The sequence below is a fragment of the Carboxylicivirga agarovorans genome (genome assembly GCF_050589845.1).
Taxonomy (GTDB): Bacteria; Bacteroidota; Bacteroidia; order Bacteroidales; family Marinilabiliaceae; genus Carboxylicivirga; species Carboxylicivirga agarovorans.
The window spans coordinates 173,014-230,684 of record NZ_JBNGPA010000007.1 but is presented as its reverse complement, the minus strand read 5'-3'; the positions used below and the strand labels follow the sequence as shown (position 1 = coordinate 230,684).

Annotated in this window: 33 protein-coding genes (2 of these 33 only partly in view); all 33 read left to right on the top strand. The window is 39.9% G+C overall.

The window, feature by feature from the left end:
- On the top strand, positions 1-1,900 hold the 3' portion of the coding sequence (locus tag ACRD69_RS10215) for an alpha-L-rhamnosidase-related protein (protein ID WP_430814980.1). Its footprint begins 584 nt before the window's first position; 1,900 of the gene's 2,484 nt are visible here — the last part of the coding sequence; its start codon lies off the left edge, out of view; it ends in the stop codon at positions 1,898-1,900.
- 317 nt (positions 1,901-2,217) lie between these two features.
- Positions 2,218-3,753, top strand: coding sequence for a sulfatase (locus ACRD69_RS10210; protein ID WP_430814979.1), 1,536 nt, complete (start codon positions 2,218-2,220; stop codon positions 3,751-3,753).
- Positions 3,754-3,763: 10 nt separating this feature from the next.
- Complete coding sequence (locus ACRD69_RS10205; RefSeq protein ID WP_430814978.1) at positions 3,764-5,173, top strand: sulfatase; 1,410 nt, start codon at positions 3,764-3,766, stop codon at positions 5,171-5,173.
- A gap of 123 nt (positions 5,174-5,296) precedes the next feature.
- The gene (locus tag ACRD69_RS10200; RefSeq protein WP_430814977.1) at positions 5,297-7,660 is read left to right on the top strand and encodes a T9SS type A sorting domain-containing protein; all 2,364 of its coding nucleotides are present in this window, start codon (positions 5,297-5,299) and stop codon (positions 7,658-7,660) included.
- Positions 7,661-8,011: 351 nt separating this feature from the next.
- Positions 8,012-9,550: a sulfatase gene (locus tag ACRD69_RS10195; protein WP_430814976.1), complete on the top strand. Its 1,539-nt coding sequence runs from the start codon at positions 8,012-8,014 to the stop codon at positions 9,548-9,550.
- Between the two features lie 277 nt (positions 9,551-9,827).
- Positions 9,828-10,055, top strand: coding sequence for a hypothetical protein (locus tag ACRD69_RS10190; protein WP_430814975.1), 228 nt, complete (start codon positions 9,828-9,830; stop codon positions 10,053-10,055).
- Positions 10,056-10,271: 216 nt separating this feature from the next.
- The gene (gene lacZ, locus ACRD69_RS10185; RefSeq protein WP_430814974.1) at positions 10,272-13,397 is read left to right on the top strand and encodes a beta-galactosidase, LacZ type; all 3,126 of its coding nucleotides are present in this window, start codon (positions 10,272-10,274) and stop codon (positions 13,395-13,397) included.
- Positions 13,398-13,516: 119 nt separating this feature from the next.
- Positions 13,517-15,427 carry a sulfatase family protein gene (locus tag ACRD69_RS10180; RefSeq protein WP_430814973.1) on the top strand — a complete coding sequence of 637 codons (1,911 nt, stop codon included), beginning with the start codon at positions 13,517-13,519 and terminating at the stop codon, positions 15,425-15,427.
- A 106-nt stretch (positions 15,428-15,533) separates the two neighbouring features.
- The gene (locus ACRD69_RS10175; RefSeq protein WP_430814972.1) at positions 15,534-16,895 is read left to right on the top strand and encodes an arylsulfatase; all 1,362 of its coding nucleotides are present in this window, start codon (positions 15,534-15,536) and stop codon (positions 16,893-16,895) included.
- 25 nt (positions 16,896-16,920) lie between these two features.
- Complete coding sequence (locus tag ACRD69_RS10170; protein WP_430814971.1) at positions 16,921-18,474, top strand: sulfatase family protein; 1,554 nt, start codon at positions 16,921-16,923, stop codon at positions 18,472-18,474.
- Positions 18,475-18,765: 291 nt separating this feature from the next.
- Complete coding sequence (locus ACRD69_RS10165; RefSeq protein WP_430814970.1) at positions 18,766-20,952, top strand: TlpA family protein disulfide reductase; 2,187 nt, start codon at positions 18,766-18,768, stop codon at positions 20,950-20,952.
- A 185-nt stretch (positions 20,953-21,137) separates the two neighbouring features.
- Positions 21,138-22,598, top strand: coding sequence for a sulfatase family protein (locus ACRD69_RS10160; RefSeq protein WP_430814969.1), 1,461 nt, complete (start codon positions 21,138-21,140; stop codon positions 22,596-22,598).
- Between the two features lie 88 nt (positions 22,599-22,686).
- Positions 22,687-24,123, top strand: a complete 1,437-nt coding sequence (locus ACRD69_RS10155; RefSeq protein ID WP_430814968.1) for a sulfatase — start codon at positions 22,687-22,689, stop codon at positions 24,121-24,123.
- Positions 24,124-24,182: 59 nt separating this feature from the next.
- Positions 24,183-25,823 (top strand): right-handed parallel beta-helix repeat-containing protein, encoded by a 1,641-nt coding sequence (locus ACRD69_RS10150; protein WP_430814967.1) that lies wholly within the window; start codon positions 24,183-24,185, stop codon positions 25,821-25,823.
- Between the two features lie 662 nt (positions 25,824-26,485).
- On the top strand, positions 26,486-29,521 hold the full coding sequence (locus tag ACRD69_RS10145; RefSeq protein ID WP_430814966.1) for a SusC/RagA family TonB-linked outer membrane protein: 3,036 nt from the start codon (positions 26,486-26,488) through the stop codon (positions 29,519-29,521).
- 10 nt (positions 29,522-29,531) lie between these two features.
- Positions 29,532-31,439, top strand: coding sequence for a RagB/SusD family nutrient uptake outer membrane protein (locus ACRD69_RS10140; RefSeq protein ID WP_430814965.1), 1,908 nt, complete (start codon positions 29,532-29,534; stop codon positions 31,437-31,439).
- A gap of 37 nt (positions 31,440-31,476) precedes the next feature.
- On the top strand, positions 31,477-34,281 hold the full coding sequence (locus ACRD69_RS10135) for a SusC/RagA family TonB-linked outer membrane protein (protein ID WP_430814964.1): 2,805 nt from the start codon (positions 31,477-31,479) through the stop codon (positions 34,279-34,281).
- Between the two features lie 17 nt (positions 34,282-34,298).
- Positions 34,299-36,044, top strand: a complete 1,746-nt coding sequence (locus ACRD69_RS10130; protein WP_430814963.1) for a RagB/SusD family nutrient uptake outer membrane protein — start codon at positions 34,299-34,301, stop codon at positions 36,042-36,044.
- A gap of 26 nt (positions 36,045-36,070) precedes the next feature.
- Positions 36,071-37,381 (top strand): carbohydrate binding domain-containing protein, encoded by a 1,311-nt coding sequence (locus ACRD69_RS10125; RefSeq protein ID WP_430814962.1) that lies wholly within the window; start codon positions 36,071-36,073, stop codon positions 37,379-37,381.
- A gap of 107 nt (positions 37,382-37,488) precedes the next feature.
- The gene (locus ACRD69_RS10120; RefSeq protein WP_430814961.1) at positions 37,489-38,991 is read left to right on the top strand and encodes a right-handed parallel beta-helix repeat-containing protein; all 1,503 of its coding nucleotides are present in this window, start codon (positions 37,489-37,491) and stop codon (positions 38,989-38,991) included.
- A gap of 471 nt (positions 38,992-39,462) precedes the next feature.
- Entirely contained in the window at positions 39,463-40,971 is a 1,509-nt protein-coding gene (locus ACRD69_RS10115; RefSeq protein ID WP_430814960.1) for a sulfatase family protein, read from the top strand.
- Between the two features lie 31 nt (positions 40,972-41,002).
- On the top strand, positions 41,003-42,442 hold the full coding sequence (locus ACRD69_RS10110; protein WP_430814959.1) for a sulfatase-like hydrolase/transferase: 1,440 nt from the start codon (positions 41,003-41,005) through the stop codon (positions 42,440-42,442).
- 26 nt (positions 42,443-42,468) lie between these two features.
- Positions 42,469-44,940, top strand: a complete 2,472-nt coding sequence (locus ACRD69_RS10105; RefSeq protein ID WP_430814958.1) for a glycoside hydrolase family 2 TIM barrel-domain containing protein — start codon at positions 42,469-42,471, stop codon at positions 44,938-44,940.
- 7 nt (positions 44,941-44,947) lie between these two features.
- On the top strand, positions 44,948-45,175 hold the full coding sequence (locus ACRD69_RS10100) for a hypothetical protein (RefSeq protein ID WP_430814957.1): 228 nt from the start codon (positions 44,948-44,950) through the stop codon (positions 45,173-45,175).
- A gap of 25 nt (positions 45,176-45,200) precedes the next feature.
- Positions 45,201-46,598: a sulfatase gene (locus ACRD69_RS10095; RefSeq protein ID WP_430814956.1), complete on the top strand. Its 1,398-nt coding sequence runs from the start codon at positions 45,201-45,203 to the stop codon at positions 46,596-46,598.
- Between the two features lie 404 nt (positions 46,599-47,002).
- Entirely contained in the window at positions 47,003-49,606 is a 2,604-nt protein-coding gene (locus ACRD69_RS10090; RefSeq protein ID WP_430814955.1) for a GH116 family glycosyl-hydrolase, read from the top strand.
- A gap of 5 nt (positions 49,607-49,611) precedes the next feature.
- Positions 49,612-51,567, top strand: a complete 1,956-nt coding sequence (locus ACRD69_RS10085) for a sialate O-acetylesterase (protein ID WP_430814954.1) — start codon at positions 49,612-49,614, stop codon at positions 51,565-51,567.
- Positions 51,568-51,596: 29 nt separating this feature from the next.
- Complete coding sequence (locus tag ACRD69_RS10080) at positions 51,597-53,030, top strand: sulfatase family protein (RefSeq protein ID WP_430814953.1); 1,434 nt, start codon at positions 51,597-51,599, stop codon at positions 53,028-53,030.
- Positions 53,031-53,057: 27 nt separating this feature from the next.
- Entirely contained in the window at positions 53,058-53,633 is a 576-nt protein-coding gene (locus ACRD69_RS10075; RefSeq protein ID WP_430814952.1) for an RbsD/FucU domain-containing protein, read from the top strand.
- A gap of 105 nt (positions 53,634-53,738) precedes the next feature.
- Positions 53,739-55,244, top strand: a complete 1,506-nt coding sequence (locus ACRD69_RS10070) for an alpha-L-fucosidase (protein WP_430814951.1) — start codon at positions 53,739-53,741, stop codon at positions 55,242-55,244.
- Positions 55,245-55,546: 302 nt separating this feature from the next.
- A complete protein-coding gene (locus ACRD69_RS10065) occupies positions 55,547-56,428 on the top strand; it encodes a sialate O-acetylesterase (protein ID WP_430814950.1) in 882 nt (293 codons plus the stop codon).
- A 3-nt stretch (positions 56,429-56,431) separates the two neighbouring features.
- A complete protein-coding gene (locus ACRD69_RS10060) occupies positions 56,432-57,553 on the top strand; it encodes an aldose epimerase family protein (RefSeq protein ID WP_430814949.1) in 1,122 nt (373 codons plus the stop codon).
- 34 nt (positions 57,554-57,587) lie between these two features.
- On the top strand, positions 57,588-57,671 hold the start of the coding sequence (locus ACRD69_RS10055) for a LamG-like jellyroll fold domain-containing protein (RefSeq protein ID WP_430814948.1). It continues 1,842 nt past the right edge of the window; only the first 84 of its 1,926 coding nucleotides appear in the window; the start codon lies at positions 57,588-57,590; its stop codon lies beyond the right edge, outside the window.

The window sequence follows — 57,671 nt, the reverse complement described above, 5'->3', positions numbered from 1 at the left end:
AGGCTGGCCTTCGCATAAGAAGGGGGTCAGACCAACCGCTTCCGTGAATCCGTGGATTAAGCTGCTTAAACGTGATATTCCCTTTTTAAAGGATGAAGTGGAGCAGGATGCAAAGTTAATTCTCACCAGGTCATATAAAGAGAAGCCATACAATCTTGTTCGTGAGAAAATCACATTGAATCATACGATTGATAAGAAAATTGCAAAACGTATTCATAAAAATGAGCCTTTCAATATTGTTTTTAATGAAGGTGAAGCAGGTTGCTTATTGGTATTTGACTACGGAGCCGTGATAAATGGTTTTCCATTACTTGAAATAGAAGGACAGTCAGGAACGCAGTTAAGCGTTCTTTGCGCACCCTATGTTCTGAATAATACGTTTTGTGCCAGTATAGTAGATGCCGAATACGAAGACCACATTATATTATCCGGGGAGAAGGATTTGTGGGAGGCTTCTTATTTTAAGCCTTGTCGATATATGGCAGTATGGATTGAAAACGCCGGCCAACCGGTTTCGATCAGGCAGCTTGCCATACGAAGGATAGCTTATCCTTTCGAATTAAAAGGAGAGATGTCATCGGTTGATGCCCCGTGGGTTAGGGAATTTTTTGAAGGCTCTGCCAAAACCATAGATGTGTGCACTACCGATGCCATCACCGATAACTATCGTGAACGTCGACAATATGCGCAAACCGGTTTCTATGGAGCATTGGGTAACTACTATACTTTTGGTGACATGGCCCTGCAACGCCGCTACCTCGTTCAGGTGGCTCAGGAGCAAATGGCAGATGGCATAATGCCGGCTTATGCTCCACTTGCCGCAAACGATTACATGGTTATTCTTGATTCCAATTGTTTTTGGCTAAAAAGCCTGTGGAATTATTATTTGTACAGTGGAGATCATGAGACCGTCATGACTTTATTGCCAAGTGCTGAACGACTTCTGAATCTTATGGATGGATTTACCAATGCGCATGGACTGATTGATAGTCCTCCTTATGCCTACTGGCTTGACCATGCTGTAAATGACCGAAGTGGAGCTAATTTCGCTTTAAATGCTCATTACCTTGAAGCATTAGAGAATTATACGGAGTTGCTGCTATGGTTAAAAGATACTAATTCAGATTGCTATGCAGCAAAAGCATTGACCTTGCGCAAAAGTCTTCAAAGTATGTTCTGGAGCGAAGAGTCAGGTATGTTTGTGGATGCATTACTTGATGGGAAGCAATCAAAGATGCTAAGTGAACATGCTAATGCTATGGCTTTGGCATTGAATATCGCCACACAGGAGCAAGGCCAACTTATTGCACAAAATATATTGGCGGATGACAATAACGATTTCGTTAAACGAACATCTGGTATGATCATGGTCACACCAGCAATGTCCTATTACCTGCATAAAGGCTTATGCGAATATGGTTATGTAAAAGAATCATTTGACTTGTTCAACAAACGCTTTGGACACATGTTGGATGAAAATTCCAATCAAACACTATGGGAAGAGTGGTGGTTGCATGGCAGCGGGCGAACCGGGAAATTTTTACCAAACAAAACACGTAGTGATGCTCAGACGGAAAGTGCCTTTCCTCCAGCTTTGTTTGCAGAATATTTATTTGGCCTGAAACCTGAACAACCGGGTTTAAGCAAATGGACACTACGATATCATGATTCAGGAGTCAGTCATTTGAGTGCTAACGTGCCTGTCGGAGATAAGCAATTGACTGTTGAATGGGAATCAGGAAAAAGAAATCATTTAAAATTGGTAATACCAGAAGGGGTTTCAGTTGACTTAGACTTAAATAGCTTTAATTCCGAAACGGGTATTCAGGTGAATAAGGAAAAGGTAAAGCGTGACGGAATTCTGAATCTTATTGAAGGAAAGCATAGTATCTTTTTTTAGTGTTTAACCTTAGTTGGGTATGGTAATATATTCAAAGGGTGCTGAGTTGATGTTGGATAAAAAAAAACTTTGTCAGATTAGTTCTATTCGTTTGTCCGATAAGTAAGGCCTCATTTTAGAAACACTTAATCGAAAGGTAAATTGTTTTCAACTATGCAGATGTTTTTTTCCAGAACAGAGCATGGACATTTATAAACCCTTTACTATTCGCAAGAGAAAAATATTTGTGTTAACAATTGAATGATAATTGTCAGTAGACTAGATGTGATTTCCGCATTTTTGAACTGTTTGTTAATCCAACCATCAAATTTTAAATAATGAAATATTTTTTACTTATTCTCTTATGTATCTGTTGTGCACTAAAGAGCTATAGTCAGAACGAAAAACCCAATGTCATCTTTATCATGTGCGATGACCTGAATGATTACCAGGGTGTTTTTGGAGGGCATCCACAGGCTCACACTCCAAATATTGATGCCATGGCAGCCAAAGGCGTGCAGTTTTTAAATGCGCAATCCAATGCGCCAGTGTGTCAGCCATCACGCAATAGTCTCTTTACTGGTGTTTATCCACACGATTCAAACGATTTTGGCTGGACAAAACGAACCAGGCAGGCTGTTTTAAAGAATAATAAAACACTGATACAGCTCTTTAAAGAGAATGGCTATTACACCTTGGGTAGTGGTAAGCTATTACATGGTAATCATGAGCCGCAATCATGGGATGAATGGGGTATGAATACCAAGCACAATTATGGACCTTTTGCGTTTGATGGCGAGAATCGTGTTGCACACCCAAAGGTGCCGCAGCCTTATCAGTCCATTGGACCTGTTGATGGTTCCTATGGGCGTTTATCAACCTGCGATATGTGGGTGTATGGCTGGGACGGAAAACCATTTCGTTATACAAATGATGAAGACAGAGATTTAATGCAGGATGAATTGCATGCACAGTGGGCAACTAAGAAAATTAAAGAACTGGAGGCAAGTGAAAATAACCAACCGTTCTTTATGGGGGTAGGCTTTGTGAATCCTCATACGCCATTACATGCACCTGACCGTTTTTTTGAAATGTTCCCGATCGATGATTTGGAACTGGCTCCCTGGCTGGCTTCGGATGCTGAAGATACTTATCTGAAAGATAATATTAATCCGAATAATAAAGGCTTCAGGTACTACCGGATGTTAATGGAATCATATGATGGCGACCGCGAGTTGGCATTAAAGCATTTTTTACAGGCTTACCTGGCTTGTGTGGCTTTTGTAGATGAGCAGATTGGAAAGGTATTGAATGCTCTTGAAAATAGTCGATTTAAAAACAATACCATCGTTATTTTTACCGCTGATCATGGCTGGCAGATGGGAGAGAAGAATTATCTGTTTAAGAATTCGCCCTGGGACGAGAGTGCTCGTGTTCCAATGGTTATTATGGCCCCTGAAGCTAAGGCTGGTGCGAAAGTTGAGCAGCCGGTTTCGTTGGTGGATATCTATCCGACCTTAGTTGAATACTGCAACTTATCGGGTAGTAATAAACTTAACAACCAGGCAGGTGAATTAGGTGGTTTTAGTATGTTGCCTTTATTTGATGATAATGATAATACAATTTGGCGTGGGCCAAATGGAGCTTTAACCATTGTAGGTAATATTGGAACAAAAACAACGATCAGGGAACAGCATTATTCATATCGCACACGGAATTGGCGTTATATTCGTTATGCCAATGGCAAGGAAGAATTATATAATCATAAGAACGACGTTCATGAGTGGATTAATTTAGAAGACGATCCTAACTATAAGATGGTTAAATGGAGTCTCTATAAGGAAGTTTGTGATATAATTGGTGTAAAACTTTAGAATTAAAAAGATGAAGAAAGCTTCTATAATAATTTCCCTTGCTATATATTGTTTATCACTGTCCGACTCATATGCCGGAACAAAAAAGAAGCAACCCAATTTAATTGTTATCATGGCTGATGATTTGGGGTATGCTGATGTGGGTTTTAACGGATGTACTGATATACCAACACCCAATATTGACCGTATTGCCAACGAAGGTGTTAAATTTACAAATGGCTACACAACATATTCTGTATGTAGTCCAAGTCGTGCAGGATTTTTAACCGGTCGTTATCAGCAACGTTTTGGCTTTGAACGTAATCCTCAATACCAGCCCAATGATCCTAATATGGGTTTAAGCACTGAGGAGATAACCATTGCTGAGTCATTAGCTCAAGTCGGGTATCAAACCTCTATTATCGGTAAATGGCACATGGGGGCACATAAGGAAACACACCATCCGCTCAATAGAGGGTTTAACGAGTTTTATGGTCACCTGGGCGGTGGTCATCGTTACTTTCCTGAGGAGTTAACCATTAAAGATAGTTATAAAATTTCTGGTGAACGAGATAGTTATCGTACCTGGATCATGCGTGATCATACACCAGAAAAAACCACCCAGTATCTTACCGATGAGTTTTCTGATGAAGCTGTTAGTTTTGTTGAAAGGCATGCTGAAGAGCCATTTTTTCTGTTTTTATCTTACAATGCACCGCATGGGCCTTTACAGGCCACTGAGGAATATTTGCAACGCTTTCCGAATATAAAAGATACCAAACGAAAAACTTATGCGGCCATGGTCAGTGCCCTGGATGATGGTGTCGGCAGATTGCTGAATAAGCTCGAAGAGTTAGCCATTGATGATAATACAATTATCTTTTTCTTATCGGATAATGGTGGACCTGAAACTAAAAATGCATCTGACAACGGACCTCTTCGGGAGGGTAAAAGCTCCCATTATGAAGGTGGTTACAGGGTGCCATTTGCTATGCGCTGGAAAGGACAGGTTACACCAATGGTTTATGATTACCCGGTGTCATCCCTCGATATTTTTGCTACTATTTCAGAGTTGGCGGCTTCGCCCTTTGATAAAGAAAAGCCTTTGGATGGTGTTAATCTTATTCCTTATGTCAATGGAAAAAGGAAAACTGCACCCCATCAGAATATCTTTCTGCGAAAGTTTGACCAACAGCGTTATTGTGTGCGCGATGGGGATTTTAAACTGCTTATACACAATAATGGTCAAACAAAGGAATTATACGATTTAAGCAAGGATATTGGGGAACAGAACAATCTGGCCAATCAGATGCCCGAAAAGGTTAAAGCCTTAGAGGTGATTCTTAATAAATGGACCGGTCAGCTTATTGATCCTACTTTCTTAGGCTTGATTCATACGGAGGCATGGAAAAACAAAGGTAAGAAGTCAACAACGAAATAGGCATACCCGGTTATTGGTTAAAAGCTGGTGATAAGTGGGTAATATGAGATTAAACACGAGCCGGATCATGCAATATTTTTGCTTCAGTACAATTAAGGCTATTCACACGAAAAGTAATTGCTTATGAGATATCTGTTTCTGATTTTTTGTATACTGTTTTATAGATTGGATATTAACTGTCAAATAGCTGTGTTCACAGATGATTTTGAAAGCTATGTTGTCAATGATGATTTAACAAACCTTGGGTATGATTTTAGTAAAAAATCAGATTATCCCGGCACAATAAGCACGACAGTTCAGAGCAATAACAATAATCAATATGGGGTTTGTGCTGCAAGCGACAATGGTCAAACATTAATGCAGTTACGCAGGCTGGTAGATGTAACACCAGGCAAGATGTATCAGCTCAGTTTAAAAACAATAAGCCCATTTAAGCGTCATTTGCGCATTTATCAGTCTGATGGCTCAACAATTATACAAAAAGGTGAGGATTTTGCCCCTACTGAAGAACAGGAGGCTCAATGGATAAGTCATGAACTGTCATTTACTGCAGAAAACGGGATTAACTCAGTATATGTAGGGGTATTCCATAACTGGTCGGGCACTTTGTTGATTGATGATTTCAAAATAAAAGAAGTTGAATTTGACGAGTTAACAGATTATTATGTCAGTAGCTCTGAAGGTGATGATGGGAACAATGGAAGCATTGATGCACCATTCAAAACATTACAGAAAATCAGTCAGGTGCCGCTTAAGCCAGGTAATACGGTCAATTTTAAATGTGGTGATCGTTTCGACGGACATTTTGTGGTGAATGGTTCAGGAACGAATGAAGAGCCCATTACCATAACCTACTATGGAGATGGAGAAAAACCAATTATTACCGGTGAAGTTGGTGAAGTTGCAGGTGGCGATTATCAGGAAGCCATTTTAGTAGAAAATCAGGACAACATTATTTTTGATGGCCTTGAAATTAATAATGAGCGCACAGCTAATAGAACGGGGGTCGATGAAACTGACGCCTATGGTATCTATATCTTAAACACAGGAACAGAAGTGATGCGCAATTTCACTTTCCGTAACATGACCTTTCAGAATGTATATGCACCCAAACCGATACTTAAGGAAGAGGGAGAAGATTCTTTTAATGGATTGGAAGTGGCTGCTGTAAGGTTTTATAGTTCAAAGAATACTGTTGCCGGACAGGAAAAAAATATACAGGATGTGTTGATGGAGAACTGTTATTTCACAGACCTGCAACGTTTAGGTGTTCATATGAAACACGGGGGTGGAGCTGATGGTGTTGGTGATGAAATGATCAATCGAAACATGAACCTGGTTTTTAGAAACAATGAATTTCATTATACGGGAGGGACATGCATATTACCTACAAAAACCTATAACTGCCTGATTGAAGATAATTTATTCAATCACCCCGGTTCAGATGTTGATCCACGTATGCCTAATCGTGGAAGTTCAGTTTGGACCTGGCGTTGTTACAATACAGTTATTCAGCGTAACCGTTGCATTAGTACAAGGGGTTATCTCGATTCTCATGGTATTCATATTGATCATGAAAACCATAACACGTTTGTACAGTATAACTACATGGAAGATTGTGAAGGTGGCTTTGTGGAGATTTTAGGGGGAAATGTCAATGCGGTCTATCGCTTTAATGTGAGTGTGAATGATGGATGGCGTGATAATCCAAACTGGAAAAACAGTAACCATACCATCTGGATCAATCAAAATGCTCCTTCAGGAACGCATTATTGCGATTACAGTTATATATATAACAATACGGTTGTCATCGATCAGCCATTTGCTACTGCCATTGATGTAAATGCTAAAAACACACACATCTTTAATAATATATTCTATTCGACCAATGGCTCAGGTATAGGTACAAAACAAATGGTAATAAATAATAACGGTACAGAATTGTTTATGAAGCATAACCTGTTTTTTGGTGGTGTGGTTCAGAGTTTCAAGAATCTGGATACGAATCCCGTAAGCGGTGATCCCCAATTTGCAGCAGGTGAAGAAGATACCGCCGGTAAATACCAGGTTCAAGCCAATAGTCCGGCTGTTGATGCCGGTGTGGCTAATCCGGGGCCGCCAATTCCGGGAGCAGGCACCGGTATTTTTAAAGATATACCTGAATACCCTGTAGTTGATTTTTATGGAAATCCCATCGATCTGTCGTCTGGTACACCTAATATTGGAGCCTGTAACGCAAAGGATATTGATTCAGGCATCAATGCTTATGACCATTTGCCTAAGTTGCAGTTCACTCCAAACCCAACAACCGGTATTATATTTCTAAATAACCTGGAAACAGAACGTAACGCCATTATATTTGATTTAACAGGAAAAAAGGTGATGGAGCAAAGCGTAACAAGTGTGCTTAATGTCGGGAGTGTTAATTCAGGAGTATACGTTTTATTAATGGAAGGCTATCAACCTCAGAAATTAATAATTATTTAAATACTGTACTACACCAATTATCAAAGGGGGAATTCATTAGGATTCCCTTTTTTTCAATTCGTTATTATGGATGCTTAAGTGCAATTTATGGTTACAATTAAGTTTTAATGTAATTCTAAAGTCTCATTTCCACAGAACTTGATGAGATTAATTAAGAAAATAAAGAAGATAATTATTAGCCACTATCAGATAATATCTGCATGTTCATTCAAATGCTTTACTGTTACTTTAGTTTCCATAAAAAGCGCAAAATAAACATTGAATATGCATAGCTCTCAAAAGGTATTATCGGTTTTAATTTTTTTTACCTTATTGTTTAACAGTTGTAAACGATCAACCTCTCCTGAAGCAATGCAGCATCCTAATGTATTAATGATAATATGCGATGATCTGAATGACTATCAGGGGGTATTTGGCGGCCATCCACAGGCTTACACGCCAAATATTGATAAGCTGGCTGCTTCTGGTGTACGTTTTATCAATGCCCAAACAAATATCGGTTTATGTAATCCTTCTCGCAATAGTTTGTTTACAGGCATTTACCCCCATCAATCCAGAAATTTTGGCTTAGATAAAAAAACAACACAGAAATTATTTAAGCATAACAAAACCATCATGGAGCAATTTTCAGAAAAGGGCTATTATGTGATGGGCAGTGGCAAGCTTTTACACTCAAATATAAAAGATCTTTGGGATGAGTGGGGAGTTGACATTAATAATTACGGACCCTTTGCTTATGATGGTGAGAAGCAGGTAGGTCACCCTTCTGTTCCACAGCCTTTCAGAAGTATAGGTGATATTGATGGGTCATTTGCACCCCTATCAGATATTCCAGGGTTTTCTGATGATGAAGTAAAAGGAGATAAGGCAGGATGGGTTTATTCAGGTAAAAGTGGTAAAGTATTTAATTATTTTGATGAGACAAATCGAGACCTTGTACCCGATGAGTTACATGCCCGATGGGCAGCAAAACGAATCAGGGAAATGGATGCACAGACAGACACTAAGCCTTTTTTTATGGGTATTGGTTTTGTTCGTCCTCATACTCCTCTTTATGCGCCCAGGCGTTTTTTTGATATGTTTCCCATCGAAGATATTCAATTACCTATTATCAAAAAGGATGATGTCAGTGATACCTATTACAAAGACAACTATCCGGTTGAACGGAGCAGTGATGACCGATGGTATACCAACACTTCAAAAGGGCAGATGTATTCAAAGCTGCTGACTGAATCCTACGGGGATGAGCAGGAGGGATTAAAGCACTTTTTACAAGCTTACCTGGCCTGTGTTGCTTTTGTAGACGAACAGGTAGGCATTGTGTTGGATGCTTTGGGCAAAAGCCGGTTTGCAGATAATACCATTGTTATTCTAACCAGTGACCATGGTTGGCAGATGGGGCAAAAACAATACTTGTTTAAAAATTCTCCATGGGAAAACAGCACACGGATACCACTTGTATTTAAAGTGCCTGGTCATAATGCAGGGACAGAGCTTCAACAACCCGTTTCTCTGGTAGATATTTATCCAAGCCTTATCGATATGTGCAAACTTGGGGAAAATAATACAAAGGATGTAAACGGGTTGCCATTGGGTGGGTATAGCTTATTGCCTTTGATCGAAAGTGCTTCTTCTGAAGATTGGGAAGGACCTGAAGGTGCACTTACAGCTATTGCTACCGATATTGTGGACTACAGCCTTGAGGCGCAGACATTTTCTTATCGAACACATGACTTCAGATATATTATGTATCCACATGGGCAAGAGGAGCTATATGACCTCAAAAATGATCCCAACGAATGGTACAATGTTGCTGCTGATACATCATTTGAGAATCACCTTTTTAACCTTAGAACTCAGGTGAAGAATCTGATTACCTCTAATCAATAAAGATGTATAAACATGTTATTTTGTTGAGGTTCAAAGCAATTGAGCTGCAGACAGAAAGTTTTGAGGTATTTGATGGGTATGTTTCTTGTGTTGTTATGGTGTAAGGTGCACAATACTAGCGGTGTGTATTGGGTGTGACTATATGTTTCGTAGCTTTTTCGTCATGTTTTAAATCAGTAGAGAACGTATATGTGCTATTATTTGAATAATAAGGGCACCTGTTTTCTTTTTGTTTTGAGCAATTTGCGTTATTAAGTTTGAACTTAACGTTTAGGACATGAAAGAAAATGAGTTGATATGGGTGAAGTTGGATGACGGAAATCTGATTATTCATGAATCGGATAAGGTGGAAGAGATTAGTGTATTTACCTATAAAGGGGAGTGTGTATACAGTCAAGATTATCCGTGTAATGAATGCATAACTGGACTTCCGGAGACTGAGGAGTTATTTGTTGTCATCAAGAGACTTTTTGGTAAGGTCAACACCCTTAAACTGGTATTTTAGAATTTTGTAATTGGCATTAAATCAGGTGGAATGTGTTGCCTGGTGAATGTTTTTATACCCTAAATTGAAATTACAGTTTAAGCGAATTGAGCAAAAATGTGCTATTCTTTGAATAAAATAGGTCATTATATTTAAGATTAAAGCTGCACCTTGCCATTCAGGATGAAGTAAGCATTATGCTCTTAAATATTTAAAGAAACATTAATAGAAATATAAATGAAGAAGATAATCATTGCGCACCTGTTATTACTTACGAGTATTGGTGCTTTTTCTGCAAAAAAAGCAGACTGGGACAATGTGAAGGTATTACAACTAAACCGCGAGAAACCACATGCAACCATGATGGTATATGGCTCAGAGCAAGAGGCATTAAGTTTTGATAAAAAGCAATCGGCCTATCACCAGTGCCTGAATGGCCAATGGAAGTTTCATTGGTCAAAGAATCCGGCTTCCCGTCCTGCTGATTTTTATAAAACAAACTACAATGATGCTGAATGGGCAACCATTCCGGTACCTTCCAATTGGGAGCTGGAAGGTCATGGAGTACCTATATATACTAATATAGAATATCCATTTGATAAAGAGAACCTGGAAGCACCCAGGGAATGGAATCCTGTGGGATCATACCGTCGGTCCTTTACTTTACCTGCCAACTGGGATGGTCGACAGGTATACATCAATTTTGATGGTGTACAATCTGCTTTTTATGTGTGGGTGAATGGAAAGAAAGTAGGATATAGCCAGGGAAGTCGCACGCCTGGTGAGTTTAATATTAGCTCTTATCTGAAGGCAGGTGAAAACCAACTGGCGGTAGAAGTATACCGCTGGAGTGATGGTTCCTATCTTGAAGATCAGGATTTTTGGCGATTGAGCGGTATTTTTCGTGATGTGTATTTGTGGTCAACACCATCCACTCATATCCGTGATTTTAGCATCACTTCAACACTTGATAAGACATATACAAACGGTATCATGCAATTAAAGGGTGAACTTATTTCTACTTCGGATGAAACCGTTGCAATTGAATATCGATTGTTGAATAAAGAAGGCAAGGAATTAATTAAAAAAGATATTGCTGTGGATGCCGGTAGAGGACTAACTGCATTTGTGACAGAAGAAATAACTCTTAGCGATATTAAAGCCTGGAATGCAGAATCTCCGGATTTATATGACCTGTTAATCACTTTAAAAGATAAGAATAACAATGTATTAGAGGTGATTCCGCAGAAAGTGGGATTCCGAAGCATTGAGATCAAGAGTGGGAAACTATTGGTGAACGGAGTACAAGTATTGTTTAAAGGTGTGAATCGTCATGAACATTCACCGGAAACAGGGCATTATGTAACAACTGAAGACATGTTGCGTGACATTGTTTTGATGAAGCAAAATAACATTAATGCTGTACGAACAAGTCATTATCCGAACGTACCTGAGTGGTACGACCTGTGCGATGAACATGGTATCTATGTGATTGACGAAGGAAATATTGAAACACACGGATTTAATAACAATAAGAAAAACAGGTTATCCAATGATCCTGAATGGAGAGAAGCGCACCTGGACCGTGTACAACGTATGGTTTATCGCGACCGTAATCATCCATCTGTTGTTATTTGGTCGTTTGGTAACGAAAGTGGTGACGGACCAAATGTGGAGTATGTCTATAAATGGGTACAGAAAGCAGACCCGTCCCGCCCCTTCCATTACGAAGGGACCACTGCGCATGGCTATAATACCGCTGATATCTTCTCATTAATGTACGGAACACCGGAGCGTTGTGCCCAGGTAATAAAGAAACATGCTGATATGCCATTTATTTTGTGTGAGTATACACATGCCATGGGTAACAGTAACGGTAACCTGAAAGAATACTGGGATCAGATTTATGCTGATAATAATTTTCAGGGAGCCTTTGTCTGGGATTGGATGGATCAGGGTTTAAAACAAGCAGTACCTGCCAACTACCAGGCAACATCTCAAGCTGATCATTTTTATGCCTATGGAGGCTGGTGGGAAACATCACGAGGTATTTATCATGATGAAACCTTCTGTATGAACGGATTATTGGCAGCTGACTGGACGCCTCATCCAGGTTTAAATGCCATTAAATACCATTACCGTAATATTCATGTTGAAGCTATAGATATAAAGAATAACAGCTATAAGATTACCAACTGGTACGATTTCACAAATGCTGAGGAGCTGGTAACCGGGAAATGGGAGTTGCTTGAAAATGGTAAAGTTGTTAAAAGCGGTGCCATAAATGATCTGGATATTGCCCCTCGCAGCAGTAAGCAGTTCACATTAGAATTGGTTAATTTCATTCCAAAACAAGGCTCTGAGTACCACATTAACTTTAAGTTTACCTCAAAGAATGCTTCGTACTATGCCGCAGCAGATCACTTGCTGGCATGGGATCAGTTTGAGTTAACTGACAATCAGTTGATGAGTTTAGCTGACGTTCAATCAGCTGCAAAGCCTAAGATGCGTGTGAATGGGCGTAAAGTGTTTGTATGGGGTGATGAGTTCTCCATTGTATTTGATAAATTAACAGGTAGATTGGAGAAATACTACATTGGAGAAGAACAGGTAATTAAGCAGGGTGCCAATCCTGATTTCTGGAGGGCTCTAACCGATAACGATCTTGGTGGAATCAAAGGTGCATCACCAAAGGTGCCAAAACTTTATACCTGGGAACAGGCTAACACCTGGTTAATAACTGAGTTCACTGAGAAAGAGCAGGGAAATACGATTGTAATAAGAGCCAAAGGGTATCTGCCGGTCATTGAAGCTGACTATACCCAAACCTACACGGTTTATGGAAATGGAGAAGTGGATATAATTTGTTATTACACTGCGGGAGATAAAAAGTTACCGATGATGATACGTCAGGGGACAGAGCTGGTCTTGGCTGCAGGTTATGATAACGTGAAGTGGTTTGGAACAGAAGGCCCAACATATAATGACCGAAATGATGAATTAATTGGATTATATACATCAACCGTGGATGATCTTTGGGTTGAATACTCTAGCCCGCAGGAAAATGGTTATCGTAGCAATACACGATGGTTGAGCATGACAAACAACTGTGGCAAAGGTCTTAAGATATCAGGTGATCCTGTTTTAGGCTTCGGTGCCAGTCATTATCCAAAGGATGAAATGCACCGTGCTGAATATTCATTTGAATTAAATAAGCATGCTGAAGTGTTTCTGAACGTTGATCATAAGCAAATGGGTATTGGAGGTACAACCAGTTGGATGGATAATGCTTTTCCAAGGAAAGAATACAGGTTGAAGAGTGAGGATTATAGCTTTACCTATCGACTGTCACCCATTTATTAACAGGGATTTATAATAGTAGAGATACTGTACTTTTCATAGGTTTAGATTTGTATTAAGTATAAATAGCCATATTGCTTTATGGTTATTTATACTTTTACATTAACCCAAAACAATAATACATGCCTTTTAAAAAATACCTATCAGGTTCAATAGTTGCAATTCTGATATTTTTAAGTTCTTGTCAGAATAAGCCCATGGAAAAGCCTAATATTCTATGGATAACAATCGAAGATACCTCACCGCATTTTATTGGTTGTTACGGAAATGCCAGTGCAAATACACCTGTAATTGACCAACTGGCTGCCGAGGGTATTCGATTCAATAATGCATTTTCTACAGGAACTGTTTGTTCGCCAAGCCGCACAGCCATCATAACCGGAGTGAAAACGTATAAGACAGGAACAGGTAACCACCGCAGTGCCATAACTGTTCCTGATTACATGAAAGGGTTTCCATATTATCTGCAGCAACAGGGCTATTACACCAGTAATAATAAAAAAACAGATTATAATGTAGCCGACGAGAAAGGTTATACCGCTGAGGCATGGCATGAGAGCGCAGATACAGCGGGATGGTGGAACAGGTCTGAGGGGCAACCTTTTTTTGCAGTATTTAATTTTATGGATTCACACCAGTCAAGAACCATGACACATACCTATGGCTGGTATAGGAAACAGGTACTAAATAAGTTGACAGAGGACGAGCGCATTGGTGAGAACGATTTTGAAATGCCACCATTTTATAAGGATACACCAAAAATGCGAAAGCAGTTTGCGCGTGTATATAATTCACTAAAGCTGACTGATAAGAAGATTGGTGCATTGCTGGAACGATTGGAGGCAGATGGGCTAAAAGAGAATACCATCATCTTCTTTTATGCAGATCATGGTGAAGGAATCCCACGAGGTAAAACCAATGGCATTAACCTGGGATACCGAGTGCCTTTTATTGCCTGGTTCCCCGAGAAATATAAACACCTGTCGCCATGGGGCACGGGCGGTGTTGTAACAGATGAGCTACTAAGCTTTGAGGATCTGGCTCCAACAGTAATTAGTTTGGCGGGTGGTGAAATTCCCGATCATATGACAGGTCGTGTTTTGGCAGGCGATAAGCGCTCAGGTGAAACAGGCCATGTGGTCCTTTCGTCAGACAGGGCCGACAATGGTATTGATATGGTAAGAACAGTAAGCAATGGTAAATACCTTTATTCCCGTAATTTTATGCCATTTATTCCTGAAGCGAGATATATTCGTTATATGGAGATCAGTGAAATCAAACAGCAAATGCGCAAAGATTTAGTTCAAAATAAGCTGAATGACATACAAAAGCGATTATTTGAACCACGTGCAACAGAATACCTGTATGATATTGAAAATGATAAGTGGGAGCTGACTAATCTTGCTAATGATCCGGCACATCAGGAACTGTTAAATGAAATGAGGCAAATACTTAAAAATGAAATGCTGAATTCGCGAGATGTTCTGTTGCTTCCCGAATATGAACTGGAGCTTATTGCAAAGGCACAGGCTCCATATGACTATCGCTTGAGTGATAATTACGCTATTCATGAAATTATGGAAAGCGTTTGGCTGGCAGGCGTGAGAAACAAGGAAACAGCAGCTGGGCAAATTCAGAATTTGTCACATGCCAATCAGGTTGTAAGGTATTGGGCAGCCGTAGGACTTCGTTCACAATCCAAAGAAATATTACAAGGTTTGGAGAAAGAACTGAAACAAGCAATGAAAGACAGTTATCCGCCAGTGGCGATCACCGCAGCAGCGATGGTTTATAATCAGTTTAATGATGCGGATGCAGAAGCAGTTTTGAAGCAATATTTGTTGCATGAGAATGACATGCTGGCATTACTGACCATTCACTATCTGATGTATATCGATAATAAGACGCCTTTTGTTGAAACGGTCAGGGCTTCACGCGAACAGGAGGGACGAAGCTACAACCCTAAAGCAGCAGCGGTTGATTTTCTGGGCAGCTTAGGGTTAATTCCCAACAATCCATCATACAGACAGTAAATACTCTGTACTTAATATGAATGATATAATGAAAAGATCCGGATTATTAACAGTTGCTTGTTTATTGTTTTTGCTTGCTTGCCAATCAAGCGCCTCAAAAAAAGGGATGAAACAAGAAAAGCCCAATATTATCTACATTATTCTTGATGATTTAGGCTATGGTGATGTTGGATTTAACGGACAAAAACTTATACAGACACCTCGTATTGACCAGCTGGCAAAGGAAGGTATTGTTTTTACCAATCATTATGCTGGAGCACCGGTTTGTGGTCCTTCACGCGCTGTATTAATGACCGGTAAGCATTTGGGACATTGCACTGTGAGAGGCAATCCCAGATGGTCATTATCCGGCAATCCGGTGGATATTGATTCGACAGACGTTACCATTGCAGAAGAATTAAAGAAAGCCGGATACTCAACAGCAGTAATTGGGAAATGGGGGCTTGCAGAAAATTTATGTCATGGTCGGCCGAATGAGCAAGGCTTTGATTATTTCTACGGATTTAATCGACATTTACCTGCACATCATTACTATCCGGAACAAGTCTATCGTAATGAGGAGTTAATCACAATTGAAGGGAATGTTACTGCCGAGAAAAGGGGAAAATATATTACGGACCTATTCACACAAGAAGCCCAGGAATATATTCGCAAAGAAGCAGATAAAACGAATCCTTTTTATTTGCACCTGGCCTACACAACACCGCATTATGAACTTACCATTCCTGCTGAGCGTAAAGTTTTGTATGAAGATAAGGATTGGCCATTACGAGAAATGAAAGCTGGACATTACCTGAATGATAAAAACGGGCATGTGACTTATGCCGCAATGGTAAGTGATGTTGACAGGCAAATTGGGGAGATACTGGATCTGCTGGATGAATTACAAATAGCTGACAATACCCTGGTCCTATTCACCAGTGATAATGGCCATGAATATGATCATCTTAGAAATGAGTTTTTTAATTCTAATGGCGATGGAAGAGGACGAAAACGTGACTTGTATGAAGGAGGTATAAAAGTGCCTTTTGCAGCCAGGTGGCCTGGGTATATTGCACCTAATTCAACTTCAGATCATGTCAGTGCGTTTTGGGATTTCTTGCCAACGGTATGCGACATTACCGGTATTGAACCGTCTGATGAGAGCATCGACGGAATTTCCTTTTTACCTGCTTTACGTGGAGATGCTGCAAATCAAAAGAAGCATGAATATTTGTATTGGGAGTTCAATGAGGGAAGAGGTCCGATTCAAATGCTCAGAAAGGGAGACTGGAAGTTATTAAGGTTTGTAACGAAGAATCGTATTGAATTGTACAATGTTGCTTCAGACCTTTCTGAAGCAAACAATGTGGCAGCACAGTACCCTGAAAAATGTGATGAACTTAAAAGCTTAATGGATAGAGCCAGAACGGAACACCCTGAATTTCCATTAACCAAACGCCCCAACCCGTATAAGAAAAAGAGCTAAATGAATATAACTTAAACAATTAAATATGATCAAAGCAAAATTTAGTTGGCTGTTAATTATTGGTGTAATGCTTTTTACAGCATGTCAAACAGCCTCTGATAAAACAAAAAACACAGATGTTAAAAAACCAAATGTGGTTGTTATTTATCTCGACGATCTGGGATATGGCGATTTGAGTTCATATGGAGCTACCGAATTGCAAACACCAAATATTGATGCTTTAGCCAATGGAGGTGTTAAATTTACCAATGGTTATGCTTCTTCAGCTACTTGTACACCAAGTCGCTATGCTTTATTAACAGGAGTGTATCCCTGGAAAAACAAAAGTGCCAAAATATTACCAGGTACCGCACCATTAATTATTGATACAGCGCAGGTAACTTTACCAAAAATGCTTAAAAAGCAAGGTTACCAAACGGCTTTAGTGGGTAAGTGGCACCTTGGTTTAGGTACAGGACATGTTGACTGGAATAAGGCGGTGTCACCGGGTCCGAATGAAGTGGGATTTGATTATGCCTATTACATGGCAGCTACTCAGGACCGCGTACCTACTGTGTATCTGGAAAATGGATTAGTGGAAGGACTGGATCCCAATGATCCGATTGAAATTGATTATAAGAACAACTTTGAAGGTCAGCCAACGGGTAAAGATAATCCTGAGCTGTGCGAGATGATGTGGCACCACGGTCACAATTCAACAATTGTAAATGGCGTGCCGCGTATCGGCTTTATGAAAGGTGGTGAAACAGCAAAATGGAGCGATATTGATATGGCTGACCATTTCCTGAATAAAGCTCAGGACTATGTAAAGACGCATAAAGATCAGCCATTCTTCCTGTATTATGCCATGCAACAGCCGCATGTGCCACGTACACCTCACCCTCGCTTCAAAGGAAAATCAGGCATGGGACCACGTGGTGATGTTATACTTGAAGCCGATTGGTGTATCGGAGAGTTTATGAAAACTTTGGAAGAAGAAGGTATACTTGAAAATACTTTAATCGTATTCTCAAGTGATAATGGCCCTGTTTTAAACGATGGTTATTTTGATGATGCGGTTGAAAAACTTGGTAATCACACGCCGGCGGGACCATTACGTGGTGGTAAGTACAGCTTGTTTGAGGCTGGCACACGAGTTCCGTTCATTACATACTGGAAAGGTACTATTAAGCCTGGTGTGTCTGATGCTTTAGTGTGCCAGATGGACTTATTAGCTTCATTGGCGAAGTTAACGGGTACAGAAGAGGCAAGTACTGATAGTGAAGAACTAATGGATGTGTTAATGGGTAAAAGTACTGATGGTAGAGAATCATTAGTGATTGAAGCAACAACACGTACAGCCTTACGTAAAGGCGACTGGTTGATGATTCCTCCATATAAAGGAGCCCGGTTGAATAAGCATGTGAACATTGAATTAGGTAACGCTAAAGCATTTCAGTTATATAACCTGAAAGAGGACATTGGCCAGCAGAATAACCTGGCTGAAAGTAATCCTGAGAAATTGGCTGAAATGTTGGAAGCTTTTAAAGCCATTCGTGGTGAGAATTACTCTAATACACAGAAGTTGGAGTTGAAATAATTACCTGTAGAAATGATGTCAAAAAGAGGCTTAATCATGTTAAGCCTCTTTTGTTTTATGTATACCCATTGATTTGATGGATGTTAGAAGGGCTAAGCCTTGCTTTTGGTTGCTTTCCTTATTGCTGCATAAACCAATGGATTGTTTGTTTCAGATTAATTTATGCTATTAATTGTTGATTGTGCGACAGTATATATTGAACAAAAAGTCAATATTGCAATGAGCAAGTAAATAAATCTGTTATAAAATTCAAATATTACCAATTAATATACAATCGAAACAAATCTAACCATGACTAGAACATTCTTTATTGTGTTTTGCCTGCTTATTTCGGCAGGAGGTTTTGCGCAAAAAATTAAAACCATTAACAACCCTTACTATGAATTTAAAAGCACTGGTTTAACTAACATTTCCAGAATTGAGCTTTCCAAAGAGGAGACGAGGGTGTACATTCATAATACTTTCCTACCCAATTGGTGGGTGATGTTTACTAAGGATGATGCGCTTATTGATAGTGATACGCAAAAACAATACAAAGTAAAAAGTATTGAAGGTGCTAAGTTTGACAAAAAGCTCTGGATGCCAGCCTCTGGCGATAGTACCATTGTTTTGATTTTTCCACCACTTGATAAGAAAACAAAATCTGTAGACTATAGCGATAAGATTTTTGGTATTTCTTTAAACGAGGATTTAGCCGGAATGAAACCCAACCATACAGTGCCTTTTGAAATAGAACAATGGATGAGTGCTGAATTGGCAAAATGCACCCAGGAACCCATAAGTAATTATAAAGGGGATGACTTTTTCACACAAGCAGATGCTCGGTTGATAGGTTACATTAAAGGATATTCGCCAAAATCAGGCGTTAAATCAGGTGTTGTTTATCTTGATAATTACCTGACCCGAGAGGATTATCCAATTGTTATAGAAATTGAGAAAGATGGACGGTTTGATGTTACTCTGTCGTTAATTTCACCCATATATTCAACTATTCAATATGGAAAGCGTGGCATTCGATTTTATCTGGAACCCAATCAAACGCTTGGAATGATTATCGATTGGGAAGAGATTTTGCTGGCTGACAGATTACGAGACAGACGATATAAATTCCAGAATATTGCATATAAAGGAAAACTGGCTAAGGTCAATTATGATTTAATGCGCTATAATTTTGAGCGGGAATTAAATTTTAACGTCACCAATTATAAGCGCAAAAAGAAGTTGTCGGAAGAAGAAAAAATAGCTGAAATCAATAAAGAGAAGTTGATTGAGCTAAACAAGCTGGATTACTATTCAAGCATCTGGAAGTGGTCGGACAAGGCCGATGAAATCATTAAGAATAAGATTCTTCTTCAGCATGCAACTGATATGTTTGATATTGTAATGCGGAGTCGTAGCGAAGCATTTAAGAAAAAAAAGTATGCTCAATTACAGAAGACTAGGCCTGATTCTTTTTATACTTTTCTTAAAGAATTGCCTTGGTCTGAACCATCATTATGCATTAATGAAGAGTTTAAATGGTTTATAAACCGCTTTGAATTTAGCCACTTGTTAACCCAATATAGAAAACACGATTCAGTTAAAGGAAATAAACCACCTAATTTTTATACTTTTCTATTGGAGAATGAACCCATGTTAACAGATGATGACCGGAAATTATTGGAGCTGAATAAAAAGAAAATTAAAACTGAAGAGGAACAAGTCTACTTAAAAGAGCATGGTCAAGATTTTAAAGAGCTTAGGTTCAATTATAATAAGGCATTTGATCAGTTTAACGCTTTCCTTGATGTGTATAACTTTAAATCTGATCCACAACGATGGTCTTTGGCTTCTAGTGCAATTACGGATAAATACGGCATTGATCTTGACTTAACAATGGAAATAGTGAAACTCCGAAGTTTAAAATATAAGTTTGAAAATACAGCAAAAGAGGATTCAAAAGAAATATGGGTGGATATTAAAAAAACTCTTGAAAATCAATCTCTAATTGTCACAGGTGAAAAGCTATACGAAAAGTACTATGGAACTAATGTAACATCTTCATATCAGTTACCTGAAGGTAAAGCAACAGATATATTTAATAAGATAATTGAACCGCACAAAGGCAAGATTTTGTTTGTCGATTTTTGGGCAACCTTTTGTGGTCCTTGCATTAGCTCAATCAAACGTATGAAAGAGGTCCGTGAGTCGTATGAGGGCAATGAGGATATTGATTTTGTTTTTATAACAGACGAAAGTGGTTCACCACAAAATAAATATGATGAGTTTGTAGCAGATCAGGAACTTAAGAATACATATCGCATTAGTGCCGATGACTACTTGTATCTTCGTCAGCTATTTAAATTCAATGGAATTCCACGTTATGTGGTGATTGGTAAAGACGGTAAGGTGATAGATGATAATTTTAGAATGCATCAGTTTAAATCAAAAGTAAACGATATTGTTGCCAAAGAAAATAAATTGTTAACCGGAAATTAGTGCTACTTCTGTAAGCAGTATAACAGCCTGTCTTAATGCAAGACAGGCTGTTTTTTTTATGTCTGCTTGTACTTAATAAGCAACTGTCTGATAGTTTTTTTAATAGAAATCTGTTATTAAACGTCAGATTTGTGTCATCTCATAATGGCCAATGAATGTAATTTTGTGTAAAAGAAAAACCAGGTATGAAAAAACTAGTTGTAGTTAGCTTGTTGTTTGCAGTGATGTTTGGTGTGCAAGCGAAGAACAGAAAAAGTGAACAACCCAACTTAATCATCATCCATACTGATGAACACAACCTCCGCACCTTAGGATGTTACCGGGCTACCATGAGCGACGAACAAGCCTTTATGTGGGGAAACAATACCATTGTTGAGACACCTCATTTGGATAAGATTGCTGAAGAAGGGGTGCTTTGTCAGAACTGGTATGCCTCGTCACCTGTTTGTACGCCCTCTCGGGCTTCCATGATTAGTGGTATGTATCCCATTGCCACAGGTTCGCACAAAAATGATTTACCTCTGAAGGATGAATTGGTGACTTTTGCACAAATCCTCAAAGACAATGGGTATGCAACCTCATATATTGGCAAATGGCACCTCGATGGCGACGCCAAGCCTGGATTTGCACCTGAGCGTAAGTTTGGATTTGACGATAATCGCTATATGTTCAATCGTGGCCATTGGAAGGCATTGGTTGAAGATGAAAAAGGCCTTAGAGTTGATCAGCAGATTGGTAAAAATGGCATGGCCGTTTTTAGTGTAGATGATGTTAACGAAGAATCCTTTACCACTGATTTTTTAGTGGATCGTTCACTGGAGATTATCAAAAGAGACAAAGAACAGCCCTTTGCATTGATGCTATCGATTCCGGATCCTCATGGACCAAATCATGTGAGAGCACCTTACGATACCATGTATGACCATATGCATTTTGAAAATCCACGCACCATGTTTCCCGATCCGGATAATTCACCGGGTTGGTTGAGTCTGAAAGGGAAGAAAAACAGGGCTCTAAGGTTAAAACAGGCACAAATGGCCGATTACTTTGGTATGACCAAATGTATCGATGATAATGTGGGGCGCATCCTTCAGTTTTTGAAAGACGAAGGCCTTGAAGAGAATACCATTGTGGTGTTTACTTCCGACCATGGCGACCTGATGGGAGAGCACGGTAAGCATAATAAAGGATTACCATATGAAATGTCGGCACGCGTTGCCTTCTTATTGAAGTATCCTGGTCAGGTCCAAGCAGGTAAGCGCATTCAGAAAGCCTATACCATGGCTGATTTTGCGCCGACCATTCTCGGATTAATGGATGTTGATCATAGCAAACAAGCATTTCATGGAGAAGATTTATCCGCTGATTTTACAAGCAAAGCAAAAGTACTTACGGATGATCGCATCGTATACATCACCAATGCGGCAAGCCGTTGGGTAGCAGCTGTTGATAATCGCTATAAATTGGTGTTGTCACCAAGTGATAAACCCTGGTTATTCGATTTGGATAAAGATCCGGATGAATTAGTTAATTTTTATGGTCAACCCGAATACAAGGAGATTGGGGAACGATTCATGAAAGAATTATATAATCAAATGGAGGCATTTGACGAGCCATTATTGAAAGAAGGAACCATATTAAAATAAAAAGTTTCTTGTCATCGGGAACAAAAAGTAAGTCGGGCTTGAGTGAAGTGCCAACTTCAATATAAAACAACATAGATTACATTAATTTATGAAACTACTTGCAACCATATCACTATTAATGCTTATCACCGCATCTGTCACTGCATTTAATAAAGAAAGAGCTGGTGAAAAAGCTCCCAATATCTTATTCATAGCTATTGATGATATGAATGACTGGACCGGTTTTTTAGGTGGGCATCCACAGGCCATAACACCTAATATGGATAAGCTGGCGGCCAAAGGTGTCAACTTCACAAATGCACACTGCTCTGCACCCGGCTGTTCACCAAGTCGAAACGCTTTGTTATATGGAGTGGAGCCTTTTAATTCAGGTTTGTATCCTTTCTATGAACATGCCATTCATGAGCAATTGATGGATCGCTACATGACATTGCCACGTTTATTAAAAGAGAATGGCTACAATACATATGGAGCCGGTAAGATACATCATGGCAATAAGGGTGATGAGCGAGAGTGGAATGATTTTTTTGAATTGCAGAACACCAGAAAAGAATTCAAGAAAGGAGCCGGCTATCAGGTGGGTAACAGTAAAAAGAATTCTTTTCGCCCTACCGTGAATGCTGATGAAGAACATGTGGACCATAAGGTGGCAAGTTATGGTATAGATGTATTAAAAGAAGAACACGATAAACCTTTCTTCCTGGCAGTAGGATTGGTAAAGCCGCACTTGCCTTTTGATTGTCCTGAGCGCTTCTTTAACGCATTGCCTGAAAAGATAGAAGCACCAGCTATTTGGGTTGATGATCTAAAGGATATTCCTAAAGAAGGTAATAGTTTCAGAAGAGCAGGTGACGATAAACGGTTTAAAAAGGATAATGCCTGGGAAGATGTACGCAGGGCTTATCTGGCTTGTATCTCATGGACTGATTATAATATTGGCCGTCTGTTGAATGCTTTGGAAGAAAGCCCTTACGCTGATAATACCATTGTGGTGCTGTGGTCTGATCATGGCTTTCATTTGGGTGAGAAGATGAGTTTTAAAAAGTTTACACTTTGGGAAGAAGCCACTCGTGTGCCATTTATTATTTATGATGGTCGAGAGATGACTCATCAGGGAGGTCAAACTTATTCTGAGGCCGTTTCACTCATCAATATTTATCGCACCCTGACAGAGCTATCTGGTATTGAAGCACCAGCGTATGTTGATGGAGAAAGTCTGGTGCCTGTGCTAAAGAATACGGATCAACAATTAGTAAAACCAACCATCACATCATGGGGAAGAGGTAACTATGCGGTCCGAACGAAAGAATGGCGCTATATCCGCTACTTTGATGGTACAGAGGAATTGTATAATCACAAGTCAGACGCCAATGAGTGGTACAACCTTGTCAATGATAGTAAATATCAGAAGGTAAAAGAAGACTTGTCAGCCCTATTGCCTATACAAGATGCTGAAACCATTCAGGAATATATTTCTCCCTGGAGCGTATATGGCGTAGATAAACAAAAGTGGAAAACCAAGTAAGAACAGAGTTAGATATTAAGTACTAAACCGTTATTTTTGATCGGTGTAAATATTAAAGAATGATTAAAAAACTTAGCATAGTATTTTCAGCAATTTTAATGAGCTTACCTCTTTGGGCCAATACCTATTATGTCGACGCCAAAAACGGAAGTGATTCCAATAACGGATTGTCCCCAAATGCAGCCATTAAAACTTTAGAACGTGTTAGTAATTTGGTGTTAAAATCAGGTGATAAAGTTTTGTTAGCCAACGGACAGGTCTTTAACGGAAGTCTGGAACTAAGGAATGTAAGAGGTAGTAAAGATCATCCAATTACCGTGTCCAACTATTCACTTGATAAAAGTGATTTAGGTATTCTGCCAATTATAGATGCCAAAGGTTATCGTAATGGACTTTTGTTAATGAATTGTAGTCATTTCACTATTAGTAATTTGCAAATAACTGCTGATGCTGGTGGCGTGCCTGACTCATTAGTAACAAAGAATGATATGCGCTGCGGGGTGTTGATTACATGTAATAAGGCTGCAGAATACGAAAGTGTCAGATTATCAGGATTACAGATTAAAGATGTATTCTACGCTGATAAGGGTGTGGTGCGCAGTAAAAAAGAAACTAATTCGGCCAACGGAACTCAGGCCTATGGTTGGGGTATTCGTTTGATAAATCGCACTAATGGAGCTGTACTAAAACATATGACTATTGAAAACTGCCATGTTGAAAATGTAGGACATACTGGTATAAAGGCTACCGGAGGTAAGAACAGTATAGTGAATTTGAAGTTGTATAACAATACCGTTACACAAACCGGGGGACCTGGTATGCAAATGAGTGGTTTGTTAAATGGACACGTCAAAGGTAATACGATAACTTATTCAGGAAGTACTACGGATACCCGTAAATGGGGAAGAGGAAGCGGTTTATGGACATGGGGATGTTCAAAGGTTTTGATTGAACACAACACATTTCGTTTTGCCAATGGCCCGGCTGATTCAGCGGGATGTCACATTGATTTTAACTGTGATAATGTGATTGTTCAATATAATGTTAGTGAGGGCAATGCTGGTGGTTTCTGTGAGATATTAGGAAATAATTATAATTGCGCCTATCGTTATAATATTAGTATTAATGATGGTCACCGGGTTAAAAAGGTTAATGGGGCTTTCCAAGAGGGTAAGATATTTTGGTTAAGTGGTTTCAACGGGAAGCACAAAAAACACAATGGTCCATTCAATTCCTATTTTTATAACAATACAATATACGTCAAAGCTGATATTGTTGCTAAAATGGCTGTTACGCGAACGGCACAAGGAGTGTTGTTAGCTAATAATATCTTTTATATCGAAGGAGAAAGTAAATTGGTAATGGGTGATCAGTATAAGCCGGCAAGCAAAGGAGAATCTCTGATCAAAAATGTGATATTTAAGAATAATCTCTTTTTAAATGCGGATAACTGGCCAGAAGATGTGCTGATTCAGGATGAGGCTCCAGTAATAGGCGATCCTCAGTTCACAAACGTTACTGGAAATACAGCTGAAGATTTTATTCCAAGGCATAAGCATCTATTAAAAGATAAAGGTATTCAGATAGTAAATATACCTGATGATAAAGATGGTTTATTTACCGGTCTTAAAGTTGAGAAAGATATTCTTGGTAATAAAATTAACGGTTTACCTGATATGGGTGCCATTGAAATAGAATAACAGTCTACAATTTCAACAATAGAAAGAGTGAATTCTACAAGGTGGTCATGTTCAGAATGTCTGCCCCTTGATGGATTCACTTTTTTTTATCATGATTATGATGGTTTGAAGGTATAATGCGATCAGTGCATCAATTCTATTGATACTACCTTAAAACTGTTTGCAGCGCAATTTGGAAATTGAAAAGGCGTTATAATAGTGCACCTGTTAATATTACAAATGATTGATCAAATCTTAAATGTAGTATTCATCCCAACTTGTCCCTTATCGTTAAAATGGCAAAATATGGTCAGTATTGGATAATCAGAGATGAATTTAAATACTGGTCTCCACTTAAATTTGAAATGTAAATAATTGTTAATAATGAATGCGAAAACATCAGCTTGCCAGATAGTATATCAACAAGTATATGAATGAAATTAGCGTTTAAAATTAATTATTTAATTCAGTTAATGTGCTGAAAAACAGTAATTGAAACTGAATTATGACACAAAAATAACAAAGAATAACAAATAATGGACATGTCTTAATTACTGTCAATGTAAATGTAAAAATGTGTTAATGTAATACATATAGTAAAGGTAGTTTTGAATGAAATTTTTCTCAGAATGGGAGAACAAAATAACGAAGTGAGAGTAAATAGTAATATTAATTCAAAGTGTATGAAAAGATTCTTTAGAACATTCATTTTTGTCTGCACCTTGCTATCAGTTGCCATAACGGCTTCTGCTCAGCAAAATGTAACAGGTGTTGTGACCGATGATAAAGGCGATCCCATAGTAGGGGCGACTGTAGTAATCGAAGGAACAACAACTGGTACAATTACAGACTTTAACGGTGTTTACAACCTGAGGGTTGAAACGGGACAAACATTAAGCATTAGTTTTATTGGTTTTACAACCCAGCTGATTCAGGTTGGGAGTGAGACAACAATAAATGTGCAACTGGTCAGTGAGGATATTGGCCTGGACGAGGTTGTAGTCATTGGTTTTGGAGAGAAAAAGAAAGTTACCGTGACGGGTTCTGTATCTACCATTAGTAGTGAGGAACTATTAAAGTCACCAACCGCAAACGTAACCAATGCATTGGCTGGTAAAATTTCAGGTATTTCTGCGGTTCAGAATACTGGACAGCCGGGAGCTGATGAGGCTAACCTGGCTATTCGTGGTAACCAGAATATTTTAACCATTGTGGATGGTGTTGAAAGAGATTTTACACAAATTGATCCGGAAGAAATAGAAAGTATATCAGTATTAAAGGATGCATCGGCAACAGCTGTATATGGTATTCGCGGTGGTAATGGTGTTTTGATTGTGACTACAAAGCGAGGCGAGAAAGGCCGTGCTAAAATTTCAGTTTCTTCATCGATTGGTTTTCAGCAACCAACCATGTTAGCTGAGAAATCGAATAGCTATACCTATGCCATGGCGCACAACGAACGCGCTGCCAATGATGGCACTCCAGAAGAGAATTTTGTTTTCGGACCTGAAGCACTTGAGGCATTTGCTAATGGAGGTAATCTGCTATATCCAGATATGGATTGGAATGAATACTTATTCAGAGACAAGGCGTTTCAAAGTAAAACGAACTTTACAATGCGAGGTGGAACTGACAGGGTTCGCTATTTTGTGGCTTTAGGTTATTTAACACAGGATGGCTTACTGAAAAATCTGGACCCTCGATTTGATGAGAACTTTACTTTCGATCGATACAACTATCGTACTAACCTGGACATTGATGTAACAAAATCAACCTTATTAAAATTGAGTTTAGGTGGTCGTACGGAAGTTCGCAATCAACCGAGGGCTAAAGATGCAGAAGAGGGTATCTGGAAAGAGGCCAGTTGGGCGCAGCCTATGGCGGGTTCAGGTATTGTTGACGGTAAATGGGTAACAACTTCTGCCGACAATGTATCCATTGAAATGAAAGATCCATTGAATGCTTTTTATGGTCGTGGTAACGAAAATGAAACAAGGGCTGTGTTAAATATGGACCTTGATGTTATTCAAAAGTTAGATTTCATAACACGTGGTTTAAAATTACGATTAAAAGGTTCGTATAATACGACTTATACACATTCTAAAACCCGTAGTTCTTCGCCTGATCGTTATGAAGCTATTAAAGATCCTTTGGATCCGGAGAATATTGTGTTCAGAAAAATAAATGATGAAGGAACCTTGGGTTATAACGAACCAGATCCAACAAAATCTCGTAACTGGTATGTTGAGGGTGGATTAAACTATAATCGCAAGTTTGGTTTTCATGATGTCAGTGGTTTATTATTATATAACCAGCGTACAGTATATTATCCTTCGCAATTTACAGATATACCGAACAGAACATTAGGTATGGTGGCTCGAGTGACTTACAACTATAAAACCAAATACCTTGTAGATTTTAACCTGGGATATAATGGCTCAGAGAACTTTCCTGATGGAAAACGTTTTGACTACTTCCCAGCCGTATCATTAGGTTACATTATAACAGAGGAAAACTTCATGGATAATATAGGAGTTTTTGATTATTTGAAACTACGAGCATCTTATGGTCAGGTGGGTAATGACCGAATTGGTGGCGGTCGTTTCTTATATCAGCCTGATGCGTGGAATTATGATGCTGCAGGTTATAGCTTTGGGTATGAATCAGATTATATCGATCAGGGCGCCCTTGAACTTCGTATCGGTAACCCAAATATTACATGGGAAACAATTACTCAACAGAACATTGGTTTTGATGCTAAGTTTCTGGATGCACGTCTAAGTACTAGTGTTGATTTATTCCATGAGAAAAGGGAAGACATGTTGGTAACACGTCAAACAGTACCAAACTATGTAGCTGCCGTATTACCTGCGGTAAACCTGAAAGAGCGTGAAAACAAAGGTTACGAAGTTGAATTAGGGTGGGATGACAATGCTGGAGGTTTTAGATACTACATTAATGCCAACCTTTCATTCGCACGTAATAAGATTATATATATGGACGAGGTGCCTCAGCCATATGCATACCTTGAAAGAACTGGTAAGCCTGAGGGACAGCCTTTTGCTTACATTAGTGATGGCTTTTTTACTGAAGAGGTGAATACAGATATGGATCCTAATTATCCAAATCAAGGTTATCGTTTCCCTGGTGATGTGAAGTATAAGGATTTAAATGGTGATGGAAAGATCGATGATCTTGATCAGAAAGCGATTGGATATTCACCTAATGTACCAGAATATAACTTTGGTCTGAATGCCGGATTTAACTGGAAGAATTTTGATTTCTCAATGACCTGGTCTGGCGTGGCTAATACCTATCGTTTACTACCTAATGTATTGCGTCAGCCATTTTCTGGGCAAAACAGAGCCTTATACGATCATTTGTATGATGGCAGATGGACACAGGAAAAAGCAGATGCAGGTGCTCATATTGAATACCCTCGTTTATCACTGGCTAGTAAAGACAATAACTACCAGGTATCGGATTTATATTACCAGGATGCTTCATTTGTCCGATTGAAGAGTGTTGAATTGGGTTACACCATCAAATCTTCAGCATTGAAGCGCATTGGTTTACGCAATGTAAGAGTTTATGCTAATGGTTTTAACCTCTTAACATTTAGTGATTTTGATATTTATGATCCGGAATCTAACCCGGGATCAAACGGTCTGTACCCGATGGTTAAGATGTATAACATGGGTGTTAAGTTTAATTTCTAAAAGAGCAGCGATGATGAAACATATAAAATATTTGAAATTCGCTTTGCTGGCGATTGTAATTGGAATCTTTTCAGCTTCATGCGAAGATATTGGCCCGGGAGCTTTAGAAAAGCCTGACGGACAGGATGTGACCATTGACACTATTTTCTCGTCAACAGAATATGCCGAACGCGTATTATTTAACTCCTATCGTTCATTACGATCAGGTATACTAAAAAATGGCCGAAGTCATGCTATTGGGCAGGATCTTCAGGAAGACATTACTGATTTATCACATACCTTTAAGTCATGGGGAACGGCGATGACCACATATTATGCAGGTGGCTTAAATTCAGCCAATTCGTATGTATCTGCAAGTCATCCGGATTCATGGTTAGCTCCAATGTGTATTTTACCATATGGAGACACCCCAAATAAAGGGATTACGACTTTTAAGGCGATACGTAACTGTCATATTTTCTTAGATCATGTACACAAAGTACCAGATATGTCAGAAGGGTACCGTGAGCAATTGAAAGCGGAAGCAAGAGTGATTATTGCCTATAATATGACCGAATTGTTCCGTAATTACGGAGGCGTTCCATGGATTGGAAAAGTGTATTCGCCGGATGATGATTTTACGAATCCTCGCTTGACAGTTGAAGCAACGGTAGATTCAATAGTAGGATTATTGGATAAGGCGATTCCTAACTTACCATGGCAGTTCAGTGAAGCAGATATGAGCTCCTTAGCCGGACGTTTTACGCAAGCCGGTGCGATGGCATTGAAGACACGCTTGTTGTTATTTGCAGCCAGCCCTTTATTTAATAGTCCTGAACCATATATGCCAGGCGCCAATGCTGAAGAGGAGTTGTTCTGGTGGTATGGTAACTATGATGACAGTCGTTGGCAAAGAGCTGCTGATGCAGCCAAAGATTTAATTGATAAAATTGATATTGAAGGTGGTTATGCCTTGGAAATGCCGGAAACACAAGATGTTTGGGGGTATCGTGACGCTTATCGCCGGGGTTATTACTTTGCAGGAAACTTTAGTACTGTTGCATCACGCCGTAGTACCGAGGTGCTGATCAGCATCAGAGACGGCTATGAAAGTCAGAAGCGTTGGGGCGGCGGTATGTACGACTCCATGTTAAATTATGGTGGTGGAACATGTACCAATGAGTTTATGCGTATGTTCCCTATGGCTGATGGTACACCTATTACCGATCCATCTTCTGGATGGGATGAATCAGTTGATCCACTTGGTAGTGAAGGTAGTGGAGCGGCTCGTAAATTTAACCGTGACCCTCGTTTATATGAAACGATGCAATGTATTAATGATAACTGGGGTGGTGAAACTGTTCAGAACTGGAAAAACAACCAGGGCGGATGGGCAAAGCACGTAGCAGGCCCCCGACGTACCAATGGTTCAGGTAGTACAGTGATCCGGAAATTTATCCCCGGTTGGGCAGGTAGTTTCTATCCAATAAATGATCACCATTTCCCATATATTCGTTTACCGGAAATCTATTTATCATACGCCGAAGCCATGGCTCATCTGGGTAATATGGGAGAGGCTTATACTTACATTAACAAAGTACGTAATCGGGTAGGTCTTAAAAATATTGAAGATGTAAAAGCGTGGTCACAGGAGGAATTAATTGATCAGATTCTGACTGAACGCGCATGTGAATTTGGTTTTGAGCAGGTTCGTTGGTTTGACATGACACGTCATAAACTAGAAAGTGCATTTAACCAAACCTTACATAATGTATGGATTTCTAAGAATGCTGATGGAACTTTTAGCTACTCTTATCCTGAAATTAATGTGAACAGCCGACTGTGGTGGACATTCTTCGAACCGAAATGGTATTTGTTACCATTCCCTATGAATGAAATTCAAAAAGGATATGGCCTGGTACAAAATCCTGGATGGTAACCAATGGGAAGTATGTAAAACAGAAAAAAGTTAGAATATGAATATAAAAAATATAATAAGAGCTCTTTTCGTATCCTGCACCAGCTTGCTGACCATTGGGCAAATTTCTGCACAAGTGTCTGATTCAACGCTCGTGAACCTTGGATATGGCGTGAAGCAAGCGGCAAATGAAATATCTTCAGCCACTGGCGTAGCGACCGCTGAAAATTTATCAAAGTATTTTGCTGTTAATCCAACAAACGCTTTGTACGGACAAATTCCCGGTTTAACTGTCATGCAGAATGGAGGCGACTGGTGGGGGCAGGGTGCAACTCTGTTTGTTCGAGGTCAGGCTAATTTAGACAACACCTCTGCACCACTGGTATTGGTTGATGGATTTGAACGTAACCTTGCCACAATAACTATCGCCGAGATTGAAAGCGTAACTGTATTAAAAGATGCAGGCGCAACTGCCATTTACGGACAAAGAGGTGCCAATGGTGTTATTTTAGTGACAACCAAACGCGGTAAAGATGAAGGCATGAAGGTAGATTTCTCTTATGAGTACAGTACCAATAAAGCTTTCCGACTGCCGAAGATGCTGGATGCTTATGGTTATGCCAGTGCTATGAATGAAGCTCTGGTATTGGATGGTCAAGACTATCTGTATTCTGCGGAAGAATTGGATGCCTATAAAAATGGAACATATCCTGAGTATTTTCCTAATGTTAACTGGATGGATGAAGTATTGCAGAACACGGGTTTTGTACATGATTTTAATTCAACTTTTCAGGGAGGAAAAGGACGTACGCGCTATTTTGTTAGTTTGAATTACATGGACGGTAACGGTCTTTTAAAACAGGATCGAAATGATAATAGTTATTCAACACAGCTGAATTACCGACGTGCGAATTTAAGAACCAACCTTGACATTGAGTTAACAAAGAGTACCTTGCTGAAGATCAATTTGGCCGGACGAATTTCTGGTACAAATCGTCCAGGAAAAGCGACTTCTGAAAAATTATTTGGACGTTTGTATGGAACACCTGCCAATGCATACCCTATTCAGTATGCCAATGGTGTATTTGGAGGTTCTCCAACTTATCCATATAATCCGATAGCGGATGTAAATGAAACAGGGTATTCTATTTCTCATGAACGTACTTTTTATGGAGATGTGAGTGTTGAACAGGATTTAAGTGCATTAACAGAAGGTTTGTCTATTTCTGCATCTGTATCATTTGATAATAATGTATCCTATTGGGATTCAAGAAGAAAGGACTATGCGTATGTTTATAAAACAGCTAAGATAGATGAAGTTAATGGGGAGTTATATGACTTTACTTCAACGAGTGGCGGTGAAAATACAGCCCTGGAATTTACTGATGAAGTAGGTGGGCAGGCTCGCCATGCCAACGGTATTGTAAAATTAGATTACGACAAACAATGGGGTAAGCATAAGGTTAATGCATTTGGTTTATTTCATGTTGATACTGAAACGACCTATGGTCAGAATAATACATTCCATCGTGTGAACTATGCCGCCCAGGTTAATTATGCATACAATAAAAAGTACCTGGCAGGTGTTACAGCTTCTTACAGTGGTAATAATATTTTGTCGGAGGAAAACCGTTTCCAGTTTTATCCTGCCGTTTCATTGGGATGGGTTTTGTCTGAAGAAGGCTTCCTGAGTGGTGTTGATGCAATTAACCTATTAAAAATAAGAGCATCTGCAGGTTTGGTTGGACTGGAACAAGATCAGCAACATTTGCATCGTCAGAAGTTTGCAAGTGGAGGTAAATACTGGTATGGTGATAATAATAATCAATTAGGTGGATTACAAGAGAGTCGTCGTGCCAATCCTAATGTATTACCAGAGAAGAGTACGCAAATTAACCTTGGTTTAGACGCCCGTTTATTCAGAGGTTTAAGTCTGAATGCCGATGTATTCTACGAGGAAAGAAGCCAGATTCTTGTTTCTGAAGCCAATTCTACATCCAATGTAATAGGTGTTCCGGCCACAATGGTATCTGATGGTATTGTTGAAAACAGAGGCTTTGAGGTTGCTGCATTATGGAATGATCAGATCGGTGATTTCAGCTATAGCATTGGTGCACAATACTCCATGGCACAGAACGAGATCATAGAACAGAATGAAGTTTTCCGCGAATGGGATTACCTGAGCAGAACCGGTCAATCTGTTGGTCAGGTCTTTGGATTACAGGATGCAGGTTTCTTTAATGAAGGAGAAGTAAATGAGGTTGATAATATCTATAACGGCGTTGAATATACCTTTACACAGGTGTTAAGACCTGGTGATGTGAAGTATGTAGATCAGAATGGAGATAATAAAATCGATGAGTTTGATGTTGTTGCCATTGGCAAGAATTGGTTACCGGAAGTGAATTATGCCCTAACATTGGGAGCCGAATACAAAGGCGCCGGATTTAGTGCTATTTTCCAGGGAGCCAGCAATGTATCAGTTATGCTGAATACACCAAGCATATTCTGGCCATTGTATAACAATAACAATATCTCCGAATTCTCAAATGATCGCTGGACGCCGGCAACTGCTTCAACTGCGACATTGCCACGTTTAACGCCAGAGAAGAATGATAACAATTACCGCGCCAGTACTATTTGGCAGCGTGATGCTTCCTACCTTAAGTTACGCACTTTAGAAGTATACTATCACTTGCCAAAAACATTGGTTGAAAAAGTTAAGTTGAAGCGAGCCAAGGTATTCTTTAGAGGCATGAACTTATTCTCTGTGGATAATATTGAGATTATGGATCCTGAGGAAATAGGAGCCGTTTACCCGACGCTCACATCGTATAATATTGGTTTAAGCGTAGGATTTTAATTTTAAAAAAGGTAGACATGATTAGAAATATTATATTATCAATTTTTCTGGTAACATTCTTCACCGGATGTGATGATTTCCTGGATTACACCGAGCACTCATTTTACGATGATCCGGAAACAATCTTTAGTACCTATAACCGAACCAGACAATTTCTTGCTGATATTTATAGCACCTTGCCATCAGACTATGATTATGATGGCATTAAAAAAGATGAATCAAACCAGGCCATGCGCTCAGCCGCCACCGATGAAGCAGAATATGTTAAGCAGAATCACGATGTGCAGAAATTCACTAATGGACAGTGGTCTGCTTTCAAGGCCCTAGACAACAACTGGTCAAATTACTATACAGGTATACGTTCGGTTAACTTATTCCTGGACCAGATTGAAGGACGTACCTTCGATGATTATAAGTACAATGAGGATTATGAAGAAGAGCAGGAAAGATATGACAAGTTTCAATACGAAGCACGATTTCTGAGAGCTTTCTTTTACTTCGAATTGGCCAAACGGTACGGAGATATTCCTATGCCGGAAGGTGTAGTAGACGATGTAAACGAAATCAATAACATTGAGCGTTCAAACTTCGACGACGTGATTGATTACATTGTTTCTGAATGCGATGCCATTAGTGAAGAACTACCAGTTACCTGGAGTAATCAGGTGTTTGTAGAAACCGGCAGGGTTACACGTGGTGCTGTTTATGCATTAAAACAGAGAGCCTTACTGTATGCAGCTAGCCCATTACATAATGCTTCAGGTGATTTAACTAAGTGGGAAGCAGCAGCAACTGCCGCCAATGCTTTTCTTATCAACCCAGATTTTGCATATGGCTTTGATGCACAGTATTACAACAGTAGTGATATGTCAAAGGGCTCTTTTAATAATCGTGCCAGTTCTGAGTTAATTTTCGAAAGAAGAGATGCTAATTCTAGTCTTTTTGAGAAAGCAAATTTCCCGATGGGTTTTGAAGGAGCCAACGGAAATGCTACTTGTCCGAGTCAGAACCTGGTGGATGCCTATCAGACATCCGATGGTTTTGATGTCATGCTGGTTGACGGTGTTTGGTCAGCACCGGGCAGTTCTGTATTTAATCCTGCCAATCCATATGATAACCGTGATCCACGTTTAAAACAAACGATCATTGTTAATGGTAGTACTTGGAAATCAACAACTGTTGAAACATTTACAGATGGAGCTAACGGTCTGCCATTGGCCGATGCCACACCAACAGGTTATTACCTGAAGAAATATGTTCGTGAGGATATTACGATTGCAGGTAGTAATGCCAATACGAAAGAGCACGCATGGGTGATTTTCCGTTTGTCAGAAGTTTATCTAAATCTGGCCGAGGCAATGAATGAAGCATATGGTCCAACAGGTGCCCCTGCTGGTTTTATGATGGATGCTACAACTGCATTGAACATGGTACGCACACGAGCTGCAGTTGGCTTGCCTGCTTTATCAGGTTTATCACAAGCCGAATTACGTGCAGCCATTATACGTGAGCGTCAGGTGGAGTTAGCTTTTGAAGATCACCGTTTCTGGGATGTTCGTCGCTGGAGGTTATTTGACAGCAGTAATCCGGATAATGTGACGGAAGATATTTATGGTATTGAAATTGTCAACAATGGCGGTACTTTTAGCTATAGTAAAAAGCTGGTTGATGATCGCTTGTGGGATGATAAGATGTACCTGTATCCAATTCCTTACAACGAAACGACGATTAATTCTAACCTGGGACAAAACCCTGGTTGGTAGGATATGAACTTTAAAAATTTTTGAATATGATACGCAAAAATATATTTCTTAGCCTACTAGCTGCTGCAATGGTGATTGTAGGTTGTGAAGAACAGTATACAATTGGGGAGTTTAGTGTTGATGAAGCATTAACGCCAGCACCCCGTACAGATACGCCTGCATCAGTAACAGGACTCGAAATAACAAGCTCTTGCTCCGAAGTTATAATTGAATGGGATACAATTCCCAGAGCTGCTGGTTATGATATATATGCCGACGAAACTTTGATAGTTGAAGGTCTTACAGAGACGATGTTTGTATATGTCCCTGATCATAATGATTTAATTAACTACAAAATTGTTTCAACGAATACACATGGAGATGCTGAATCGGTGTCAGGAACAGGTCAATTATTTGGTACACCTGCTATGGTTAGCAATTTTAATGCTTCCGACGAGGAGTATGCAACAAAAATTGTTCTGACATGGGATGCCGATAAAAACGCTACCGGCTATCGAATTGAAGTTGAAGGTGAAGTAATTGCCGATGTAACAGAAACAGAATATACTGATAATGATGTAACAATATATGCTAAGACATACTCTGTTATTGCTTACAGTACGTGTGGTGAGGCTGAAGCAGCTGTTGATGACGGGATTATTACTCAGGCTCCACCTCCGGTAACACCTGGAAATTTCATTGCAACCAGAGATAACCCATTTTTTGTAGAGCTTAAATGGGATCCGGTTGATAATGTTCAGTATTACAAAATCTTAGTGGACGGTCAGGTAATAGCCGATCAATTAACTGAAACGACATATATTGATTATGAAGGAACTGCTTCCCCTAAAGAATATAGCCTTGTTGCTTACAGTCCATTTGGAGAAGCTGATGCAGCCACCTCAATGGGAAGTCAACCGCTTAACGTGCTTGCCAATGGTGATTTTGAAGAAGCATTTCCAGGAGGTTGGAATACGTGGGGTAATGGAGCTGTTGGAAGTGATGTCATTGATGTGTACCGAGGCGATTTTTGTGGTCGTATTCACAATAAAAAAGGCTCATTTATGCAGAAAGATATTGTATTAGAAGCAGGTGAAGTATATATTTTCAGATATACTTACAAGTGGAATACAGATGCAGCTACTAATACTACCGTTGGTTCTTACACACCATCTGCTACTGGAACAGCTGTGACTTGGGATTTAAAGTCTACTACTGAATGGACAACTGAAGAAGTTGAATTAACTGCGCTTGCTACGGGAACATATAAGTTTAATTTCTTTAAGAACGATGGTATTGCTGCTTCTGATTTATTTATGGACGATATTGCAGTTTTTAAAAAACCGGACGCTCAATAGATTGATTGAATAATCAATGGATTTGAAGATATATCACATATGATACGATTGAATGGCAGATCTCACAGAGGTCTGCCATTCTTTTATTTATAAAACAAATCTGAAAAATGAAGACAGCATATTATATAACTCTATTATTTGCATCGATCATGCTCTTTGGATGCAGTACAAAAGATAATATCAAACAAACAGATAAGACTTACATTACTTATTATGTTGATGCCAATACCGGGAATGATTCTAATAATGGCACCACACCTGATAAGGCCTTTGCTTCAATTGAAAAAATTAATTCACTTACCTTATCTGCAGGTACACATGTACTATTAAAAAGCGGCACGTCGTATAGTGGACAGTTAAAACCCAAAGGTATAGGTAAGCCCGGTAATCCCATTATCATTTCAAAATATGGAGGAGAAGACAGACCGAAAATAAACGGTGAGGGCAAATTTAAAGCAGCTGTACATCTGTACAATATGGCTTATGTAGAATTGTACGATTTGGAAATTACCAACAAAGGATCAGAACGAGAGAATGGTCGCAGAGGGCTGATTGTAGAAGCTGAGAACTGTGGTGAAACAAAACACATTATACTTGATAATCTGTTTATCCACGATGTGAATGGCAGCCTGGTAAAAAGCAAAGGTGGTGGTTCGGCCATTTTATGGTGTAACCATGGTGATAAATACATCACTACATTTGACAGTTTAATTATTCAAAACTGTCACCTGAAGGATTGTGCCCGCAATGGTATTAATGCTCGTGGCTATACCAAAAGGGATAACTGGCACCCATCCACCAATGTGATCATTAGAAATAACCTCCTGGAAGGTATACCTGGCGACGGCATTGTACCTATAGGAACCGATGGCGCATTAATTGAATACAATACCATGCGTGACTGCCCCGATATATTATCACATGCTGAAGCCGCGGCAGGCATTTGGCCATGGAGTGCCGATAATACCCTTATTCAGTTTAATGAAGTATCAGGCCATACAGCCAAATGGGACGGACAGGGTTTTGATTCGGACTGGAACTGCATCAATACCACCATTCAGTACAATTACAGTCATGATAACTATGGTGGTTTCCTTTTAATATGCAATAAAGGTAACACCATCAATACACCTTCAAATGTTGGAACTAAAAATACCATTGTGCGCTATAATGTAAGTGTCAATGATGGCATCCGCCCTTATCCCACAGAGCGCCGTGGTTGGTTTTCGCCTTGCATGCATATATCCGGTCCGGTAGAAAACAATTACATACAACACAATCTCTTTCTTTTTCCTGAGAAAGAAAGTACTGACATTGACCGGACTTTTATCCAGATGGATAATTGGGGCGGACCATGGGCCAATAAAACATTGGTTGCCAATAACCAAATGGAATTTACAGAACCATATCGCATGTTCTATGGTGAAAGCATTCAAACATATTGTGTGGATAATGCTTTTGAAAATAACATGATGGAACTAAAAACCAGCACTGAAGTTCCGGTGTGGGCTAAGGATCAAATGGACGATTATGATGCAGACTGGAAGAAAAAGATGATTGAAGTCTTTTTTAAGGACGATGAGAAGATGAAGAGCATTCTAAATAGATAATTTATAAATATGATCAGATAGAATAGGCGTGATTACAACGCGTATTTTATCTGATTTAAAGCTTAAATCATCCATTAATAGTCAAGCAGGCTATAAGATATTGATTGGTATTTGTGTGGCAATGAACAATACGAAACATTAAATCAGGATGTTTGTTGTGCAGATTCTCACCAAAGACCAATAAATCAAATTGAATCATTGGCTTGTAAATCAATGCAAAGACAATAAGTTGTGCCAGGAAATGTGCGCAAAATAAGCCTAAAATTAACACAAAACCACCATTGCCTTATATCAGATAGCCCTTGACTAATCTGTGACACTTATTGGTATACTTTATAGCTAGTTTTAAAATTGACAAAGTATCAACTTTTAGAACCGGACTATGAAACGATTATGTAAATTCAATTTTTCACTGAGAATGTTGAATTTATTTAAGAGTTCCATCTGACAATTAGAAATAATATTTAAGTGATGAAGAAACTATCTTTAATTATATTGAGTCTGCTGCTGCTAAGACTTGCCTGTGCCCAGGATACCAAACCAAATATCGTTATCATTTATGTAGATGATTTAGGTTATGGCGACTTAAGCAGCTATGGCGCAACAGAGGTAAATACACCCAACGTGGATAAATTAGCAAAGGGTGGCATTAAGTTTACCGATGGCCATTGCTCGGCTGCAACTTGCACACCATCGCGATACTCATTGCTAACAGGACGTTATGCTTTTCGGAAAGATGCGGCAGTATTACCCGGAGATGCTCCACTGTTGATTAGTACCGACAGGCCAACATTGCCTGGTATGTTAAAACAAAATGGCTACAGTACGGCTGTTATTGGGAAATGGCATTTAGGATTGGGAAATGGGGATGTGGACTGGAATGGCAAAGTAGCTCCCGGACCATTGGAAATAGGATTTGATTACAGCTATCTGATTCCATCAACAGGCGACCGTGTACCTTCGGTTATGCTGGAGAATCATCATGTTGTTGGTCTGGATCCCGAAGATCCAATTAAAATCGATTATAAGAAGAAAGTGGGCAATGATCCAACGGGAATTGAAAATCCTGAATTACTGCGTTATCCTTCAGATAAATTTCATGGTAAAACCATTGTGAACGGTGTTAGTCGCATTGGTTACATGTCGGGGGGTAATGCAGCTCGTTTCCGCGACGAAACAGTGCCTTACCAAATGTTACATAAAGCACGTACCTTTATTGATGACAATCAGGATCAGCCATTCTTTTTATATTTTGCTTTTCACGATATTCACGTACCACGTTTACCCGATGCACGTTTTATAGGTGCTACAAATATGGGGGTAAGGGGTGATGCCATTGTTCAGATGGATTACATCACCGGAGAGCTGGTTAAACATCTTGAAAAAAGAGGACTTAGTGAAAATACACTCATTGTATTCTCAAGCGATAACGGACCTGTGTTGGATGATGGCTATACCGATGAATCTGTAGAGTTATTGGGTAAACATGAACCGGCAGGTCCATACAGGGGAAATAAGTACAGTGCTTACGAGGCGGGAACCCGGGTTCCTACCATTGTGTACTGGCCGGGCACCATTGAGGCAAAAGAAAGTAATGCATTGGTGACACAAACCGACTTGTATGCTTCATTTGCCGAATTAATAGGTCATGAGCTAACAGCCACAGAAGCTCCTGATAGTTATGCCATGTGGTCTACCTTCGCCGGACAGTCTGACAAGGGACGTGATTTTTTACTGGAAGAATCAGTAACACTTTCATTACGTCATGGAAATTACAAGTACATCCATCCGACTAAGAAAAATCCAGGCTGGATCAAGCTTGAAAAAAATATAGAGTCTGGCACTTCAAACGTACCCCAGTTATTTGATTTATCAATTGATATTGGAGAGCAAATAAATATTGCCGATAAGAATAAGAGACTGGTTAAAAAGTTTCAGGCCGAAATTGAACGTATTAAAAATAACGAAGTAACGCGCTAATTACGTTGCAAGATACAAAGACCTCACATCAATGAAGCATATACAATTTATATACACATTTATAATTGCAAGCCTTTTTCTTGCTTGTAGCAGCAAAGAAAAGCCCGGATCAATAGATAAACAGCCTAACATTCTGCTGCTACTGGCCGATGATATGGGATATGGAGAATTAGGCTGTTATGGACAGGAAAAAATACAAACGCCAGTATTGGATAGCCTGGCAAAACAAGGCATGCGTTTTACCGATTTTTATGCCGGTAATGCGGTTTGTTCACCGTCGCGTGCCGTATTAATGACGGGTAAGTCCTCATCCTACAATACCATTCGCGGTAACAGCGGTCATTTCGCTGATGACCAATGGATGCGAGTGGCACTTGAAAAAAATGACACCACCATGGCTGAAATGCTGCGTCAGGCTGGCTATCAAACCGGATTTGTAGGTAAATGGCATTTGGGAGATCCAAATGACTTATCAACATGGGCTTATAACCGGGGTTTTGATTATGCTGTTCAGGAGCAGTGGAGTTCACGCTTTGGAGGAAGAGTGTTTGATGAACAAATGCATTGGATTAACGGAATGAAAGATTCCATTTATTACCATGTGAATGAGTGGGAATGCAAGGATGATTTCAGAACTAATCTCGCCTTTAACTGGTTGGATACAATTGATTCAGAGAAGCCGTTTTTCCTCTTTATGTCATACCGTGCCCCGCATGGACATGAATATACCATTGGGAATAACACCCTTTATCAGGATAAGGACTGGCCGGAAGCTGAACGTTTTCACGCATCAAAAATCACGCTTTTAGATAAGCAGGTAGGACGAATGTTGGCCAAACTGGAAGAGATGGGAGAATTGGATAATACCCTAATCATATTCACCAGCGATAATGGTGCACATAAGGAGGGGCGTGGTCACAGTCCTCAATTCTTCAAAAGTAATGGTCAGTTTAAAGGTATTAAACGTGATCTGTATGAAGGCGGTATTCGGGTACCGATGATCGCATACTGGAAAGGTAAGATACAGGCAGGTCATGAATCACAGCATATTGGAAGCGCCCAGGATCTGATGCCGACTTTTGCCCAGGTAGCGAATGCTAATCTTCCGGGCGGTACCAATGGAGTATCTCTTCTTCCGACCCTAATGGGTAATGAACAAATGGCACATGAGTACCTGAATTGGGAATTTCAGCTGGACGGCTGGTTTCGTATCATGCCTAATGGAGGTTTCCGTCAGTCGGCACGTATTGGCAAGTGGAAAGGTGTACGCTACGGGCTTGATTCAAAGACTGAGTTGTATAACTTAGATAATGATATGGAAGAAAAACACAATGTGGCTGCCAACCACCCTGAAATTGTAGAATTGATGGAATTAGCGTTTAGCAACCGTGCAAATAATGAAGCGTTTCCCGAGGGTGGAATTATTCAGGATTATAAGCCGTCAGTGAGATACGAAGCGACAAAGCAATAACAAGCGCTTAACGAATATAAGCAGATATGAAGAGTGTAATAATTAGTTTGATAGTAATGAGTCAGGTTCTGGCGGGATGTGCACAAAACGATTCCGCTTCAAGGAGGGTGGAGTTACTGGATAGCCAATGGCATTTTATCAATGAGGATATAAAGGGGGCAGAAAAACCGGATTGTAATACTGATAATTGGGAAACGGTATCGGTACCGCATGACTGGGCCATAAAAGGGCCTTTTGATGAAGAGGTTGATAAGCAAAGTGGTATTATCAAACAGAATAATGAGAAGATAGCCACAGAAAAAACAGGTCGAACAGGCGCCTTACCTCACGTAGGAGTAGGGTGGTATCGCAAAACGTTTACAGTATCCGATTATCAACGTGGAAAAAAGGTGCTGTTAAGCTTTGATGGGGCCATGAGTCAACCACAGGTTTTTATCAATGGTAAAAAGGTTGGCGAATGGAAGAATGGTTACAACTATTTCTATTTTGATATTAGTCAATACCTGCAAACCGGAGATAACTTATTAGCTGTACGTCTGGAAAATATGCCTTACTCGTCCAGGTGGTATCCTGGGGCTGGTTTATATCGCAAAGTTCAATTGATCGTCAAGGACGAAGTGTCTTTCAAACATTGGGGACATTTTATTACAACTCCGAAAGTGACTGAAAAGCTTGCTATTGTCAATATTAAAAGTAAAATAAACGGAAGTGGCGATCGTATTGAAACCATTATAAAGGATGTAAAAGGAAATATTGTAGCAAGCAATACAAGTGAAGCAAAGAAGGGGAATGAATTCGAGCAATCCATCACGCTTAATAATCCCGCTATCTGGGATGTGGAAACACCCAATCTTTATTACGCCGAGTTGCGTTTATACAAGAAGAATGTGCTGAAAGACCAGGAGACTGTTCGCTTTGGTATCCGTCAAATTGAATACAATGCTGATAAAGGGGGATTCATACTCAACAACAAAGTAACCAAGTTTAAGGGTGTTTGTCTGCATCATGATCTGGGGCCCCTGGGGGCAGCTGTAAACAAAGCGGCATTAAAACGCCAACTGACTATACTGAAAGATATGGGTTGTAATGCCATTCGTTCGTCCCATAACATGCCATCTGTTGAGCAGCTTGAATTATGCGATGAGATGGGCTTTTTGTTTCTGGCAGAAAGTTTTGATGAGTGGAAAAAGCCGAAGATGAAAAACGGTTACAACCTGTTTTTCGATGAGTGGGCTGAAAAAGACGTGGTTAATTTAGTTCATGCCACACGTAATCACCCATGTATTGTCATGTGGAGTTCCGGAAATGAAGTGCCTGACCAGCATGGAGAAGAAGGAGTGGAACGTGCCAGGTGGCTGCAGGAAATCTTTCACCGTGAAGATCCGACCCGACCAGTCACAGTTGGTATGGATCAGGTCGAAGCAACCATGAAGAGCGGTTTCGGCGCAGTCATGGATATCCCGGGTCTAAATTATCGCGTGCACCTGTATGAAGAAGCTTACTCGAAATTTCCACAAGGCATGTTGTTGGGTTCAGAAACAGCATCGACTGTGAGCACAAGGGGATTCTACCGTTTCCCGGTGGAGCAGATCAAAGATGATTACAACGCCTCCAAACAGCAGAAAGAAGCGATCTATGGAGATACCTACCAGTGCTCATCTTACGACATGGAATATTGCGGTTGGTCTAACTTGCCTGAAGATGACTTCGTGTTGCAGGATGATAAACAGTGGGTGATCGGTGAATTTGTATGGACAGGTTTTGATTACCTGGGTGAACCAACACCTTTTGATCAGTTCTGGCCATCACGTAGCTCTTATTTTGGTATATGTGATTTAGCCGGTTTACCTAAAGATAGGTATTATCTGTACCGTAGTCGCTGGAATACCCGTGATGAAACCTTACATATTCTACCGCACTGGAACTGGGAGGGACGTGAAGGCGAAATAACCCCTGTATATGTTTATACCAATTACAATAGTGCTGAATTGTTTGTTAATGGACTTAGCCAGGGTATTCGCACCAAAACAAAGGATAAAAGTAAGCAACACCGGTACCGCCTGATGTGGAATGACGTGGAATACCAGGCGGGAAGCCTTAAGGTAGTAGCTTTCGATGAACAAGGGAAAGCTGTTGCTGAAAAAGAAATACATACGGCCGGAAAAGCTCACCATATAGAGCTTAGTGCAGACCGGCAAACCATTACTGCTGATGGACAGGATTTGTCATACGTCACTGTTTCAGTGGTTGATAGAGATGGCAACCTTTGTCCCCATGCTAATCATCAATTAGCATTTAATGTGACAGGAGCCGGCCGCTTTAAAGCCGTTTGTAATGGAGATGCAACATCCATGGAGATGTTTCACAAGCCTACCATGAAGGCTTTTAACGGACAGTTGGTGGTAACGGTTCAGTCCAATGATGATGCAGGTGAGATAAGCTTGTTGGTCAACGGAGAAGGACTGATGCAAGGAGAAATACTTTTACAAACCAAATAATTAAAGCATGGATGATCTTACCAATAAATTGCAGGATCAGGCAGGTGAAAATGTTATCATTCATTTTGTTTGTGGCAACTGTCATGATGAGCAAGTGTCTTATCTTAAAAAGGCTGAGTTGTTTTTGAATGAGTTTACAGCTAAAGGAGGTTGTGTTATGGATGGAGAATGCACTGTTTGTAAACAATATATTGGATGGATACCTCTTACAAGAGTGAAAAGTCTGGAAGTTTAATAAGAAGTAATTGATGTATTCAGGTATGAATAAATTATCGCGAATTATAGTACTGTTTGTTTTCAGTATTCTTACTAATTATGCTTTAGCTCAGGATAAGCATATAAAGCCCAATTTCATCATCATACTGGCCGATGACTTGGGCTATGGAGATGTTGGTTTTACAGGTAGCACACAAATTAAAACCCCACATATTGATGCTCTGGCAAATGCAGGTGTAACATTTACCCAAGGCTATGTATCAGCACCTGTGTGCGGACCATCACGAGCAGGCTTAATGACCGGCCGTAACCAGGTCAGCTTTGGCTTTGATAATAATCCAATCGTTGACTTGCCGCAGTTTGACGAGAATTTTGTTGGTTTGCCGGTGGATGAAACCACCATTGCCGACCGATTGGCTGAATTGGGATATGTTAATGGTCTGATAGGTAAGTGGCACCTGGGGGAAGCTGAGCATTTCCATCCCTTAAAAAGGGGCTTTCATGAGTTTTGGGGCTATCTGGGAGGTGGTCATAATTATTTCGCCAATCAACCCAATGGCAAACCTTATCCATATAAGATACTTTGTAATTACAAGGAACCGCAGCCAATTACTTACATAACCGATGATAAAGGGGATGAATGTGTGGATTTTATTCGCCGTCATAAAGACGAGCCATTTTTCCTGTATGCTTCCTTTAATGCACCTCATGCTCCCATGCAGGCCACAGAAGAGGATCTTAAGCTGTATGCACATATTAAAGACGAGAAACGTCGTACGTATTGTGCAATGGTACACCGTCTTGATGTGAATGTAGGTCGAATTATGAAAGAGCTCAAAAGGCAAAAGATCGATGAGAATACAGTTGTTGTCTTTTTCAGTGATAATGGTGGGCCTTGTCACCACAATGCGTCTTTAAACATGCCATTGCGAGGAGCAAAAGGAACTCTATTGGAAGGGGGTATCCGTGTACCTTTTGTTATGAGTTGGCCAGAACAGTTAAAAGCTGGTGTAGAATACAATTATCCTGTCTCTAGCCTGGATTTGACACCAACCTTTGTGGCCTTGGCCGGAGGTACTGTTGATAATAAGGCCAGGTTAGACGGCGTGAATATATTCCCATTTATCAATGGCGATGAAGCGAAGCGTCCACATGAGGAGATGCTTTGGCGTTTTACCATCAGTGCAGGTATTCGCGAGGGTGACTGGAAATTGATTCGTATGCCAGACCGTTTGCCAATGCTTTATAATGTGAAAGAGGATGTGTCGGAACAAAACGATGTGGCCGACCAACATCGCGAACGGGTTGAGCGAATGCTTAAGAAGTTAGGCGATTGGGATATATCCCGCCCACAGGTATTGTATCTCGAAGGTAACAAATGGAGACGTGAACAGGTCGATCTATATGACAGGAAGTACCAGTTAGTACAACCTCAGGACTAATAAACAATGCAACAAATGCCAGATTATCAGCTCGATTGATAGACTATCAAAACAAAACAGAGAGCCGGAAAATCTGGCATTTTCCTTTTTCGAATAATCCTCTTACTAAAAGTATCTAAAGTGCGCTACCAGGTAAATAATTGTCTGTAATTACCTTATTTAGATACCGCGGTACACAAAATAGTATTCATATCTATTTTAATCCTTCCTTTGAAGAGCTTTATAAGTTATTTTCTCCTTAGAAGTTAAACTTTTTGTTTCCAATAATTAATCCGGAAATAGAATATGAGTTAAGCATTGTCAAGTTTACGCTCATTATTAGGAATATTCAGGTTTATTTTTACAAAAAAGAGATATTTGATATGTAGGCTGGTCGCTACTTTCTACGATAAGACGAAATAATGATGAAATTATCAAAAGCATTGTTGTTGTTCTTTACCACTACTTTGGTGGTGAATACATCAGCTCAAGAGGAGTTATTAAGTAACAAAATCACATCACTTAGACAATACGATAAGGATCATCTTTACCGAATTGCACTACCAATGGGGGGAATTGGTACAGGAACGGTTTCTCTTGGTGGCTCAGGTCAACTAAAGGACTGGGAGATAATGAATGTGCCTGCAAAGGGCTACAGTACAGTAACCCCTGGTAATGATGCACCATTCTTTGCCATCTATACCAAAAAGAAAGGTGAGTTACCTAATTCTAAAGCTTTGTTGGGCCCCATTCATTTCGCCGATTATCAGCATTACGAAGGGCGTTCCGTCGATCATCATGGCTTTCCCCGTTTTCGAGAAGCTTCATTTGAATCCACCTATCCATTCGGTATCGTTAACCTGGCAGATAAAACAATGCCTGTTACTGTCAAAATTGTGGGTTATAACCCGCTTATTCCTGGCGATGCCGATGCTTCAGGTATACCAATGGCAGTTCTCAACTACGAAGTGACCAATACGAGCAATGACGATATTGAAGTATCTGTTTCAGGAAATATCCGCAATTTTATTGGAAAGGATGGACGCAAGCATACGTCTGACTGGAAAGGTGATTTTATCCCTACAGGAGCCAAAAACAATAGGAACGAATATAAATCAACTGATAATCTTCAGGGTATTTATATGTATTCCGAAGGTGTAGATAAAGACGATCCAGCATGGGGAACTTTGGCCCTGTCAACACCAAAAAACAATGATGGAGAAATCTCCTATCGGACTAGTTCAGGGCATAACCGATGGGGAAACAGTGTACTGGATTTCTGGGATGACTTTAGTGTTGACGGTTTGTTGACAGAAAAAGACAGGTCTTTTGACCAGGACCCAATGGCATCATTAGCTGTTTCCAATACTCTTAAAGCAGGAGAAACAAAAACATTCACTTTCTATCTGACATGGAATTTCCCTAACCGTTTTGCATGGTCGTCTGAAAAGTTAACTAACTATTATTCCACTCAATATGATAATGCCTGGGATGTGATTGAAAAAGTAGTAGAACGTTTACCTGAGTTAACCGATCAGACACTCACTTTTGTCAATGCTCTGCAAGCGAGTACTTATCCAGAGGTCTTAAAAGAAGCGGCTCTATTCAACTTAAGTACATTGCGCTCACAAACGGTATTTCGAACGGCTGATGGTTACCTATTTGGCTGGGAAGGTATCATGGATCGATTCGGTTCTTGTTTTGGTTCATGCTCGCATGTTTGGAACTATGAGCAGTCAACAGCTTTTCTCTTTAATGATTTAGCCAGAGGTATGCGTGAGGTGGAGTTTAAATATGCCATGAACAGTAAAGGCCATATGGGCTTCAGAACAAAACTGCCATTGAAACAAGGTGCTTCGGGCATTGATGTGGCTGCTGCTGATGGCCAGATGGGCACCATAATGAAGTTTTACCGTGAATGGCAACTGTCTGGTGATGATGATTTTTTAAAGCAATACTGGCCAAAAGTAAAAGCTGCCATGGCTTTTGCCTGGGTGGAGAATGGCTGGGATGGCGATGTGGATGGTGTGATGGAAGGGGTGCAACACAACACCATGGATGTAGAGTATTTTGGACCTAATCCGCAGATGCAAATCTGGTACCTGGGAGCCTTGAAAGCGGCTGAAAAGATGGCGCTTCACCACAATGACAAAGCCTTTGCTAAGAAATGTAAGAAGCTATACAAGTATGGTTCTGAGTGGACCGACGATCATTTATTCAATGGTGAGTATTACGTACATAAAATACAAACACCGGAGAGCAAAGATGCTATAGCCAAAGGCTTGATGTCAGGCATGGGTAGTAAGAGCGTTGCAGATCCTGCCTTTCAATTGGAAACCGGTTGTTTGGTGGATCAACTGGTAGGACAATACATGGCGCATGTACTTGGTTTAGGGTATTTGGTGAAGGAAGATAATGTGAAAACCACCCTGGAGAGTATTTTGAAATACAACCAGCGCAAAGATATGTATGAGCATTTTAACAACATGCGTTCCTATGCTATGGGTGATGAGAAAGCCCTGCTGATGGCGAGCTGGCCCCATGGTGGTCGTCCCAAAAGTCCGTTTCCATATTGGTCGGAAGTCATGACGGGTTTTGAATATACCGCTGCCGTTGGTATGTTATACGAAGGCATGGAGCAGGAGGGGTTGGAATGCATTACAAATATACGTGACCGCTATAACGGACAAAAGAGAAATCCATTCGATGAGGCAGAATGTGGTCACCACTATGCACGTGCCATGGCTTCCTGGGCAAGCCTGTTGGCAGAAAGTGGTTTTCTGTATTCTGCGGTTGACAAGTCCATTAAATTTACCGATAAGCCAGGTCAGTATTTCTGGTCGAATGGTTCGGCCTGGGGTATGTGTGAGGTCTCGAAAGATGGTGAGGATTACCTGGTGAATTTAAAGGTTCTTCATGGCAAATTGATTCTTAAGACATTTAAACTAGGAGCATATAAACTACATACTTTCAGAAATGTGAATACTATTGATGGAGCTGAAAGTCTGACGTTTAAATATAAAATATAAAAAGGATGATTACCCTCAGGTTAATTTCAACAGTAATAGCACTAATTATCAGTGCCGTAACAAGTAAGGCCGATGTTAAACTAGCCGATGTATTCACCGATAACATGGTATTGCAACGCCATATGAATGTGAAAGTATGGGGGAATGCTGATCCTGGTGAAAAAGTATGGCTGACTTTTAAGGGGCAAAAACTGAGAGCTGAAGCGGATAAAGCGGGTGAATGGCTTATGGTTTTGGAGCCCATGAAAGCTGGTGGGCCATATGAGATGACCATTCGTGGAAAAAATGAAGTTGTACTTAAAAACATTCTGATTGGCGATGTATGGATTTGCTCAGGACAATCCAATATGCAGTGGCCGGTTTCCAAATCCAATAATGCAGAACAGGAGATCAAAGAGGCTAACTACCCAAATATCCGCTTGTTTGAAGTACCACGAACGGTTAGCAACGTACCGGTTGATAATATTCCAAATGGCAAATGGAAGGAATGTAGTCCTGAAACGGTCAAAAACTTTTCTGCGGTAGGCTATTACTTTGGTAGAGATCTGCAAAAAGAAATTGATGTACCCATAGGATTGATTCATACGTCATGGGGAGGCACCTGTGCTGAAACCTGGACATCTAAGACATTCATCACTAAACTGCCCAAATATGCAGATTTTGGAGAACGAATTGATAAATACGATTATTCAACTGCTGCTCGGAAATATGAGAATGACCTTAAGAAAGCTTTAGGTGGTTTCCCTGAAAAGGAAAAGGGCATGAAGGAACAATGGATGCTACCCGATACGGATCGAAGTAAATGGTTGAGTATGACCTTACCAACTTTATGGGAGAATGCTGGCTACAATAGACTTAATGGCCGAGTATGGTTTAGCTTTGATTTTAATTTAAGGACTGATGACTTGCACAGTGTTGCTCAATTACATTTGGGACAAATCCATGATTCGGATATCACATGGGTAAATGGGGTAAGAGTGGGTGGATTAAACTGGGCCAATACAGTTGAGCGTAATTACCCGTTGCCAGCTCAACTATTGAAAGTTGGTAAAAACAACATTACCGTTCGTGTAGAAGATAAATATTACAAAGGTGGTTTTGCCAGCAAGGCTGACAAACTATTCCTTCAGCTTGAAGATAAGAAGGTTCCGTTAAGTGGCGAATGGCGATTTAAAGTAGATACTGTCATACCGGATTTTAAACCCTTCCCAAACGATGTCCCCAGCTTGTTGTACAATGCCATGGTTAATCCCCTCATTCCTTATGGTATCAAAGGAGTTATCTGGTACCAGGGTGAGTCTAATACACCCAGATCGAAAGAGTATGCTCTTACTTTTCCAAACATGATTAACAATTGGCGTGAAGATTGGCAGCAAGGTGATTTCCCTTTTTTATTTGTACAATTGGCCAACTATCAACAGCCAGAAAAGAAGCCTAAAAACGATGCCTGGGCTGAATTACGCGAAAGCCAGGCTAAAACACTACATCTGGATAATACTGGAATGGCGGTCGCCATTGATATTGGTGAGGCAAACGATATCCACCCTAAAAACAAACAGGATGTTGGGAATCGTTTAATGCTATCAGCCTTACAAGTAGCCTATGGTAAAGAGATTGTTCATTCAGGGCCAATCTATGAAACCATGCAGATAAAAGGCAATAAAGCCATCATTAGCTTCGAACATATTGGTTCAGGACTATTGGCAAAAAGTAAACATGGTTACATTAATGAGTTTGAAATCGCCGGAGCAGATAAACTGTTTCATTGGGCAAAAGCAAAACTTCAAGGTGATAAAGTGATTGTATGGTCAGATAAAGTTGAAAAGCCTGTAGCTGTTCGTTTTGCCTGGTCACGTAATCCGGCTGAATTCAACCTTTATAATAAAGAGGGCCTACCTGCTTCTCCTTTCAGAACCGATGATTGGGAGGGAGTGACAGATGGTAAGTCCTTTGATGATTGATAAGTGTTTAGCTTCAAGTGTCATATAAAATGAAAAGAACATATCTAATACTATTTACCCTGCTTACGATTGCCATATCCTCCTGCTCACATGGCAAAAGGCCAGCTAAGCCTAACTTCATCATTTTTTTGACCGACGATCAGGGCTACAATGATGTGGGATGTTATGGTTCACCAAATATTAAGACGCCTAATCTCGATGCAATGGCAAATCAGGGCATGAGATTTACCAGTTTCTATGCACAGCCCTTGTGTGGTCCTTCAAGAGCGGCATTGCTCACAGGGTGTTACCCCATTCGTATAGCCGAACCCGGGAATGCCAAAAACTTTCATACAAAACTTCATCCCAAAGAACTGACCATTGCTGAGGTATTGAAGACAAGGGGCTACCAGACTGCCTGCATTGGAAAGTGGCATGTGGGTGAGGAACTTGAGCAAATGCCACTTAACCAGGGCTTCGATTATTATTATGGAACGCCACAGTATAATGGTAATTCAAAATTGATAGGACAGTCTAAGCATCGATGCCGTATTTTAAGAAATCATGATACACTAAGGGTCATCAACACGGTGGAGGAAATGGGACAGCTGACCCGGATGTATACCAAAGAGGCCTCTGATTTTATCAGGAATAACAAAAACAAACCCTTCTTTTTATACCTGTCTCATAATATGCCACATGTGCCATTGGGAGCTTCTGAAAGCTTCCGGGGGAAATCAAATGGTGGTTTTTACGGTGATGTAATTGAAGAACTGGATTGGAGTATGGGTGAGGTTATGAAAGTTTTAAAAGAAGAAGGCCTGGAAGAAAATACATTGGTCGTTTTTGTTTCGGATAACGGACCATGGATTGAAGAAAAGATTGGCGATCATGCCGGGAGTGCTCATCCACTCAGGGGAGCTAAAGCACAAACATGGGAAGGGGGCGTTCGTGTACCTTGCATCATGAAATGGAAAGGGCATATTGCCGAAGGTCTTACTAATGATGAACTGTTAACAACCATGGATTTTCTGCCTGCATTTTCAGAGCTTTCAAAAGCTGAGTTGCCTCATGATTTAGCGATTGATGGCAAAAGCTTCTGCAATGTTATTCTGAAAGGAGATAAAAGTCAACACGATCGATTCTTCTACTATGCCTATACCCATTTGCAGGCAGTCAGAGACCGGGGGTGGAAATTAGTGTTGCCCCGTCCAAAGAAACCAGGGTATATGAAGTGGAGGGGCAGGAAGATTGACCAGGTAGACGAAACACAATTGTATAATCTGACAACAGACAAGGAAGAACAGCACAATCTTGCTGAAAGTCATCCTGAAAAAGTGAAAGAATTAATGAAATTGATTGAAACCGGTCGCGATGAATTAGGCGATAACAATCAAATAGGGAAAGGTGCCCGTTTTTTTGATGATGCATCAAAGACGGATAGGATTGATATATACAAAGACTGGAAAGAAAAAAATAATTAGTTGGTTAATCATTTAACAAGTGTAACAATGAAAAACATAGTTTTTGGCTTTATAGTGTTTGTATTGTCATTGTCATGCTCTTCAAATAAGCAACATAAGGCATGTATTGAGAATAAAAATGAAGTAAAGAATTGGAAAACAGAAGTCACAGAATCACTAAAAGTCTTTGGTCACCGTAATTGGATTGTAATAGCCGATGCAGCCTATCCCAGGCAGAGTAATCCTGCCATCCAAACCATCACAATTGATGCGAATCATATAGAGGCAGTTGAGTTTGTAAATGACTTGATAGATAAGGCAAGTCATGTGGATGCAAACATTCTTGTAGATAAGGAGATGGCCTTTGTTTCGGAGGAACATGCAAAGGGAATAGAAGCATATCGCGAGGCTTTACATCAAATTCTTGAAGGCGAAAATGTAAAATCACTGTTGCATGAAGACATCATACGCGAATTAGATACATCGGCAAAGTTATTCAACATCTTGATCATCAAAACAGATTTGTCAGTTCCGTATACTTCAGTCTTTTTCCAGTTAGAATGCGGTTATTGGAATGGAGAAGCAGAAAAGGAACTTAGAAATAAAATGAAAAGTAATGAGTAGAAATATGAAACGACCATGTGAATTTGATTATCCAAATTATCACACAGGAGAATGATAAAATTTACTTGAGAGTTTCATGTGGCAATTGAAAGAAAATATAAACACATGAAAAGATTATTCGCTTATGTTACTGTTATATTGGTAGTTTTGCTCTTTGGTTGTGATGGTAAAGAGAGCAAAAGTTCCAAAAAAGAAACCTTGAAACCTTACAACTCAAATCATGAGTCAATAGCCTCCTATGATGTGCCTGATTGGTATAGCGATGGAAAACTAGGCATATTTATGCACCTGAGTGCTTTCTCTGTACCGGCATATAGAAACGAGTGGTATCCACGCCATATTTATTATGCCGAAGATAATCCGACAATTATACATCGTGAGTGGACAAAAACCTTCAGAGAACATCATATAGAAACGTATGGACCCTTAAACGAATTCGGTTACAAGGATTTTATTCCCATGTTTAGGCTTGAAGAATTTGATGCCGGGTATTATGCTGATTTAATCAAGAAAGCAGGAGCTAGTTACTTTGCTGCCCCTGCAGTTCATCATGATGGTTTTGCCATGTGGGATTCCGAAGTAATAGATTGGAACGCTTCAGAAATGGGACCAAAGCGAGATGTAGTTGGTGAATTGACCAAGGCTATGCGCAAGCAGGGAATTAAAACAGGTGTATCAACCCATTATGGAAGGCATTGGAAATATTATACCTTCCGACCTGAGTTTGATACCTGGAATCAAGCATACGAAGGCTTATACGGTAAACGTCGTGGGGATACAGACCCACCTAATCCTGAAGATGCTCTGAAGTGGGAACGTGTAATGAACGAATTAGTTGATTTATATCAGCCAGATTATGTTTTTGTGGATGGAGGTATATGTGATGCTTATGCAGAATACAAAAAGACATATTTCAGGGATGCCATGTACCGGGTTGTAGCACGCTATTACAACAAAAGTGTAGATTGGGATAAGCAAGTAGTATTATCCTGGAAACGTGATGCCATGCTAAAAGGTGAAGCTGTTTACGACACCGAGAAGAACCCGGAAGAAGGTATTCCATCCCGTTCCTGGCAAGCCCACTATACAGCCAACGGCAGTTGGGCCTATTCAGGCGAAAAAGGAGCTTACCCCGTTAATGCTGTGCTTCGCTGCTTTGTAGATCTGGTAAGTCGAAATGGTAACCTGCTGCTTAATATTGCACCACGACCTGATGGGACACTGGATAAGGCTCAGGAAAATCTGTTGCTTGAATTTGGTCAATGGCTTAAATTAAACAATGAAGGCATTAAAGGATCAAAACCATGGGACACATATGGTGAAGGAAAATTCAATTCGCTTCGTGGAGGGTCTAATATCAATGAATACGATACAAATGCCATTCGCTATACTCAAAAAGATGGGATACTTTATGCCTGGTTTGTTACATGGCCTGAAAGTGGAGAACTGATATTACCGCATGCGGGTAAATTTAATCCTGCCAAAATAGCTCCTCTTGGTGATGATGTATCTCTGAAATATACGCGCAATGGGGAAAACATAGTTGTGGAGTTGCCTGATGAACAGTTCGGGCAGTATGTATGGGGCTTGAAACTAACCAAGAGCTTGTAAACAGAATATCAGCCAGGGAATTTTACAATACGCGTGGCTGGGTCGTCAATACCATGAATAATCCTTTTGGTTATACGTCGCCTGGCTGGAGTTTCCCCTGGTGCATTATTTTATTTCAATAGGCTTAATATACCCTTCCATTATACCTGGAAAGTAGCAAGGAGAGTAAATGGTGAAGTCCCCTGTATGCTTTTACATGTCCATAGAGCATTATTGGAATATTTGCGTTATGTATTGTCTATTTTGTGCTCAACCTTTCTTTTTATGTCAGTTACTTTTACTGCAATAATCAAATGATTGCCATGAAACGATTCAGTTCAATACTACTTATACTATTCTTTGTTTTAACAGTTGGGGCACAGAGTAATACAAATCCTAAGCAAAAATTAAAAGTCTTTATTCTTTCGGGTCAATCCAATATGGTGGGTTGGGGTAATAGCGCAGAACTGCCTGATTATCTCAGGTATGGGACGGATAACAAACTGATGTTTGAAAATGGAAAATGGCAAAAGCTTAAACCGAACCGTCCGTCCAGTGAAAGACAAAGGAAGCGTTTTGCTATGACAGAGTACTCATTTGGGCCAGAGATAGCATTTGCAGCAGAGCTTTCAAAAGCCTATCCCAATGAAACCATTGGTATCATCAAAAGTGCAAAGGGAGGAACAGGTATATTAGCCTGGTCACCCAACTGGACAGAAGAACAAGCTGACCGCACCAATGATGGTCAAAAAGGCGATTTGTACAAAGTATTAATTGATAAGATTCAAGAAGCACAGAATGCGGCGGATATTGAAATAGTAGGGTTTTTATGGCAGCAAGGAGGGAAAGACATGACAAATCTGACTGTAGCAAAAGAGTATTTCGATAATCTTAATGCCTTAATAACGGCTTTAAGGAAGGACTTAGGTTTGCCTGATTTGCCGGTGTTTATTGGGTGTTCAGTAAGTAAAGAAGCTTTAAAAAATATTGATAAGGCACAATTGGAACAGCTTAAAAAGTCAAGACCTGGTGTTGAGTATGTTATCAGCGCCAGGTTTAAAGCTGAAGAAAAAATACCTAATGTGAAAGTGGTGGTGACGCCTGATTTAGAGAAATATCCAAAAAACGTGCATTACAATACCAAAGGACAATTGAAACTAGGCGAGCGTTATGCGCAAGCCTACATTGAATTTGTTAATCAATAGATAATGAAATTAAAGAATACTATACAGCTGCTTCATTGCCTTTGGGTAATAATACTATTCAGCCTATGCGGATGTGTGACCAGCAAAACAGAGGTTCTGAAGGAAGTTTGGGGTGAAGTGAAAGAGAAGCCGGTTTTTCATTACACATTTAAAAATACTAACGGAATGGTATTGGGTGTTACCAATTATGGAGGTATAATAACTTCAATAATAGTGCCTGATAAAGATGGGACAATGGAAGACGTTGTTTTAGGATTTGATAACCTGCAACAATATATCGATCCCAATCCCTATTTTGGTGCAGTAATAGGCCGTTTTGCCAATAGAATCAGAAATGCACAGTTTAGTGTTAACAATATTGCTTATCAACTGCCTAAAAACAAAGGAGAACACTGTCTTCATGGTGCAGGTGAATTTAATACCGTTGTTTGGGATAGTGAAATTGTGGAAAATGAAAAAGGGAAAGGTATTCGATTGCATTATCTGTCAAAGGACGGTACAAATGGTTTTCCGGGTAACCTGGATATTTTCGTGACCTATTTACTTACAGATGATAATGCCATTCATGTGCAATTTGAAGCCACAACGGATAAGGCAACACATGTGAATTTAACACAACACAGCTACTTTAACCTGTCGGGTGGTAAAGAGCTGATTTATGACCATCTGATAAAAATTGATGCTGATGGGTATACAGAGGTCGATACTTCCCTAATACCAACAGGAACAATAGCTGCTGTAAAAGGAACAGATTGGGATCTGACAGGTATGACCCGCATAGGGGACAATATTCATCAATTGAATTATAAAGGTTATGATTTTTGCTATGTGCTAAATAAGCAAATTGGTGAAGTGGCCAGGGTAATTGAAGTAGTTGAACCGAAATCAGGAAGAACACTTGAAGTAAGTACAACACAACCGGGAGTTCAGTTTTATACGGGCAATTACATCAGTACAGAATTAGTTGGGAAAGGTGGAATCAATTATAAACCGCATTTTGGATTTTGTGTAGAAACGCAACATTTTCCCGATACTCCCAATCAGCCGGTTTTTCCGTCAACCCTGCTTATGCCAGGTGATAGATATGAAGAAATGCTTATCTATAAATTTGGTATCACCAACTAATTAATCACCTGAAATAACTCATTAAAATATACAAATGAGAATAAAATATTTACTGACCTTGTTAGCTCTCATAAGCTTTGTGAGTGCAGCAGCACAACAGTTCGAATCCTGGCGTATT

Excerpts from the sequence above, each read along its gene's own strand:
- ACRD69_RS10150 (WP_430814967.1), top strand. The coding sequence starts at position 24,183 with ATGATTAAAAAACTTAGCATAGTATTTTCAGCAATTTTAATGAGCTTA.
- ACRD69_RS10125 (WP_430814962.1), top strand. The coding sequence starts at position 36,071 with ATGATACGCAAAAATATATTTCTTAGCCTACTAGCTGCTGCAATGGTG.
- ACRD69_RS10130 (WP_430814963.1), top strand. The coding sequence starts at position 34,299 with ATGATTAGAAATATTATATTATCAATTTTTCTGGTAACATTCTTCACC.
- ACRD69_RS10085 (WP_430814954.1), top strand. The coding sequence starts at position 49,612 with ATGATTACCCTCAGGTTAATTTCAACAGTAATAGCACTAATTATCAGT.
- ACRD69_RS10165 (WP_430814970.1), top strand. The coding sequence starts at position 18,766 with ATGACTAGAACATTCTTTATTGTGTTTTGCCTGCTTATTTCGGCAGGA.
- ACRD69_RS10065 (WP_430814950.1), top strand. The coding sequence starts at position 55,547 with ATGAAACGATTCAGTTCAATACTACTTATACTATTCTTTGTTTTAACA.
- ACRD69_RS10120 (WP_430814961.1), top strand. The coding sequence starts at position 37,489 with ATGAAGACAGCATATTATATAACTCTATTATTTGCATCGATCATGCTC.
- ACRD69_RS10190 (WP_430814975.1), top strand. The coding sequence starts at position 9,828 with ATGAAAGAAAATGAGTTGATATGGGTGAAGTTGGATGACGGAAATCTG.
- ACRD69_RS10095 (WP_430814956.1), top strand. The coding sequence starts at position 45,201 with ATGAATAAATTATCGCGAATTATAGTACTGTTTGTTTTCAGTATTCTT.
- ACRD69_RS10080 (WP_430814953.1), top strand. The coding sequence starts at position 51,597 with ATGAAAAGAACATATCTAATACTATTTACCCTGCTTACGATTGCCATA.
- ACRD69_RS10155 (WP_430814968.1), top strand. The coding sequence starts at position 22,687 with ATGAAACTACTTGCAACCATATCACTATTAATGCTTATCACCGCATCT.
- ACRD69_RS10070 (WP_430814951.1), top strand. The coding sequence starts at position 53,739 with ATGAAAAGATTATTCGCTTATGTTACTGTTATATTGGTAGTTTTGCTC.
- ACRD69_RS10110 (WP_430814959.1), top strand. The coding sequence starts at position 41,003 with ATGAAGCATATACAATTTATATACACATTTATAATTGCAAGCCTTTTT.
- ACRD69_RS10200 (WP_430814977.1), top strand. The coding sequence starts at position 5,297 with ATGAGATATCTGTTTCTGATTTTTTGTATACTGTTTTATAGATTGGAT.
- ACRD69_RS10090 (WP_430814955.1), top strand. The coding sequence starts at position 47,003 with ATGAAATTATCAAAAGCATTGTTGTTGTTCTTTACCACTACTTTGGTG.
- ACRD69_RS10160 (WP_430814969.1), top strand. The coding sequence starts at position 21,138 with ATGAAAAAACTAGTTGTAGTTAGCTTGTTGTTTGCAGTGATGTTTGGT.
- ACRD69_RS10115 (WP_430814960.1), top strand. The coding sequence starts at position 39,463 with ATGAAGAAACTATCTTTAATTATATTGAGTCTGCTGCTGCTAAGACTT.
- ACRD69_RS10205 (WP_430814978.1), top strand. The coding sequence starts at position 3,764 with ATGAAGAAAGCTTCTATAATAATTTCCCTTGCTATATATTGTTTATCA.
- ACRD69_RS10175 (WP_430814972.1), top strand. The coding sequence starts at position 15,534 with ATGAAACAAGAAAAGCCCAATATTATCTACATTATTCTTGATGATTTA.
- ACRD69_RS10105 (WP_430814958.1), top strand. The coding sequence starts at position 42,469 with ATGAAGAGTGTAATAATTAGTTTGATAGTAATGAGTCAGGTTCTGGCG.
- ACRD69_RS10135 (WP_430814964.1), top strand. The coding sequence starts at position 31,477 with ATGAATATAAAAAATATAATAAGAGCTCTTTTCGTATCCTGCACCAGC.
- ACRD69_RS10170 (WP_430814971.1), top strand. The coding sequence starts at position 16,921 with ATGATCAAAGCAAAATTTAGTTGGCTGTTAATTATTGGTGTAATGCTT.
- ACRD69_RS10100 (WP_430814957.1), top strand. The coding sequence starts at position 44,948 with ATGGATGATCTTACCAATAAATTGCAGGATCAGGCAGGTGAAAATGTT.
- ACRD69_RS10140 (WP_430814965.1), top strand. The coding sequence starts at position 29,532 with ATGATGAAACATATAAAATATTTGAAATTCGCTTTGCTGGCGATTGTA.
- ACRD69_RS10060 (WP_430814949.1), top strand. The coding sequence starts at position 56,432 with ATGAAATTAAAGAATACTATACAGCTGCTTCATTGCCTTTGGGTAATA.
- ACRD69_RS10145 (WP_430814966.1), top strand. The coding sequence starts at position 26,486 with ATGAAAAGATTCTTTAGAACATTCATTTTTGTCTGCACCTTGCTATCA.
- ACRD69_RS10210 (WP_430814979.1), top strand. The coding sequence starts at position 2,218 with ATGAAATATTTTTTACTTATTCTCTTATGTATCTGTTGTGCACTAAAG.
- ACRD69_RS10195 (WP_430814976.1), top strand. The coding sequence starts at position 8,012 with ATGCAGCATCCTAATGTATTAATGATAATATGCGATGATCTGAATGAC.
- lacZ (WP_430814974.1), top strand. The coding sequence starts at position 10,272 with ATGAAGAAGATAATCATTGCGCACCTGTTATTACTTACGAGTATTGGT.
- ACRD69_RS10180 (WP_430814973.1), top strand. The coding sequence starts at position 13,517 with ATGCCTTTTAAAAAATACCTATCAGGTTCAATAGTTGCAATTCTGATA.
- ACRD69_RS10075 (WP_430814952.1), top strand. The coding sequence starts at position 53,058 with ATGAAAAACATAGTTTTTGGCTTTATAGTGTTTGTATTGTCATTGTCA.